At 50.6% G+C, this 55,459-nt stretch carries 61 protein-coding genes and 1 pseudogene (1 of these 62 cut by a window edge); 26 read left to right on the forward strand and 36 right to left on the reverse strand.

Features of this window, described 5'->3' with window-relative positions:
• Positions 1–27: 27 nt before the first annotated feature.
• The 3 genes from EBB54_RS29235 to EBB54_RS29245 form a co-directional block, all read right to left on the reverse strand.
• Entirely contained in the window at positions 28–450 is a 423-nt protein-coding gene (locus EBB54_RS29235; RefSeq protein WP_120396417.1) for a sigma-70 family RNA polymerase sigma factor, read from the reverse strand.
• A gap of 496 nt (positions 451–946) precedes the next feature.
• Positions 947–1,792 carry a M23 family metallopeptidase gene (locus tag EBB54_RS29240; protein ID WP_004055964.1) on the reverse strand — a complete coding sequence of 282 codons (846 nt, stop codon included), beginning with the start codon at positions 1,790–1,792 and terminating at the stop codon, positions 947–949.
• Between the two features lie 3 nt (positions 1,793–1,795).
• Positions 1,796–2,851, reverse strand: coding sequence for a helix-turn-helix domain-containing protein (locus EBB54_RS29245; RefSeq protein ID WP_004055962.1), 1,056 nt, complete (start codon positions 2,849–2,851; stop codon positions 1,796–1,798).
• Positions 2,852–3,036: 185 nt separating this feature from the next.
• On the opposite strand from EBB54_RS29245, the gene EBB54_RS29250 reads away from it, so the two are divergent.
• The gene (locus EBB54_RS29250; protein ID WP_125130380.1) at positions 3,037–3,393 is read left to right on the forward strand and encodes a helix-turn-helix transcriptional regulator; all 357 of its coding nucleotides are present in this window, start codon (positions 3,037–3,039) and stop codon (positions 3,391–3,393) included.
• Between the two features lie 186 nt (positions 3,394–3,579).
• Here the strand turns inward: EBB54_RS29250 and EBB54_RS29255 are convergent, their stop codons facing one another.
• From EBB54_RS29255 to EBB54_RS29335, 18 genes and pseudogenes are all read right to left on the reverse strand, one after another.
• A complete protein-coding gene (locus EBB54_RS29255) occupies positions 3,580–4,926 on the reverse strand; it encodes a relaxase/mobilization nuclease domain-containing protein (RefSeq protein ID WP_125131114.1) in 1,347 nt (448 codons plus the stop codon).
• A 130-nt stretch (positions 4,927–5,056) separates the two neighbouring features.
• On the reverse strand, positions 5,057–5,428 hold the full coding sequence (locus tag EBB54_RS29260; RefSeq protein ID WP_125130382.1) for a hypothetical protein: 372 nt from the start codon (positions 5,426–5,428) through the stop codon (positions 5,057–5,059).
• 152 nt (positions 5,429–5,580) lie between these two features.
• Entirely contained in the window at positions 5,581–5,931 is a 351-nt protein-coding gene (locus EBB54_RS29265; protein WP_125130383.1) for a plasmid mobilization protein, read from the reverse strand.
• A gap of 2 nt (positions 5,932–5,933) precedes the next feature.
• Positions 5,934–6,527, reverse strand: a complete 594-nt coding sequence (locus EBB54_RS29270; protein WP_125130385.1) for a defense against restriction DarA-related protein — start codon at positions 6,525–6,527, stop codon at positions 5,934–5,936.
• Positions 6,528–6,660: 133 nt separating this feature from the next.
• Complete coding sequence (locus EBB54_RS29275; RefSeq protein ID WP_170178153.1) at positions 6,661–7,014, reverse strand: cysteine-rich VLP domain-containing protein; 354 nt, start codon at positions 7,012–7,014, stop codon at positions 6,661–6,663.
• A 1-nt stretch (position 7,015) separates the two neighbouring features.
• Positions 7,016–7,189 carry a hypothetical protein gene (locus EBB54_RS30650; protein WP_170178111.1) on the reverse strand — a complete coding sequence of 58 codons (174 nt, stop codon included), beginning with the start codon at positions 7,187–7,189 and terminating at the stop codon, positions 7,016–7,018.
• Entirely contained in the window at positions 7,186–7,860 is a 675-nt protein-coding gene (locus EBB54_RS29280; RefSeq protein ID WP_125130390.1) for a CD1107 family mobile element protein, read from the reverse strand. Before EBB54_RS29280 ends, EBB54_RS30650 begins: the two co-directional genes overlap by 4 nt.
• On the reverse strand, positions 7,857–8,114 hold the full coding sequence (locus EBB54_RS29285) for a DUF4315 family protein (protein WP_035296263.1): 258 nt from the start codon (positions 8,112–8,114) through the stop codon (positions 7,857–7,859). The genes EBB54_RS29280 and EBB54_RS29285 overlap by 4 nt, the downstream gene beginning before the upstream one ends.
• A gap of 14 nt (positions 8,115–8,128) precedes the next feature.
• Positions 8,129–9,835, reverse strand: a complete 1,707-nt coding sequence (locus EBB54_RS29290; RefSeq protein WP_125130392.1) for a C40 family peptidase — start codon at positions 9,833–9,835, stop codon at positions 8,129–8,131.
• Entirely contained in the window at positions 9,816–12,158 is a 2,343-nt protein-coding gene (locus tag EBB54_RS29295) for a VirB4-like conjugal transfer ATPase, CD1110 family (protein WP_125130394.1), read from the reverse strand. The genes EBB54_RS29290 and EBB54_RS29295 overlap by 20 nt, the downstream gene beginning before the upstream one ends.
• Positions 12,127–12,276: a hypothetical protein gene (locus EBB54_RS29300; RefSeq protein WP_330554668.1), complete on the reverse strand. Its 150-nt coding sequence runs from the start codon at positions 12,274–12,276 to the stop codon at positions 12,127–12,129. Before EBB54_RS29300 ends, EBB54_RS29295 begins: the two co-directional genes overlap by 32 nt.
• A gap of 52 nt (positions 12,277–12,328) precedes the next feature.
• Complete coding sequence (gene tnpC, locus EBB54_RS29305) at positions 12,329–13,954, reverse strand: IS66 family transposase (protein ID WP_243127744.1); 1,626 nt, start codon at positions 13,952–13,954, stop codon at positions 12,329–12,331.
• 135 nt (positions 13,955–14,089) lie between these two features.
• Positions 14,090–14,467: an IS66 family insertion sequence element accessory protein TnpB gene (gene tnpB / locus EBB54_RS29310; protein WP_125128754.1), complete on the reverse strand. Its 378-nt coding sequence runs from the start codon at positions 14,465–14,467 to the stop codon at positions 14,090–14,092.
• Positions 14,461–14,799 carry an IS66 family insertion sequence element accessory protein TnpA gene (gene tnpA, locus EBB54_RS29315; RefSeq protein WP_125126868.1) on the reverse strand — a complete coding sequence of 113 codons (339 nt, stop codon included), beginning with the start codon at positions 14,797–14,799 and terminating at the stop codon, positions 14,461–14,463. Before tnpA (EBB54_RS29315) ends, tnpB (EBB54_RS29310) begins: the two co-directional genes overlap by 7 nt.
• Positions 14,800–14,883: 84 nt before the next feature.
• Positions 14,884–15,477: pseudogene (locus EBB54_RS29320) on the reverse strand (phage replisome organizer N-terminal domain-containing protein); the annotation flags it as partial.
• A gap of 112 nt (positions 15,478–15,589) precedes the next feature.
• Entirely contained in the window at positions 15,590–15,976 is a 387-nt protein-coding gene (locus tag EBB54_RS29325) for a cysteine-rich VLP domain-containing protein (protein WP_125130396.1), read from the reverse strand.
• Complete coding sequence (locus EBB54_RS29330) at positions 15,966–17,612, reverse strand: relaxase/mobilization nuclease domain-containing protein (protein ID WP_125130398.1); 1,647 nt, start codon at positions 17,610–17,612, stop codon at positions 15,966–15,968. Before EBB54_RS29330 ends, EBB54_RS29325 begins: the two co-directional genes overlap by 11 nt.
• Positions 17,584–17,979, reverse strand: coding sequence for a plasmid mobilization protein (locus EBB54_RS29335; RefSeq protein ID WP_125130400.1), 396 nt, complete (start codon positions 17,977–17,979; stop codon positions 17,584–17,586). Before EBB54_RS29335 ends, EBB54_RS29330 begins: the two co-directional genes overlap by 29 nt.
• A 532-nt stretch (positions 17,980–18,511) precedes the next feature.
• Between EBB54_RS29335 and tnpA (EBB54_RS29340) the strand changes: the two genes are divergently transcribed.
• The 3 genes from tnpA (EBB54_RS29340) (at position 18,512) to tnpC (EBB54_RS29350) (ending at position 20,982) form a co-directional block, all read left to right on the forward strand.
• Positions 18,512–18,850, forward strand: a complete 339-nt coding sequence (gene tnpA, locus EBB54_RS29340) for an IS66 family insertion sequence element accessory protein TnpA (protein ID WP_125126868.1) — start codon at positions 18,512–18,514, stop codon at positions 18,848–18,850.
• On the forward strand, positions 18,844–19,221 hold the full coding sequence (gene tnpB / locus EBB54_RS29345) for an IS66 family insertion sequence element accessory protein TnpB (protein WP_125128754.1): 378 nt from the start codon (positions 18,844–18,846) through the stop codon (positions 19,219–19,221). The genes tnpA (EBB54_RS29340) and tnpB (EBB54_RS29345) overlap by 7 nt, the downstream gene beginning before the upstream one ends.
• A gap of 135 nt (positions 19,222–19,356) precedes the next feature.
• A complete protein-coding gene (tnpC, locus tag EBB54_RS29350) occupies positions 19,357–20,982 on the forward strand; it encodes an IS66 family transposase (RefSeq protein WP_243127744.1) in 1,626 nt (541 codons plus the stop codon).
• Between the two features lie 155 nt (positions 20,983–21,137).
• On the opposite strand, the gene EBB54_RS29355 is transcribed toward tnpC (EBB54_RS29350), so the two are convergent.
• The 11 genes from EBB54_RS29355 to EBB54_RS29395 all read right to left on the reverse strand — a co-directional run bounded on the left by EBB54_RS29355 (position 21,138) and on the right by EBB54_RS29395 (position 28,642).
• Positions 21,138–21,362 (reverse strand): helix-turn-helix domain-containing protein, encoded by a 225-nt coding sequence (locus EBB54_RS29355; RefSeq protein WP_125130402.1) that lies wholly within the window; start codon positions 21,360–21,362, stop codon positions 21,138–21,140.
• On the reverse strand, positions 21,334–21,792 hold the full coding sequence (locus tag EBB54_RS29360) for an RNA polymerase sigma factor (protein WP_125130404.1): 459 nt from the start codon (positions 21,790–21,792) through the stop codon (positions 21,334–21,336). Before EBB54_RS29360 ends, EBB54_RS29355 begins: the two co-directional genes overlap by 29 nt.
• Before the next feature lie 153 nt (positions 21,793–21,945).
• Positions 21,946–23,325, reverse strand: a complete 1,380-nt coding sequence (locus tag EBB54_RS29365) for an MATE family efflux transporter (protein ID WP_125130407.1) — start codon at positions 23,323–23,325, stop codon at positions 21,946–21,948.
• On the reverse strand, positions 23,318–23,767 hold the full coding sequence (locus tag EBB54_RS29370; protein ID WP_125130409.1) for a MarR family winged helix-turn-helix transcriptional regulator: 450 nt from the start codon (positions 23,765–23,767) through the stop codon (positions 23,318–23,320). The genes EBB54_RS29365 and EBB54_RS29370 overlap by 8 nt, the downstream gene beginning before the upstream one ends.
• A gap of 405 nt (positions 23,768–24,172) precedes the next feature.
• A complete protein-coding gene (locus EBB54_RS29375; protein WP_002586628.1) occupies positions 24,173–24,313 on the reverse strand; it encodes a Maff2 family mobile element protein in 141 nt (46 codons plus the stop codon).
• Positions 24,314–24,786: 473 nt separating this feature from the next.
• A complete protein-coding gene (locus EBB54_RS30300; protein ID WP_154677817.1) occupies positions 24,787–24,945 on the reverse strand; it encodes a hypothetical protein in 159 nt (52 codons plus the stop codon).
• Positions 24,938–25,105 carry a hypothetical protein gene (locus EBB54_RS30655; protein WP_170178112.1) on the reverse strand — a complete coding sequence of 56 codons (168 nt, stop codon included), beginning with the start codon at positions 25,103–25,105 and terminating at the stop codon, positions 24,938–24,940. Before EBB54_RS30655 ends, EBB54_RS30300 begins: the two co-directional genes overlap by 8 nt.
• Positions 25,098–26,885, reverse strand: coding sequence for a VirD4-like conjugal transfer protein, CD1115 family (locus EBB54_RS29380; protein WP_125130411.1), 1,788 nt, complete (start codon positions 26,883–26,885; stop codon positions 25,098–25,100). Before EBB54_RS29380 ends, EBB54_RS30655 begins: the two co-directional genes overlap by 8 nt.
• Complete coding sequence (locus EBB54_RS29385) at positions 26,882–27,364, reverse strand: PcfB family protein (RefSeq protein ID WP_125130413.1); 483 nt, start codon at positions 27,362–27,364, stop codon at positions 26,882–26,884. The genes EBB54_RS29380 and EBB54_RS29385 overlap by 4 nt, the downstream gene beginning before the upstream one ends.
• 41 nt (positions 27,365–27,405) lie before the next feature.
• Positions 27,406–27,633: a DUF5348 domain-containing protein gene (locus tag EBB54_RS29390; protein ID WP_103240181.1), complete on the reverse strand. Its 228-nt coding sequence runs from the start codon at positions 27,631–27,633 to the stop codon at positions 27,406–27,408.
• A gap of 31 nt (positions 27,634–27,664) precedes the next feature.
• A complete protein-coding gene (locus EBB54_RS29395; RefSeq protein ID WP_125130416.1) occupies positions 27,665–28,642 on the reverse strand; it encodes a DUF6017 domain-containing protein in 978 nt (325 codons plus the stop codon).
• A gap of 438 nt (positions 28,643–29,080) precedes the next feature.
• On the opposite strand from EBB54_RS29395, the gene EBB54_RS29400 reads away from it, so the two are divergent.
• From EBB54_RS29400 to EBB54_RS29430, 7 genes are all read left to right on the forward strand, one after another.
• Positions 29,081–29,950 carry a carbohydrate ABC transporter permease gene (locus EBB54_RS29400; RefSeq protein WP_125130418.1) on the forward strand — a complete coding sequence of 290 codons (870 nt, stop codon included), beginning with the start codon at positions 29,081–29,083 and terminating at the stop codon, positions 29,948–29,950.
• 34 nt (positions 29,951–29,984) lie between these two features.
• A complete protein-coding gene (locus tag EBB54_RS29405; RefSeq protein ID WP_125130420.1) occupies positions 29,985–30,869 on the forward strand; it encodes a carbohydrate ABC transporter permease in 885 nt (294 codons plus the stop codon).
• Between the two features lie 10 nt (positions 30,870–30,879).
• On the forward strand, positions 30,880–32,511 hold the full coding sequence (locus tag EBB54_RS31525) for an efflux RND transporter periplasmic adaptor subunit (protein ID WP_243127854.1): 1,632 nt from the start codon (positions 30,880–30,882) through the stop codon (positions 32,509–32,511).
• Positions 32,498–33,526 (forward strand): hypothetical protein, encoded by a 1,029-nt coding sequence (locus EBB54_RS29420; RefSeq protein WP_125130422.1) that lies wholly within the window; start codon positions 32,498–32,500, stop codon positions 33,524–33,526. Before EBB54_RS31525 ends, EBB54_RS29420 begins: the two co-directional genes overlap by 14 nt.
• Before the next feature lie 49 nt (positions 33,527–33,575).
• Entirely contained in the window at positions 33,576–33,716 is a 141-nt protein-coding gene (locus EBB54_RS30305) for a hypothetical protein (protein WP_154677818.1), read from the forward strand.
• Positions 33,717–33,844: 128 nt separating this feature from the next.
• Positions 33,845–34,354: an RNA polymerase sigma factor gene (locus EBB54_RS29425; protein ID WP_125130424.1), complete on the forward strand. Its 510-nt coding sequence runs from the start codon at positions 33,845–33,847 to the stop codon at positions 34,352–34,354.
• Between the two features lie 53 nt (positions 34,355–34,407).
• Positions 34,408–35,148 carry a hypothetical protein gene (locus tag EBB54_RS29430; RefSeq protein ID WP_125130426.1) on the forward strand — a complete coding sequence of 247 codons (741 nt, stop codon included), beginning with the start codon at positions 34,408–34,410 and terminating at the stop codon, positions 35,146–35,148.
• Between the two features lie 285 nt (positions 35,149–35,433).
• Here EBB54_RS29430 and EBB54_RS29440 read toward each other — a convergent pair whose 3' ends face one another.
• On the reverse strand, positions 35,434–36,906 hold the full coding sequence (locus EBB54_RS29440) for a DDE-type integrase/transposase/recombinase (protein ID WP_125129068.1): 1,473 nt from the start codon (positions 36,904–36,906) through the stop codon (positions 35,434–35,436).
• A gap of 173 nt (positions 36,907–37,079) precedes the next feature.
• Between EBB54_RS29440 and EBB54_RS29445 the strand changes: the two genes are divergently transcribed.
• The 7 genes from EBB54_RS29445 (at position 37,080) to EBB54_RS29475 (ending at position 44,961) form a co-directional block, all read left to right on the forward strand.
• Positions 37,080–37,946, forward strand: a complete 867-nt coding sequence (locus EBB54_RS29445; protein WP_125130428.1) for an ABC transporter ATP-binding protein — start codon at positions 37,080–37,082, stop codon at positions 37,944–37,946.
• 129 nt (positions 37,947–38,075) lie between these two features.
• The gene (locus EBB54_RS29450; protein ID WP_243127855.1) at positions 38,076–39,305 is read left to right on the forward strand and encodes an ABC transporter permease; all 1,230 of its coding nucleotides are present in this window, start codon (positions 38,076–38,078) and stop codon (positions 39,303–39,305) included.
• Positions 39,306–39,444: 139 nt separating this feature from the next.
• Positions 39,445–40,110, forward strand: a complete 666-nt coding sequence (locus EBB54_RS29455) for a response regulator transcription factor (RefSeq protein WP_125130430.1) — start codon at positions 39,445–39,447, stop codon at positions 40,108–40,110.
• A 58-nt stretch (positions 40,111–40,168) separates the two neighbouring features.
• A complete protein-coding gene (locus tag EBB54_RS29460) occupies positions 40,169–41,242 on the forward strand; it encodes a sensor histidine kinase (RefSeq protein WP_125130432.1) in 1,074 nt (357 codons plus the stop codon).
• Positions 41,243–41,297: 55 nt separating this feature from the next.
• Entirely contained in the window at positions 41,298–41,951 is a 654-nt protein-coding gene (fic, locus tag EBB54_RS29465) for a protein adenylyltransferase Fic (protein WP_125130434.1), read from the forward strand.
• A 147-nt stretch (positions 41,952–42,098) separates the two neighbouring features.
• Positions 42,099–42,866 (forward strand): ABC transporter ATP-binding protein, encoded by a 768-nt coding sequence (locus EBB54_RS29470; protein ID WP_125130436.1) that lies wholly within the window; start codon positions 42,099–42,101, stop codon positions 42,864–42,866.
• Complete coding sequence (locus EBB54_RS29475; protein ID WP_125130438.1) at positions 42,856–44,961, forward strand: ABC transporter permease; 2,106 nt, start codon at positions 42,856–42,858, stop codon at positions 44,959–44,961. The genes EBB54_RS29470 and EBB54_RS29475 overlap by 11 nt, the downstream gene beginning before the upstream one ends.
• Before the next feature lie 146 nt (positions 44,962–45,107).
• Here EBB54_RS29475 and EBB54_RS31530 read toward each other — a convergent pair whose 3' ends face one another.
• Positions 45,108–45,392 (reverse strand): hypothetical protein, encoded by a 285-nt coding sequence (locus EBB54_RS31530; RefSeq protein ID WP_243127856.1) that lies wholly within the window; start codon positions 45,390–45,392, stop codon positions 45,108–45,110.
• A 401-nt stretch (positions 45,393–45,793) separates the two neighbouring features.
• Between EBB54_RS31530 and EBB54_RS29485 the strand changes: the two genes are divergently transcribed.
• On the forward strand, positions 45,794–46,861 hold the full coding sequence (locus EBB54_RS29485) for an ROK family transcriptional regulator (RefSeq protein WP_125130441.1): 1,068 nt from the start codon (positions 45,794–45,796) through the stop codon (positions 46,859–46,861).
• Positions 46,862–46,896: 35 nt separating this feature from the next.
• Here the strand turns inward: EBB54_RS29485 and EBB54_RS29490 are convergent, their stop codons facing one another.
• Entirely contained in the window at positions 46,897–47,712 is an 816-nt protein-coding gene (locus EBB54_RS29490) for an MBL fold metallo-hydrolase (protein WP_125130443.1), read from the reverse strand.
• Between the two features lie 151 nt (positions 47,713–47,863).
• Between EBB54_RS29490 and EBB54_RS29495 the strand changes: the two genes are divergently transcribed.
• Complete coding sequence (locus tag EBB54_RS29495; protein WP_125130445.1) at positions 47,864–48,880, forward strand: zinc-dependent alcohol dehydrogenase; 1,017 nt, start codon at positions 47,864–47,866, stop codon at positions 48,878–48,880.
• Between the two features lie 62 nt (positions 48,881–48,942).
• Positions 48,943–49,272, forward strand: coding sequence for a mannitol-1-phosphate 5-dehydrogenase (locus EBB54_RS29500; RefSeq protein ID WP_125130447.1), 330 nt, complete (start codon positions 48,943–48,945; stop codon positions 49,270–49,272).
• A gap of 141 nt (positions 49,273–49,413) precedes the next feature.
• Here the strand turns inward: EBB54_RS29500 and EBB54_RS29505 are convergent, their stop codons facing one another.
• Positions 49,414–49,953 carry a hypothetical protein gene (locus EBB54_RS29505; protein WP_125130448.1) on the reverse strand — a complete coding sequence of 180 codons (540 nt, stop codon included), beginning with the start codon at positions 49,951–49,953 and terminating at the stop codon, positions 49,414–49,416.
• Between the two features lie 302 nt (positions 49,954–50,255).
• Between EBB54_RS29505 and EBB54_RS29510 the strand changes: the two genes are divergently transcribed.
• The 5 genes from EBB54_RS29510 to EBB54_RS29530 form a co-directional block, all read left to right on the forward strand.
• The gene (locus EBB54_RS29510) at positions 50,256–51,248 is read left to right on the forward strand and encodes a LacI family DNA-binding transcriptional regulator (RefSeq protein ID WP_125131118.1); all 993 of its coding nucleotides are present in this window, start codon (positions 50,256–50,258) and stop codon (positions 51,246–51,248) included.
• 345 nt (positions 51,249–51,593) lie between these two features.
• A complete protein-coding gene (locus EBB54_RS29515; RefSeq protein WP_125130450.1) occupies positions 51,594–52,574 on the forward strand; it encodes an ABC transporter permease in 981 nt (326 codons plus the stop codon).
• Positions 52,575–52,605: 31 nt separating this feature from the next.
• The gene (locus tag EBB54_RS29520; protein ID WP_125130452.1) at positions 52,606–54,102 is read left to right on the forward strand and encodes a sugar ABC transporter ATP-binding protein; all 1,497 of its coding nucleotides are present in this window, start codon (positions 52,606–52,608) and stop codon (positions 54,100–54,102) included.
• 14 nt (positions 54,103–54,116) lie between these two features.
• The gene (locus EBB54_RS29525) at positions 54,117–55,091 is read left to right on the forward strand and encodes an ABC transporter permease (protein WP_125130455.1); all 975 of its coding nucleotides are present in this window, start codon (positions 54,117–54,119) and stop codon (positions 55,089–55,091) included.
• Between the two features lie 74 nt (positions 55,092–55,165).
• Positions 55,166–55,459, forward strand: the start of a protein-coding gene (locus EBB54_RS29530) for a substrate-binding domain-containing protein (protein WP_125130457.1). It continues 882 nt past the right edge of the window; only the first 294 of its 1,176 coding nucleotides appear in the window; its start codon is at positions 55,166–55,168; its stop codon lies off the right edge, out of view.

Here is a 55,459-nt window from a genome sequence, read left to right on the forward strand (position 1 = left end):
GAAAAATGGAGCAAATGGAGACGGCAATCACGGATTTTTTCTCAAATATTTTTTCATCTGTGCGATGCCGCTGAGAACGGAGCGCCGCACCGCGCTCTTATCCACGCCCTCGGCCTGGGCAATCTCCCGGTAAGTCATACCGAGGATAAAGTGAGCGTCCACCCGGCGGCCCTGGGTTTCCGGCAGGCTGTTCAGCGCGTTCCAAAGACGGCAGAACCGCTCCTTGAGCTCCAGAACCTCGTCCGGGGTGAGCTCATGCAGGCAGGCGGAATACTCGATGCCGTCATCCGCATCCAAGGAATAGTACGCCTTGTTGTAGCGGGCCCGCTCGGTATAGGCCGCCTCATAGCGGACGCTGGCCCGGAGCGCCTCGGCCACATCGTCAGAAACTTCCATATATTCATCCTGGGTGTACCAGTAGTAAAAGTCGCGCAAGTTGATGATAGTCATTGTATGTACCTCCATATCGTTTTTGTGGTTGGGTTGCCGGGAAACGATATGGAGGGCGGCGGGGAGCGACACCCGGGGGAGCCGCCCCGCACCTTGGGACTGTTTGTCCCAAAGTGGAGCCGACAAAAAACGACAACGCCCGCGCAGCGTTGTGCTGTGCGGGCGCATGAAATGACGCAGTTCTTTATGTACTTACAAATTTCGTGTTGCTGGCCAGAGCAACCCGGTGGAGGGGCTAAACTTTTTTTAACAAATTAAGTTGAGTGCAGATAAAAAAGGACATAATGATACCTCCTGGATACCGCCGTGTCCTTAAAAATGGGCGACTTTAACACACCCTCCGTTTTCCATTTTTTCAAAAGAAAGCGGCGGCCTTGAAATTTACTATTTCAAAACCGCCGTAAGGCTACTGTATTTTGTTTTGGCGCATGGATATTCAGCCGCCGAAACAACGGTTTTTTTTATTTCCGTTGGGCGGCTAATCTTAAATGTAAGGTTAGATTAAATCATCATTTTTAACATAATGACCATTTGTAATAAATCCTTGCGGTGTTTTCTTTCCGTCAACAATAATATGAGCAAAGAGGACTGGTAATCCTGCTGATATTGCAAAGCTCTTTCCATATTGAATTTGAAAATGAATATGCGGTTCACTTGTATTTCCGCTATTTCCGCATTTTGCAATTACTTGCCCCCTACTGACACTATCTCCTTTTTTCACACAGATACTTTCTGGAAGGAGATGTGCTATCATGCTATATTCATGCTTGCTGTGACGAATAATGATATGGTTTCCTCGCACATCCGATGCGGTACAATCGACCTGTCCCTCTGCGATAATAGGGGTATTTGGAAAGTGACTGACCGCAGAAATGACAACACCATCTGCCGGAGCCAAAACATTTTCTGCAAAGCAGAAGTAATTTTCTAATTGTTCTCTTTCTCCCGAAAAAGTGGTTTCTTCGTTGTTCATAATAAAAAAATCATAAGCATACCGCTGGGACGGAAGAAACCAAGAATGTGAAGTTTCTTTATCAACCCCTCCGTTTGCAATATACCACTCACCATCAAACGGGAGTGAATACTGTACTTGCGGTTTATATGAGTTTTTATCCGGGAGCTTAAAGCCATGTCTAAAATGTGCAATAAGTATTCCAACAAGCATCCATAAATTTTGACCGAGAAACATTAAATTTTGAATGTTGTTACGCATGGGAGAAAATACATTTGCAAAGCCACACAATCCGAACAAGAAGAATAGAGTTAGGTACTGGTTATCAAAAAAAACGCCTAAAAACCCAACCCAAAACAACCATTGTAATTTTGAAATAAATTTAAGCATAAACTACCTCTCCAAATATTCTCTGTATCTCCGCAAGAGCGATTGAAATTCGGAATTTTCTTTCAAAAACGATGTTTCATCGTGTAATTCAGATTTTAACTGCTCAATCATTGATGATAAAAGCTGCCGTGGCAGATTTTCCATGTTATCATCGGATAAATTCAAATGCTTGTATAAAATATTCGATGAAATATCCGTCTTTCCCTCCATAGAAGCAAGGAGTAAAGATAGTATTTTTGTGCAGTACTCCGCATCTTTTTTATTTATTGCACATTCAAGTTTAGCTGTATATGCGGTACATTCTAAAATGCCAAATTGCTTTGCCAACTGTTCTTGGATGCAAGCCAATTCCTCGGCATCGTCTCCCCGGTTTTCAGACAAAGAAACCTGGGTTAAAGCTATTAGTATGGATTGCATTTCAACTGCGATTTCCAACATTCGATGCTCTAATAAAACACACGCAGGTTCATATTCCTTTTTTTGTTGATGTAGATATGCCATCATTAACTTTGTATCAGCGGGATAATCATTTAGTAATGTGGCAGCTTTTTCATATTCTTCTTTTTCACAATGCAGATAGAACAAAAAAGAAATTGCTTCTTTTTTTATTTCAATATTTTCGCTATTGCGTATCCTAAAATACAGTTTAGCAAGTTCTTCACGATATTTACTTTGATGCTCCACTGACTGCAATCCTAAAGAGGGTTGTAAAAAAACACCCAACGAATAAATTAAATTTTCACAAGTTGGAAATGCCCTAACTTGATCTAAAGCGAATTGAAAACCATCTTCAAACCCATCTTCCTGAATGATGGATTGAACTTTCATAACAACATTTTTGATCTCCACTTCAGACATTTCCTCATTAAAGGACATGAGCGTATTCAAATCTGTCTTTAACAATCTGGCCAAGCCGGGGAGAAGTGTAATGTCTGGATAAGTTGTTCCGTTCTCCCATTTACTAACTGCGGGTATTGAAACACCCAAATACTCCGCAATATTTTCTTGCGTTAACCCCAAGTGCTTTCGCTTTTCTTTAATTATCTGACTAATTTTCATATTGTCCTCCATCTATTTATAAGATTATCATACCTGCGTGATAATAGACAATCGAGCTATTGTTTAATTATAACTCAGAAAAGTTAACTTGCAAGCAACACGAAATAAAATACTACTTTACATCAAATTTCATTACATTCTCATAATCTAACACGAAATGTAGAATGATATAGGGTGATATGAGAATGAACCAAAATGAAAGAAGGTTTGACTTTCACGGCCTCGGGCTGGCGCTCAAAAGAGCCAGAGAAGAAAAGGGTTGGACACAAGCCTATGTTGCGGAATTAGTAGACCGTGACTCCCGTACCATTATGAATATTGAGAACAAGGGCCAATATCCCAGCTTTGACCTTTTTGTTAAACTCTTTACTATGTTTGACATTTCAGTTGACCAGTTTATTCATGCGGACGGAGGGGCGCAGACAAGTTCTTGCAGAAAACACATTGATGTGCTCCTAAATTCTATGAGTGAAAAAGAGCTTGTCGTGATAGAAGCCACAGCCGAGGGCATTAAGAAAGCCAGAGAAACGGAGGATGCGTAAGAAAGCGTGACCTTCGTTTTTTTGCGCCATGTAGCGGAAGCGCACGAAATGGCAAGCAATTCGGGTGTGGCCACACTCCGAAATTTTTACTGGGCCGCAGGCCCGCAAAAATGCTTGTTGGGGAGCCTCCCCAAACCCGGCTCTTTGGGACAAAATGTCCCAAAGAGGTTGGCTGCGTCACCGCCGCTATCGCGTCTGTTCCTTATTGTCCCGCCCGTCCGTCAGGCCGAGCAGATGGTCGATATTGGCCTTGACTGCCACGGCCTCCCGCATATCCCGCTGGGCCTGCCGATACTCGGCATAGAGGGCCTTTTTCTTATCCGCCAGCTCCCGCCGCTGTTTTTTCAGCGCGTCCATTTTGGGGAGCTTTTCACCGCCTAACAATTCATTCATAGCGGCCCGGGCCGCCCGGTAGGTGGCAAGCTCCGCCTCGTGCTCGGCCAGATACTTTTTCGAGTACCGGGCCGCCTTGTAGCCGTCAAACACGGGCCAGGCCTTGGCATAGTCCACCACGGCCCCCATCAGCCCGGAGACTTTAGAGAGGGCCGCCTCGGTGGTCTGGAGCTCCCCGGCCAGCGCGTGGGCCCGGTCAACCGCCGCCGTGGTCTTTGCCGCCAGCGCGTCATAGTCGGTGAGATTGTTCTCCTGCAGAAACTGGAGGGCGGCGGCCATCTGCTTTAGGTTGTAGACTTTCGCCCAGCGTTCATAAGCCGGGCCCTTGCCCTCGGCCATGCGCTGTTGAATGTCAATGATAAGCCCCACCTGCCGGATCGGGGGCGGCGCGTCCTTGGGGAGCTCCGGGAGGGGCCGCTCCCCGGCGATAACCGCCCGGATGTCCTCGGGGTCAAAGCCCGCGCCGAGGGTGGATGCCCGGAGCCGGGTGTACTTGTTCTGCCCTGGCGCGAGGAACGACACCACGCCGCCCCGCCCGCGCTTGACGGCAAAGCCGGACTCTTCCATCAGCCGGAGGAACGCGGCAAAGTCGGCGGGCTTTTTTTCAAGGGCCGCGATGATTGCCAGCCGCACCCGCTGTTGAGCGGAGGGCGGCTTGTCGCCTATCCACTGGCCATAGTGGAGGAAACGGCCCTTGCTGTGCTGTTTGGGATTTTGTATCACGGACAAATCATGCTCCAGACATACCCGGTCAGACAGCCGCCGCAGGGCAAAGCTGGAGCCGAGGAAATTATGGAATTTCCGGGAGCAGTCAAAGGCCGTGGAATTGAAATAGATGTGGTTGTGAATGTGGCCCTTGTCGGTATGGGTGCAGACGAAAAACTGGTACTTGCCTTTCGTCCAGCGCATCGCCGTTTCAAAGCCCGGCTTATTTGCCTCCTCCGCCGTCACCTCGCCGGGCGGGAACGCCTGCCGTATCTGGAAGAACAGAGCCCCGCGCTCCACGGGCCGGGCGGTGGCCGCCTGGTATTCGCTTTTCACCAGCAGAAACTCGGCGGCGGCTGTGGCCGGGTCGCAAAGGTGGGAGGACACGGCCCCCAGCTTTTGGGGGTTGAGCCCGTAGGCAAACCGCTCCTCCATCGTCTGGACGGCGCTCAGTCCCGCCGCCTGCTTGTAGGGCCGGATGTAGGTCGTGGCCGTGGTAGCACCTCCTCTCGCCATGAAAAAAGACAGCAGGCAAAGCGCCCACTGTCTTTCTATTCTGTTAAAATCATTCTCTCCATTCCACATAATACTCGATAGGGATATAGCCTTTATCATACCGCCCATGAAAAACGGCTACTTTTTTATAAGCCCGCTTTTGTTCAGATAATTCTATAATACGAAGATAGTTTGCTTTATCTTCCAAAGAATAATAACTATCGAGAGGTCTTTCGTTTTGGACTGTATCGCGCCATCTATTCCAATCCCGGAGTAGTGTATTCACGTCAGCCTCTTCTATTGGAGTTAGATAATATTCGTCACTCCACTCATCTCTAATTTCATCAAATATTCTTTCGTAGATACAAATAGAGCCTTTATAGCTTGCAAGCCCACATAGAGGGCCATCCCACCAATCAAAAATTGTTATCACTTTTTCCATCGGTACTATGCCTCCCAATTAACCAATCTGGATATTGGCTAAAGTAAAGTATAGCATATTCTCATGTAACCGTCTATCCTAATCCCTTTGGGACAAAATGTCCCGAAGTACGAAAAAAGCCGGGGAGCGGCACAGCACCGCTCCCCAGCAGGTCACAGCTCCACCAGCGCGGAAAGCTGTTTCAGCAAATCAGACAGAGGCCCCCACAAAGCGGAGTAGTCCCGTTGCAGGGCCGATATTTCCTCGGGGTAAATCCCCCCGTAGGTGTTGGCATGGATAGCCACTTGATTAAGGTTATTTGAGCACCGCCGCTGGAGAGACACCAGTTCCCGGACGGGGGCAAGGTCAATCTGGAGCACATAGCCGCAAAGGGCCATCCTCCGCATATACGCGCCCATGTTGCGGATGCCCGCCTGGGCCATGCGTTCCCGGATAAGCGCCTGTTCTTCCTGGGACACCATCACATGAAGATGGACGGGGCGGCGGCGCTTTTTTCCGGCCATGCCTACCTGTCGCCCCGGTCGGGCGTGTTCCGTTTGGGCGCGGCGGGGGCCTGCCGTTCCCCGGCCAGCCTTGCCGCCTCTTTCATCTGCTCGGCAATCGGACGGGGCCTGCCCTCCCGCAGTAGGCCGGACACCTCCGGGGCGGGCCGGAGCTCATAGTCCGCCGCCTGCTTTTCCGTCAAAGGTTTTGTGTAGGTCAGATGCCCCCACGCAAGGAACGCGCCGCCCTCCACGAGTACGCGCTTGTCGTAGTTTTCGATCTCGTCCGGCTCGTTGCCCGCAGGCTTGGGAAACGTGCCGATGTCAACGGGCCGCTGGGTGGAATAATACTTGTAAAGGCCGGGGGCCTCAATGTGCGCCACCTTGACGGAGAACTGCTGCTGGTAGTTTTCCACCCGCTCCAGCAAGTCCTGCTCCAGCGCGGCCCGGTCACTGCCATAATGCCCCCACTCATACTGCCTTGCGCCGTGTTCGTCATCATAGCAGGCCCACGTCACAAAGGGGGACGGGGCCCGGGGATGCTCCCCCAGCGCAAAGCCCCGGCCATTCTCCAGCATGACGGCCTTTAAGATTGTATAACCTTGATTTTTGTCCATAGGAACCTCCTCTCGAAATGTTAGCATCATCCGGGGAAATCGGGGCAGGACGTGTAAAAGTACGCCCCGCCCCAAAAGCGGCCCCGGAAAGCCTTGAAAACAGCGGGCTTTTATACCCCCAAATGCTCACGCCTCACCCCCGGTATTTCCGCATATATCCCCGCTGTTTTTTCTGCCTTGCGGCCTTGGAGCAGGCCACGGAGCAGTAGCGCCGCCGCCCGTCCGGGAGAAAGGGCCGCCCGCAGACAGGACAGGGCCGGGTTTCCGGGGCGGGCCCCTCGGTATTGAGGGCGGCCTCCAGCACCGGATTCAGCGGCAGGACAGCCTCCCGGAAGTATCTGCAATAGGCCCCCGTCCAGCACTTCCCCAGCATATAGCACTCACAGTCCAAAGGCAAGCATCCCATTTCCCGGTCATAGTTGGCGCACCATTTCACTACAAGGGAGCGGATAGCCGCCTTTTCCTCACGGGTCAGCTCGCGCAAAATATCACCTCCCGCCCGTTTTTTTCAAAAGGCTCTGAAAGCAGGAGCCGCAGGGGATGCCGCGCCAGTAGGGACAGCCACAGCACCGGGAGCCCTCCCGGGGCTTTTCCGGGCGGGGAGCCCGGGGCCGGGGGCGGCGTTTCATTTCCCGTTCCAAAGGGTTGTTTGTGAAATTCATTCGCCGCCCTCCGTTTCTTCCTCATCCCACGGGGGGAGGTCGTCATATTCACCGCCGCCATAGTCCTCGCCGTATTCCTCCGCCTCGTCAAAGTCCTCGCCGGGCGCGGCGGCCTGCTGTTTGGGGCGGTATATCTTGAAGTACCACCCGGCCCCGCCGCCGATAGCCAGCACCGCCAGCACCAGCAGGAGAGTCCCCGCCCCGCCAGATTTTTCCGGCTCGGGCTCGGGTTCCTCCGGCTCGGTGGCAGGTTCGGGCTCCGGCTCCGGGAGCGGTTCGGGTACGGGCTCCGGGGAGGGCTCCGCAAGGGCCATCAAATCGGCCACAGTGACAGCGTTCAAGAAGTACACGTTTTCCGTCTCCCGCTGGCGGTCAATCACCAGATAGAACACGGACTCGTCCGCCGCCATGATGGTGAAAAATTCCTTGCCGTCCCCGTCCGTGGCGTTATCCACCATCGTCCCCTGGCCGTCCGGGGTGAACGGGTTGGGCTCGGGTTCCGGCTCCGGGGTGGCCGGGGGCTCCACGGGGGCAAGCCCCTCCCATTCCGGGCCGCCCGTACCGTCCTCCCATTCCTCGCCGCCCCCGGCATAGGCCGTTGTGGTGATGCCGCACAGCAAAAAAGCGGCGCACAGAGCCGCCGCCAACACACGATATTTTTTCAGTTTCATTCCGCGTCCTCCTTTTCCGGCCCGGCAGACTTCGGGACATTTTGTCCCAAAGTGTCCCCGGCCTTAATGCGCTGGAGCACCAGCGGGAGCTCCTCAAGGGAAATGCTCATGCCCCGCACGATGTCCACGATTTCCTCGTTCTCGGCCTCCTTGTGTTTCTGTTCCAGCTCTTTCAGCCGGGCCTGCTGGTCGCTGATTTTGCCTTTGACCTTTTCGATCTCGGCCATGATTTTTGCGCTCTTGCTGATTGCCATTGAAAACCTCCTTTTCACGGTAAGCGCCCGTAGGCGTAGAAGTGGGCCTGCCAGTAGCTGCTGTTTAAGTTGGCGTAGCTGATGGGGTCGCCACAGTGTATCATCATCCCGTCCCCCACATAGATGCCACAGTGGGAGACGCCCGGCGTGTCATAGGTTCCCTTGAAGAAAACAAGGTCGCCGGGGCGGGGGGAGCTGGTTCTGGTGCAGATGTTGTAAAGCCCCTGTGCCCCCAGCCGCCCCACGTTCCAGCCGGAATGATTGACTACCCACGAAACAAAGCCGGAGCAGTCAAAGGACGTGGCCGGGGAGCTCCCGCCCCATACATAGGGATAACCGAGGTATTTCTCGGCCTCGGAGAGCATCGCCGCGAATGTTTCATCGTCCAGATATTCCCCCGGCACTTCGTAGCCTTCCGGCGGGCTGGTGTATTTCCCCACATAGGACGAGCCGGGAAAGAGGTCGGGGCGGTTCCCCAGCGTAGCCATGTAGAGGGAATACCGGGAAACCTTGTCCTCCCCCATGATGTACACCGGGAGATGGGAAAGGTTGAAGTTATCCAGCGTCACAGTGCAGATATAATAATCGTAATACACCCGGTAGCTGTCGGTGTGGGTGTTGCCCTCCTCGTCCGTCCATGTATCCGTTTCGATGTAGTACCGCCGCTCCTTTACCACGTTCTCGGTCAGCGTGTACTGGCGGTCAAAGAGCATCTGCAAGGTAGGCTGGACATCCGCCAGCGTCCACTCCCCCTCATGCCATGCGCTCAGAATGGAAACCAGCACATAGGGGTCATGTTCGATAGCGTCTAAATCGTAATGGTACTCGTCATAGTCGTGGGTGCTTTCGTAGGTATCCAGATAATGCTGGAGCTCCGCCTCCAGTGAACAGTAGGCGGCCTCGGCCCCCAGCATATCCCCGTCCTCGGCGGGGTAGGTGGTGGCCCCCACAGCTCCTGCGGCGGCGTTCCCCAAAGAGACGAGGGAGGACGCGCAGGACTGGAGGGAAAAGAGAAGCACCGCGCAGGCCAGCGCAAGCAGCACCCCCACGGGATGCCGTTTCACAAAGCCCACAGCCTGCTCCGCCAGCTTTTCCGTGGCGGCGGCAGTTTTCCCAGCGGCCTTGGCCCCCTGCTTTGCGGTCTGTTTCGCCGCCTGCCGCGCTTGTTTGGCGTACTGCTTTTTCAGCTTTTGCTTGTGCCAGTAGCGGGTGACGGCGTTCTTTGCAAGCTCCGGGTTCTCCTGGGCGGCCATGCGGAACTGGTAGTCCGCCCGGGCCTTGATGTACTGCGTCTCGGCCTTGTGGACGGCCCGGGCCGGGTGCTCCCGGATGCGCTTTTTTACGGTATGCACCGCCGCCCGGCCCACGGCCTCGCCCACAAGCTCCGAGCGGTGGGCCCCCTCGGTTCCCACGTTCTCATGTTCCACCTCGTAAACCTTGCCATGCACAAAGCCGTGTGCGCTCCACCCGGCGGCCCCCAGCACCCGGCGCACCGGGCCCCTGGGTTTCGGGGGCTTTTTGCCCTCCAGCTTTTTCCGGGCCCGGTTCAGCTTATCCTCCCGCGTCTCCATGCGGAGCTTGGATTTACTGATTTTTTCCTGTTCGCTTTCCATGCGGAACTTGGATTTTTTGTTTTTCAAGCCTTTCGGGGACTTTGGGACATTTTGTCCCGAAGTGCCTTTGTCCCCGGCGGGCCCGGCGTTATTCGTTCCTCTGGTCATTGGCTATGTCCTCCGGGCGGGTGGTGAGCAGGTTGTAAATCTCACCCTTGGGGAAACGGTCAACAAAGGGGATGGTCACATTCCCATAGAACAGCAGCCCCTCGCCGGAATTGCTGTGGGTGATATAGGAAAGCTGGTGCTCGGAAATGCCGAGCTGTTTTGCGATAATCGCCCGGTCGCTCTGGGCCTGGGAGAGCAGGACGAGAAAGTCGGTGTTATCCAGTATGTTCTCGATTTCCCGGCTGGCCAAAAGGTCTTTCACGTTCTGCGTGAGGGCCGAGGGCACACAGCCCTTTTTGCGGAGCATCTTCCACACCGCCACAAAGTAGCTGGCGGTCAGCGGGTCGCGCAGGAGGATGTGGAACTCGTCAAAGTAGCACCATGTCGCCGCCCCGTTCTGGTAGTTGGTATGCACCGCCGAGGTGACAAACTCGTTGGTGACGTGCATCGCAATCTTGCGGAGGTTCTCCCCCAGCCCTTTTAACACGATGCACACCACCCGGGAGCTCAAGTCCACGTTGGTCGGGTGGTTGAACAGATTGAGGGAGCCCGTACAGTAGAGCTCAAGAGCCGTTGCCACGCGCTTTGCCTCCGGCTCCGGCTGTTTCAAGAGCTCCTCATACAAGTCTTGGAGCAAAGGCATTTTTGCGCCCTCCAGCCCCAGCGCAAGCTCCCGGTACACCAGCCGCACACAGCGGTCGATGACGGTTTTCTCTATGGGTTGCAGGCCGTCCTTGCCGCCCACCACCAGCTCACACAGCGAAAGAAGAAAATCCGCTTTCATGGAAAGGGGGCTGTCCTCGTCATTAAGCCCCATCTGAATATCCATCGGGTTGATATGGTGGGGGCTGTCCGGGGCAATCTCGATGACCTGCCCGCCCAGCCGCCGCACCAGCGGGGAATATTCCCCCATCGGGTCAACGATAACGATGCGGTCTTGGGTCGCCAAAAATACGTTTATCAATTCCCGCTTGGCGGCAAAGCTCTTGCCGGAGCCCGTGGAACCGAGGTACATCCCATTTGCGGATTTCAGCTTTTTCCGGTCAGCCATGATGACATTGTGGGAAAGCGCGTTCATGCCGTAGTAGAGGGCCTGCCCGCCCATGCGGAGCTCCCTCGTCATAAAGGGAATGAAAATCGCGGTGGAGCTGGTGGTCATGCCCCGCTGTATCTGCACCTCGTTATAGCCGAGGGCCAGCGAGGACATAAAGCCCTGCTCCTGCTGCCAGTCCAGCCGCTTTAAGGCGCAGTTGTATTTCTGCGCGATGCCAGAGACGGTGAACACGTCATTTTCCAGCCGCTGGCGGGTGGGGGCGAGGTTGATGACGGTGAACGTCAAAAGGAACATCCGCTCATTCCTTGACTGCAAATCCCCCAAGAGCTCCGCCGCGTCCTTGGAAAAGGTGATAAGGTCGGGGGGAAGTATGTCCATGTCGTACCCGGCGCGGACGGCTTTTTTCTGCTCCTCCACTTTCATCTTGTCAATGTCCGAGATTTTCCCCTTGATGGTCTTTATCGCCTTTAACTGGTCAACGGTCTGGATGTGCATGGTGACGGTGAGCTCCGCATCCAGCTCCAGAACCTCCCGCAAAAGGCGGTCGGAGAGCTCGGACGCCAAAATCTGGAGATAGGACGCCGCGCCCCAAAAGCCGCCCACCTTAAAGAACCGGGAGCCCCTAAAGTCAAAGCCGCCGCTGGGGGTGATGAAGTCCTTTGTGCCCATTCCCGTTTTGGAAATATCGCCCCATGAAAAGCGGAACGGCTCCCGCCGTCCGGGGTGCATCTGCCCGTGTAAGAGGGCCAGCCGCTCCCGCCCGTCCAGCGGGGACGAGGGAACGCCCAGCCGGTGGAGGTTGCCCATCACGTCCGCCTCCACCCGGTCAAGCCGGGGCCGGGCGGCGGCGATGCCCTCGGCGGGCACGCCAAAGGTGATATATTTGGAGCGTTCAATCCCGTTGTTGGAGCGGGCAATCTGCCGTTTGAGCATCCCCACGAACTCGCCCCGGATGCTGTCAAAATCGTCCGCCTGGGCGGGGATGTTCACATGGTAGCGGCTGGTGGAGTGGGAGCGGCGGTTGATAAAGGAGAGCTGGACGGGGAGCGCGCTGTCGAAGTAGTTGAGGAATGAGCTCCACCCGCTGAATATCGCGGACTGATCCTCGGTGGATGCCACGGAGTAGTTGATGTCCTCATATTCCACGGTCTTTGTGTAGAGCCCGCCGGGGAGCTGGCACACCCCGTCCGGGTGCATCGCCACATAGGGGATGGACTGCTGGGCGGACAACGCCGCCTTATTCTTTCTTTTGTTTTTTCGGTTTTCCATTCACTGCCTCCTTTCCCGCCTGCCCGGTAAAGGGCGCGTAGATGTTCCCGGTCTTGTAGGGCCTCACCCCGGGCCGCAGGTACTTGGCCCGGATGATGTTCTTCAGTAAGCGATGCAAAAGAAACCGTATTGTAAAAAATGATCTGCTATGGTAATACTTCCATAACAGATCATTTCATCTTTTTCTGAATTCTACAGTATTCCGGGAGTTCCCTGGACCATGGCAGATATGGATCCAAAATACTTGGATCATTTTGATACTGGTAATCAATTTCCGGCATCTTTTCCAACAGATAAGACAGATATCGGAATACATCCAATTGATTCAATTTCGATGATTCTACCAGTGAATAGACAATCCCACTGGCTCTCGCCCCTTCCGGTGTGTCCGCAAACAGCCAGGATTTACGGCCGGTTGCAAAGGGACGTATACAGGCTTCGCACTCATTATTCGAAATCGGAAGCCTTCCATCCTCCATGAAGGTATTCAGATATTTTTTCTGGTTCCGGCTGTATTGCAGCGCCTTTTTCAAAGATTCGTTGGCAGTATATTTTTCGCTCGTTTCTTCTACCCATGACCAAAAAGCCTCAAGTACCGGCTGGCTCAGTTCTTTGCGTTTCTCCAGCCGCTCCTGCGGTTCTAGGCCCTGAATCTTTTTTTCGATTTTAAAAAGCTGGTCGCACCATTCTCGCGCCTCCGCTCCTTTGCTCCCCTTTAGCTCCTTTCCCGCAGAGTCCAGCGGGATGCTCTCTATATAGTAGCGACGCAGATGCGACCAGCACAGAGCCCGGCTGACTCCTTCTACTTTTTCGTAGCTGTCGCAGGCATCTGTTACCAGATATCCAGCAAATCCGGTATACAGCCGTTTTGCTTCTGCTCCGGAACGGGTCCTTGCATAGTGGAAGAGCACTGCGCGGATCTTTTCAAAGCTTCCGGTCCGCACCACCCACATGAAGGATTCGCTGCTGGCCTTCTTTCCCGGTTCCTTGTTGCATTGGATCCGGGTTTCGTCACCCATCAATACGGAGCAGGTCTCCATGATGACCTGGTGCATCCTCAGGAAGATCGGCTCCAGCCATTCCTGACTGCATCGGATCACCCAATGCGACATGGTGGAACGGTAGATACTAAGCCCAATGCGGTACCAGTCCCGCTCCTGCCTTGCCAGGGGGATTCCCATATCATATTTCTGGTATAGGATCCCTGCAACCAGGGATGGACTTGCGATCGAATGTGGGAGCAAACCTTTGGGGACTCTGGCCGCTACGAATGTGGGGGACAGCTTCTCACTGTCTTGGCTGCCGCATTTTGTACATTTTTTTATCTCCTGCACATACTGTTTTACTTTCAGCTTCGCTGGTTCATATACCACTTCGGTCCGTACTACTTTTTCTCCTACTTTTGTCAGTTGTGCACCGCATACAGGGCAGGTTTCTTCTTCACTTACTACGCAGCGTTCGATCTCTGTTTCAAGAGAAGAGAGCATTTCTGAGCGCACACCTGCCTGACGTACTTTCCGTGTATGCTCCGGTACTGTGATCTCTTTCTGTTGTTTTGCCAGTTCCTGCAGGAGCTGCTCCTGCTCCGGAAACAGGTTCAGCTGTCCTGTAACCTGGGTGGCCTCACTGGATGGGCCATACATCTTTTTACGCGCATGCAAAACTGCCTGGGTCAGGTTCTCGATCTGGATACGTTGTCTTTCGATCTGTGCATCCCGTTCTCCCAGCATCTTTTTCAGAGATTCCACCTGTTCCCGCAGTCTGGTTACTTCTTCCTGTTGTGCTGCTGTCTGCATGGCTCTTCCTCCCTCCCCGCATTTCCTTCATTTTAACATCTTTTTATGAAAAAATCAGCATTCCAGGCTTTTTTTTGACCTGAAAAATGCTGATTTTTTAAGGATAATCCGTGGGTTATCCGTCATTTTTTCTGCTCAGAAGCAGGTATCCTCCGGCTGTATCTTTACCGGCTTATGCGCATATTTCTGTTCAATAGACAGCCCCTCCAGGAGCCAGCGTACCTGCTGCGCAGTGATGTCTTTGATATCGTCAGGTGTCCTGGGCCATTGGAAACGCATGTCCGGCAGGAGCTTCTTTGTTGCCAGGAGGAATCCGTTTCCACCTTCAAAACGGAGTGCTTTCAGACAATCTCGTTTTTTATTGCAGAACAAAAATACACAGACCGGGGAATAGGGATCCAAATGGTATTTCAAAGTAACGAGGGCTGCGAGCCCCTCAATCTGTTTTCGAAAATCCGTCGCACCACAGGCGAGGAAGATATGTTCCGCCCCCTGGGTGATCATGCTCAGCATAGGGACTGCAGGAGCCGCAGTACTCCTGAAACCTGTCCCATATCTGCGTTTTTGTGGATGCCCACATGAAATTCGTGGTATCGGACCTCTAGGGAAAGGGATTCCGGTATCGTTGGCAATTCCTGGTGGAAGAGCGGGAGCTCTATGAAAGGCTGTTCTGCAACAGGAAAGGATTCTGGTTCGGTGTCCATCCTCCGGATCTTTTTCTCCCAGTATTTATAGGTATCATATTTGAAGTTGTTCTTCTCACACCACTTACGAACGGAGAGACCACTTTGGAGCCGCTGGCTAAAGATCATCCTCCATTCCTCATGGCTGTAATGTACATTCACTGACTGATTCCTCCTTCTGCTCTTTTAGAAGCAGTATAGCAGGGAAAGAGAGATTATGCACTACGGTAGGTTTTGAATCGCTTACGGAAGTTCCTCTTGCAGCTCCGCAAGCTCTTTTTCTGACAGAATGACGTTTTTGTATCTGCCAAAAGGGGCGGGGGCGGTCTGTCCTTTCTTTAGCTCTCCCTCTCTCTTTATCTCTAACTCTATATCTATCTCTTTCTCTATCTCTATCTCTGGCGGACAAATATCCGCCCCGTCTGGTGGACGTTTGTCCGCCACGGCTTCCGGCAATGCCTTTTGCTCCTGCAAAGCCAGCCTTGCACGGCGTTTCCTCTCCCCCTCGGTAGAGGACTGACCGATTAGGAGTTCTATGTTGCTCATGTACAAAGCCCCGTTCTGCAAGGGTTCTACAAGCCCCAGTTTCATAAAAATCTGCAAAGCCTTTTCTACTGTGCCGACTTGCTGGCGGGTGATGGTGGCTATCATCTGTGCGGTGTAGGGGATATTCTCGGCAAGCTGGAGCTTTCCCCCGTTTTTCAGCGATTTTAGGTACATCTTCAAGAGAATGTTTGAGTAGAGCATCCCGTCCTGCATACTTTCCAGCAGCACGATAGCGTCCTCGTCAAAATAGCTCTCTTTCAGCTTTAGGTAATAATATTTGCGGTTGTCTGCCATTCGTTCCTCCTTTGGTCTGTTTTGGGCTTCTGTTACGCTTTAGAACGCCGTTTTCGGGGGTAAAGGATATAACTATCGTCTACCCGTTGAGGGCGGTCAAAAAAGCCTTGATTTACGGGGGTTTGGAATATCCTAAAGCGTGACATTTATCCCTCTGTTTCCGCTTGCGCTGTGCGGCTTTGATTCTTTTCATGCGTCCAGCGCAATCCGGGCAGTATTTCCCCCGGTTGGACTTGGGGAGAAAATAGCCGCCGCACTCGGTACAGCGTTTCCTGTCTGCCCGGTGGAGTAGGGCGGCTTCCAGTTTCCCGTCCAGCGGCAGAACGGCGGTAATGAACCAGCGGCATATAAGCGAATAGCTGATACTCTGGACGCATACGCAAGGCTCGCCGTTATCCAGCAAGATACAGTTGCCGTTATCGTAGTTGCAGCACTCATGTACAAGGCGGCGGGCGGCTCTGTACTGTGGGTAGTCCATGTAGGGGCGTTTACCGTTCATTTTCCCGCCCCTTTTCCCGTTCCGGCTCACGGCACAAGATTTTGTCAAGATTGCCCTTTACGGTCTGCAATTCCCGGACGCTTGCTTTCTTCTCCCGGTACTCGTTGTAAAGCGTGTTCTTCTCCCTTGTAAGCTGTTCAATCTCTGCTTGTAGGGCTTTGGACGCTGGCAGCTTGGAGATTCCCTGTGCCTTGAAATACCGGGCGGCAGATTCGGAAATGATAAACTCGCTTTCGTGCTGCTCCCGGTAGCTCTTACGGGCTTTCTCTGTTTTCTGTGCTTTTAGCCCGTCACGGGCTGGCTTGGTCTTGATATACGCCAATAGCTGTTTCTGCAAGTCCTTTTTCTCCCGTAAAGTGCTTTCCACGGCTTTCAGTTTCCCGGTCACTTCATGCAGTCCGGCACTGGCAGCGGCAAGGGCGGCTTCCAGTTCCTCCGGGGAAGAAAAGCCGGATTCCTCGTAAACGCTCATGGTAGCCGCCATTTGCTTCAAGTTGTGCAAGGTCGCCCATTTCTCATAGCCTTTCCCCTTGCCCTCGGCTTTCTTGGCGGCTATGTCTACCATGCGCTGTACAACTTCCCGTTGGGAAGCGTCTTGTTTCGGTGCGTTTATGGCGGTTTTATTCCGCTGTAAGCGGTCTTTTATGCTGCGGGGGTATTCCTGTTGGGGTAGGGGCGTTTCGGCGGCTCTGGCGGCGTTCTGTGCGTTTTGGGTGAGTGCTTCCAGTATGGCGGCATGGTCAAAATCATCACCTAATTTCCGGGCTGTGATTGGCTTCGTCCTGTCCGGCGTGAGATAGGACAATCTCCCCCGGCTCTCCTTGACGGTCACGCCCTGTTGCAGCAGCTTCCCGGAAAAGTCCTCAAAGGAAATGGCAGAGGACAGGGCAGCTCGGATTGTGCGCCTTAGCTTCTCCTTGTCGGTTTCAAACTTGGTCTGTTTGGGCGGCTCTCCTGTGGTGGCTTGGGAAGCGTTCTCTTTATCCAGTGCGGCTTGTCCTTTCCGTTTCGCCCAATACTCACGCTCGGTAATGCGGTTCTTGCTCCCGTTCAGCAAGTCAATCTGATAGAGGTTTTCCCGGTGGCACATCTCCATGACTTCCGCTTTGAAGTATTCCATAGCTGCGTCTGTACAGCGGTGCTTGCAGCCCTCCCTTGTGTCGGCTGGTCTTTCCATGTAGGGTAGCAAGGGTACTTCCTCAATCCGTAGGGAATTGATTACGATATGCACATGAATGTTGCCGCTGTGGTTATGCCCGTCCGGGTGGGTGCATACCAACGCTTGGTGTCCGGGGAAATGCGTCTTGCAAAATTCCTCGCCCAATGCTTGCGCCCGGTCTACGGTCAAGCCGTTGTCTGGTGCGTCACGGGGGTCAAAGGAAATAATATAGTGGTGGCTCTTTACGTCCTCCCGCTTCTGGTTCTTGCCGTATTTGAGATTAGAGCGCATACAGGCGATTGCAAAATCTTCATCACCGCAATTCAGAGAGGAAATGAGATAGCCTGTCCTCGGAACAATCTGCCCGTTTTCATCAAGAGTGGGCTTCATGGTAAACTCGTCATGCTCAAAAGTTAGGTACTGCTCGGCAGCTCCGTAATCGGCATTTTTAGAGCTGATATGTTTGAATGTTGCCAACGGCTTCACCTACTTTCTGCAAGACTTCAAACTTCAAGGCGGCAAGCTCCGCTGTGGCGGCTCGTACCTCTTGGGAGAGGGCATTATAGGGTACGCCGTACTCGTTCAGACAGCGGGCAATCTGGTTCAAGTTGCCGCCGATTTTCCCGTACTCGGCTGTGAGTTTCCCAACGGCAGAGAGTAATTCATCATTGACCGGGGAAACGGTAATAACCGGGCGTATGCTTGACTTAATGAGGGCTTGCCGGATAAACTCGGCTTGGCTCATTTTGCAGAGGGTGACACGCTCGGAAAACTCTGCATATTCTTCCTCAGTCAAGCGTGTTTTGATTACCCGGTGACGGTGTGGCGTGTTGTATCTTTTCATGGCTGTGAACCTCCTTTCGTGGGTGGATTTTTTCAAGCGGCGCAAGCCGCAAAAAGGCGGGCTTGGGGTGGCAACCCCAACAAGATTCCCATAGGACAAAATGAGCCGGTAGGCGAAATTTGGTACTGTGGTAGAATCTTGCTCTTAGAAAGTGGCGGCTTCCTCTGTGTGGGCTTCCGCTGATACCCTCGACGGAGAGGGCGGGGCTTCTGCCAACTTTGCGGCGGTATTTCGCTCTCAATATCTTTAGTACCGCAAGCGTGGATTTTGCCAAAGCTGCGGCGATATTTCTCCCTCAAATACTACAAACCAGCAAAAAGCAAAATGGACGTTGATTTACGGAAATTTCCCCTCATTCCTTACAAAACCACACAAGCCCGAATAGGCGGGAATTTTCAGAAATTTCTTTCTATCCCCCTTTGCACGGCATAATACCGACATTTTTTGGTAAGCGATTCAAAACCTACCGTAGTGCATAATCTCTCTTTCCCTGCTATACTGCTTCTAAAAGAGCAGAAGGAGGAATCAGTCAGTGAATGTACATTACAGCCATGAGGAATGGAGGATGATCTTTAGCCAGCGGCTCCAAAGTGGTCTCTCCGTTCGTAAGTGGTGTGAGAAGAACAACTTCAAATATGATACCTATAAATACTGGGAGAAAAAGATCCGGAGGATGGACACCGAACCAGAATCCTTTCCTGTTGCAGAACAGCCTTTCATAGAGCTCCCGCTCTTCCACCAGGAATTGCCAACGATACCGGAATCCCTTTCCCTAGAGGTCCGATACCACGAATTTCATGTGGGCATCCACAAAAACGCAGATATGGGACAGGTTTCAGGAGTACTGCGGCTCCTGCAGTCCCTATGCTGAGCATGATCACCCAGGGGGCGGAACATATCTTCCTCGCCTGTGGTGCGACGGATTTTCGAAAACAGATTGAGGGGCTCGCAGCCCTCGTTACTTTGAAATACCATTTGGATCCCTATTCCCCGGTCTGTGTATTTTTGTTCTGCAATAAAAAACGAGATTGTCTGAAAGCACTCCGTTTTGAAGGTGGAAACGGATTCCTCCTGGCAACAAAGAAGCTCCTGCCGGACATGCGTTTCCAATGGCCCAGGACACCTGACGATATCAAAGACATCACTGCGCAGCAGGTACGCTGGCTCCTGGAGGGGCTGTCTATTGAACAGAAATATGCGCATAAGCCGGTAAAGATACAGCCGGAGGATACCTGCTTCTGAGCAGAAAAAATGACGGATAACCCACGGATTATCCTTAAAAAATCAGCATTTTTCAGGTCAAAAAAAAGCCTGGAATGCTGATTTTTTCATAAAAAGATGTTAAAATGAAGGAAATGCGGGGAGGGAGGAAGAGCCATGCAGACAGCAGCACAACAGGAAGAAGTAACCAGACTGCGGGAACAGGTGGAATCTCTGAAAAAGATGCTGGGAGAACGGGATGCACAGATCGAAAGACAACGTATCCAGATCGAGAACCTGACCCAGGCAGTTTTGCATGCGCGTAAAAAGATGTATGGCCCATCCAGTGAGGCCACCCAGGTTACAGGACAGCTGAACCTGTTTCCGGAGCAGGAGCAGCTCCTGCAGGAACTGGCAAAACAACAGAAAGAGATCACAGTACCGGAGCATACACGGAAAGTACGTCAGGCAGGTGTGCGCTCAGAAATGCTCTCTTCTCTTGAAACAGAGATCGAACGCTGCGTAGTAAGTGAAGAAGAAACCTGCCCTGTATGCGGTGCACAACTGACAAAAGTAGGAGAAAAAGTAGTACGGACCGAAGTGGTATATGAACCAGCGAAGCTGAAAGTAAAACAGTATGTGCAGGAGATAAAAAAATGTACAAAATGCGGCAGCCAAGACAGTGAGAAGCTGTCCCCCACATTCGTAGCGGCCAGAGTCCCCAAAGGTTTGCTCCCACATTCGATCGCAAGTCCATCCCTGGTTGCAGGGATCCTATACCAGAAATATGATATGGGAATCCCCCTGGCAAGGCAGGAGCGGGACTGGTACCGCATTGGGCTTAGTATCTACCGTTCCACCATGTCGCATTGGGTGATCCGATGCAGTCAGGAATGGCTGGAGCCGATCTTCCTGAGGATGCACCAGGTCATCATGGAGACCTGCTCCGTATTGATGGGTGACGAAACCCGGATCCAATGCAACAAGGAACCGGGAAAGAAGGCCAGCAGCGAATCCTTCATGTGGGTGGTGCGGACCGGAAGCTTTGAAAAGATCCGCGCAGTGCTCTTCCACTATGCAAGGACCCGTTCCGGAGCAGAAGCAAAACGGCTGTATACCGGATTTGCTGGATATCTGGTAACAGATGCCTGCGACAGCTACGAAAAAGTAGAAGGAGTCAGCCGGGCTCTGTGCTGGTCGCATCTGCGTCGCTACTATATAGAGAGCATCCCGCTGGACTCTGCGGGAAAGGAGCTAAAGGGGAGCAAAGGAGCGGAGGCGCGAGAATGGTGCGACCAGCTTTTTAAAATCGAAAAAAAGATTCAGGGCCTAGAACCGCAGGAGCGGCTGGAGAAACGCAAAGAACTGAGCCAGCCGGTACTTGAGGCTTTTTGGTCATGGGTAGAAGAAACGAGCGAAAAATATACTGCCAACGAATCTTTGAAAAAGGCGCTGCAATACAGCCGGAACCAGAAAAAATATCTGAATACCTTCATGGAGGATGGAAGGCTTCCGATTTCGAATAATGAGTGCGAAGCCTGTATACGTCCCTTTGCAACCGGCCGTAAATCCTGGCTGTTTGCGGACACACCGGAAGGGGCGAGAGCCAGTGGGATTGTCTATTCACTGGTAGAATCATCGAAATTGAATCAATTGGATGTATTCCGATATCTGTCTTATCTGTTGGAAAAGATGCCGGAAATTGATTACCAGTATCAAAATGATCCAAGTATTTTGGATCCATATCTGCCATGGTCCAGGGAACTCCCGGAATACTGTAGAATTCAGAAAAAGATGAAATGATCTGTTATGGAAGTATTACCATAGCAGATCATTTTTTACAATACGGTTTCTTTTGCATCGCTTACCATTTTTTGAAAATGCCAAAAATGGGCGCAAAAAAACAGGAAACCTTTTCTTGATTTCCTGTCTTGGTGTGCCGTTCTATGTAGCGGCGGTTATTCTGTTTTGGTATATGGTTGTTCATCAAAACGGAACTTGAACAATGCAGCAACAAGCCGGGATTTTATGCTGTCCTCCGTATCCCTGTCGATATGCCCGTTTTCAATGGCAGCAATTCGGATTCGCTTGCTGTAATGCCGTAAAACCTCGTCCACGGCTTCCGGCTCTCCGCTGGTCGCCCTGACAATCGTTTCATAGGGTAAAAGGCTCGGATTCCCCATGTGAAAGCACCTCCATTTCTTTGTGCAGAAGCTGTAAAGTCCTGCGGATTTGATACCCGGTCGTACTCCGGCAACGTCCGTACATTTCCCCGATTTCCCGCTGTGTGTAATGCCCGAAAAAGTAAAGGAAAATGATTTCCCGGTTCTTCTCCGGCAGAGATAACAGGGCGGCGGCAAGCTCCCCATTGGTGAGGATAACTGTCTGACCGCATATCGTAATGGGGTATTCTTCATAGGGTGCTTCAAAATATTCGTCTGTTGTGCCTAAAGGATAAAATTTTTCTTCTGTGAGGTATTCAAGGGATATTTCTTTTTGCCGCCGCCTGCTCCTGTCACGCCATGCGTTGATAGCCGCAAAGCGTATGACGGTTTTGCAATAGCCGTTGAAAGTATACATGATGTGTTCTCTGTATGCTTCTGTGCAAGGCATATATGATTCCCCCCTTTCTCCCACATGGGGTTATGCTATGGTTTAATAGCTTCTTTTTATGATGATAATGGGTGACAGCAGTTTTTCTGTCTCCTCTTATCTGCTCAACTGCGAAAACAGATGGTGTATCAACGGCGGGCATAACCCGTCATTTTACTGTGGACTAGTTTGACTAATATATGTTGCATTTTTTTGTTTTCTTAATTCTACCCCCACTAGCACAACAGATAGCACAAACGCTGAAAAATCAGCGACAGGTCCCGCAAGCAATACTCCCATAATTCCGAAACGAAGCGGGAGCAACAGGGTAAGCGGAATCAAGAAAAAGGTCTGCCTTGTTAATGCCAACAGAGCGCCTTTTAACGCTTTTCCTATTGCAGTAAAAAAGCTGGAAGAAAGCAACTGTACACCATTTACCAACACCATGAAAAGATAGGTACGCATGAACAAAACAGCAAATTCAAAATACAGCTCGTCGCCGTCTCCGAATAGTGAAATGATAGAATGCGGGAAAAATTGAAATGCGATGAAGCCAATGGCAGAAACGACGAGGTTCCATTTTACTGCAAGCAGATAAGCTTCCCGTACACGATGATATTGCCTTGCCCCATAGTTGAAGCCGATAATCGGCTGTGTTCCCTGCGAGATTCCCACAACAATCGCAAGAAGGATGGCATTTGTTTTCATAACGATTCCGCAAGCAGCCAAGGGAATATCCGTTCCATATTTTGTTAATGCGCCGTAATAAGTCAAAGAATTGTATTGAATGATTTGAATCACGGTAACTGCAATCTGGTTTGAACTGCTGCTGATTCCCATGCTGCAAATTTTCAGACTTTCTCTGATGTCCAGCAAAAACGACTCTTTTTCAAAATGGATTGTTTGGAAACGCCATATATAACGGACTGCGAGTATGAAAGAAAAAATTTGCCCAATGACCGTTGCCCAAGCTCCGCCGGCAATTCCCCAATCGCAAGCAAAAATAAAAATAGGGTCAAGAATGGTATTGATAATAGCTCCCACAACCATGCAGACCATCGAATACTTTGGTTTTCCATCTGCTCGAATCAAATTGCTCATGCCATTCGTTACGATAAGAAACGGCATTCCAATCAATGTGATGCTGGCATATTGCTTTGCATATGGAAACACATCTGTCGTTGCCCCAAATGCCTTTAGAAGCAAAGGCAACAGAGCTTCGCCAACCAACAAATAGATAATTCCGAAAATCCCCATTAGAACAATGCCATTTCCCGCTGCTTTGGCGGCAGCTTTCGGCTCTTTGCGTCCAAGACAGAGGGAAACACGGGAAGCACTACCAATTCCAACCAGCAGTGCAATGGCAAGGCAGATGGTAGAGAACGGGTAGGCAACATTGGTTGCTGCATTTCCCAAATAGCCGACCCCTTGACCAATAAAAATCTGATCCACAATATTGTAGATTGAGCCGACAAGAGACGCCACAATACTTGGAACAGCAAAATTTTTCAACAGCTTTGAAATTTTTTCACAGCCCAGCGGATTTTCAGTCATTGAATTCCTCCCCCTTTCTCTCTATATGGAGTTCCGATGTGATATTTTTGCCCGCCTGTATTAAGAAATCCATAAAAAGGTTCTGATCAGATTCGCTCATACCCTGCAATAAAAGAGCTTCTGTCTTTTCGCATATCGTCTGTATCTCGTCAATAATAGACAATGCTCTTTCTGTAGGATACAGCTTACACGTCCTCTTATCCTTATCATGGGGAGAGCGTGTAATCATTCCCTGCTTTTCTAATGCCGCAACCGTCCGTACAATATTGCTCGGATGAACATAAAACATATCCAGCAAAGAATCTTGTAGAATACCGGGCGAATGGCAGATTTTGATTAAGAACATATATTGACTGTTATTGATTCCAAAGGGGGCAAGCTGTTTGTCCAAATAGATTTTGTAAAATCGGTCTGTTACTGAAAGCCATTTTAATAGTCGCATAGATATATTCCTCCTAACCGCAAGTATTATACATCAATATGCGTGCGCACGCAAGTATTTTTTGAGAGTGTAAAGAATCATTACTTTTTGCTGCCGACAACTATTTTCGAATTAAGGTATTTAGTCCTTATAATGTTTTTGTAGATAGGTATGAGAGGGATTCCGTAGTAGTCGGCATTGTGGGAATGTGTATAACTGGCTGTCTTATGGAATTGTGGGTAACTCTGTTTGCAGGACGTGGGAAAGCTGCTCTTTAGCTTTTCCATGTGCTGTGAATAGAGTTATCCATGATTCCATAGCCTGTTATGCACATTTCCACAATGCTTGTCTTTTGGTCTTTGGTTTTTTTGGTTCGGAATAGCGTGGTGCTGGCGGTCTATCTCTTATTTTCGGTTGTTTGCTTCTTTACCGTACATGAGCATTCGCGCCCGGATTGTCATTGCCATAGCCCTCCATGAGATTGATCACGCCCCAAATACCAAGTCCGGCTCCAAGTGCTACAACAAGGGTCTGCAAAACGTCTACTGCGCTATTGAAAAATGCCATGAATATATCCTTTCTGCCGCGTCTGCGGCTGTCCGGCAAGCGGACAAAAGGCGGTCAGCGTTTTGGTCGCCGCCGCATAAAAAAAACGCCCTGTATGAAAGGCGGTGTCCCCACGCTGCGTAAGTTCTGCGGCGCGGCGGTATTCAGTTGTAAGGGGTTGGGCGGTACGTCCCACGGTAGGGGCGCGTACCATGTAGCCCGTGTTTACGTTCTTGATTTCCGATCAGCTCCTTAAAAAATCTTTTTATGAATGACAGGTAGGAAAGGGTCTTTTTCCGTAGCAGTCGGCGGTGTGGGAATGTGGGTAACTGGCTGCTCTTTTGGGGCTGTGGGAAACGCTGTTTGCAGGACGTGGGAAAGCCGCACTCTGGCTTTTCCATGTGCTGTGAATGGCGTTTTCCATAGCCCCATAGCCTGTTATCCACATTTCCACGGCGCAAGGGGCGCGTATCTCACGCCCGGTTTTTCTGTTCTTAACTGCAATCCCTCCTTTCTCCCTGCTGGTGGGTCAGCTCCATGTGCCGGATATAGCTTTCTGTCCCCTTAATAGCAGCGTCAACCGCCCCGGCTATGAGTAGCTGCCACTTCATAACCTCCCGTATCTCCATTTCTTTACTGATACCTTTATTCATGGTCTGCGTCCTCCTGTAAATGCGCCCGGTTCTTCTCGTAGAGCCGTTCACAATCCTTAATAAATTTCCGCAGGGCAGCTTCCCGCCGCTGTTCCTCCCGGATTTTCGGGTTGACAAGCACCGTAAACCGCCGCCTGTCAGTTCCGGGGTGTTCACTCATGGTCTGTGTCCTCCTGTAAGCCCTCCCCGTCAATCTCGTAGTAGTCAAATTCTTCCTCCGGCTTCACAATGGCGGGGCGGCGTTTGATGTGCTTTTCCATGTCAAAGGCATTTTTCGGGTCTGCGTCGGAAAGGTACTTATATTTCGGGTGTTTTGTGATGTCAAATTTATCCGAAAAGAACGGGCGCACCCCGCGCACCTGTAAAATGCACTTGCCCCCGTCCATAACGGCGATCTCGTCCTGTGTCATAAGCTCTTTCCCCAGCTTTTGATAGTTCAGCCCGTGGGAAAGCTCCCGTCCCCGCGTTTCAGAGGTGTTAAAGCTGTCTATGGTTTCCTTGCCTAAAAGTTCCGACATTTCTTTAAGGGTTGTTTTTTCTTTGCCGCCCAAGAAAAGGGTCGTGTCGCAATTCCCCGTGATTGTGTCGGCGTTGTCCTTGTAAATGGCTTTTAGCTGGCTCTGTGACTGCAAGATAATTGACGCGGATATTTCCCGGCTCCGTATAGTTGCTATGAGCTTTTCAAACTTCGGTATCTGCCCGATATTCGCAAATTCATCAAGTAAGCACCTTACATGGACGGGAAGCCGCCCGCCGTATTCATCATCTGCCTTGTCGCATAAGAGGTTGAATAGCTGTGTGTAGAGAATACTCACGACAAAGTTAAAGGTGTCGTCGGTGTCGCTGATAATAACGAAAAGGGCGGTCTTTCTGTCCCCCAGCGTGTCAAGCTCCATTTCGTCCGTTTCCATTAGCTCCCGCAGCTCCCGTATGTCAAATGGCGCAAGCCGCGCACCGCAGGAAATGAGGATAGAGCTTCGCGTCTTGCCCGCCGATAGCAGGAATTTCTTGTACTGCCGGACAGCGAAATGCTCCGGGTCTTTTTCTTCCAGCCGTTCAAACATGAGGTCAACCGGGCTTTGAAATTCCGGGTCGTCCTCGCGGGCTTCGCTGGCGTTTATCATTTCAAGCAGCGTCGTGAAATTCTTTTCTTCCTCCGGGGCTTCATAGTGGATATAGCCGATAAGGGCGCAGTAAAAAAGCCGTTCCGACTTCACCCAAAAATCCTCCCCGGATTTCTCCCCGTCGCCTTTGGTGTTGGCGATTATGGTATTTACCAGCTTCAAAATGTCTTTCTCGCTCCGCAGATAGGCAAAGGGATTGTAGCGCATGGACTTTTTGAAATTGATTGTGTTCAGCACTTTTATCCGATAGCCGCCCCGCTGTAAGAGCTTCCCGCACTCGATTAAGACAGTGCCTTTCGGGTCTGTGACAACATAGCTGCTGTGCATTTGCATAAGCGACGGTTTGACGAAAAACCTTGTCTTGCCGCTGCCGGAACCGCCGATCACAAGGATATTTTTGTTTCTTGCATATTTCGGCTGCTTCGGGCGGCTGTTCATGGTGAGCCGTTCCGTCTGTGTTAAGGGGATATTGTTCTCAAATACCGGGTCTGTGTACGGCTTTATATCGTCGGCGGTTCCCCAACGCGCGGAACCGTACTCAATACCTTTGCGGTATTTCTTTGCGTTCTTGCCTTTTAGGTAAACGGCAAGCCGGATAATCACCGCCCCGGCAACGCCGATCAGCAGGTCGGCGGGGTGGAAGCTGGGCGCGGCACTGGCAAAGGCGGCGGTGAAGCCCTCCCCAAAATGTAAAATCTTTTGGCTTGCGTCCATGCCGGGGGAAAGCCGGACAGCCGCGCCCACCTTGTCAAACAGGTACACAAAGAGCAGATACGGGAGATTAAGGATAAGCAGCTTCTTGATTTCCGGCTTCATAGCGATACCTCCCTGTCCTTGTTTTTGGTCTGCTGGCGGCTGGCGTTCAGCTCCTTTGCCTTTTCCCGGAAAGCGGCTAATGCCTTTCGGATTGAGGGCTTCCTATCCTGCGTCAGCTTCTTTGCGGAAAACTCCTTGAAAGCAGCGGTCAGCGCGTCCGCGTCCCTGCCCTTAAAGAATACAAGGTAGCGGGGCGGGGTTTCCGTCGCGTCCTTTTTCAGCGCAAAGTCGATACCATATTTTTTCGCTGTACTCTCAAAGGCTTTGATGTTGTCCTTTGTGATCTCAATGTTGGAAACGCCTGTATTCTGCTTCATAAGCTGCTTTAGGGTCTGCTTCCCGTGGGGGATTGCCTGTCTGTCAAGCTCTTTCTTTGCCTGTGAGAGCAGCTTTTTGATTGCCTTTTGCAGCACTTCGGCGGTCAGCTTCCCGGTCTTGATATACAGGGCAACGGTTTTTTCGTTGATTTCGTCCTGCATGGGGTCTGTCCCTCCTTTCGGGGTAATCTATGGGGCGGCGGTCAGATACGCACCCGCAGCCCGTTTAAGTCGTCGGCTCTGATACCCACCAAGTACCATTCCTGCGCCATGTTCATTTCAATACGGGTCGGCTTCCACTTGCCGCGTGTGAACACGTCGAAACATTCCCCGCAATGCAGCCCGCCGTAATAACTGGCAAGGTCAAAGCGAATGTCATAGCGGTCTGTGCGCTCGTCAAATACCAATGCTCCCGTCATTTTCTGTGCCATAATAAAATCCTCCTTTTGTGGTTGTGGGTGGTTACAGGCTTTCGCCCGGTTTGAATGAATAGGGGTCGTGCGGCTCCTGTGGCGCAAGTGCGCCGCTTGCCATGTCGTGAGCCACAAGGGACGTGTAATAATTGCCGATTGTGGACGGGGCGTTGAAAAGCACCGCCCGTAAATACTGCTTGATGTTGCGGATTTTGGTTGTGTTCTCTTTCATACAGTCCAGCACAAAGCGGATATGTTCAGCGTCCAGCTTCATAAACTTTGCCTTTACCAGCTCGGCGGGGTAGTCGTCCCCGGCAATGCGGATCGTCTTTCTCCGGGTACAGACGGTTTCCAGCATGAGGTCTACAATCTCATTCAGCCTGTCCCCGTCAAACTTCATATCCTGTATGAGAATGTCATAGTCGATATTGTCCTTGATGATCTCCCGGTAAATCTCAAAAGCGGTCTGTGCTTCCGCTTCCTTTCGTTTCCGTTTCGGCGGCGCAGCCGCTTCCTGCTCCAAAGGAGAGGGGTTAGGGGAAAGGATAGGAATGGAATGGGTACTTTGTAAATCTGTATTTATTTTTTCTTTTGTTGGTAAGTCAGTTCTTTGTATATCTTTATTTAATTGCATTGGATTTTCCAACGTAGGTTTTTCCAATATTGGTTTTTCCTGCGTTGGATTATCCAATGTTGGATTTTCCAATGTAGGTAAATCCGGCGTAGGTTCTGTATGCGGCTGCTCATAAATTACATAATCGGCTCCCCGCAAGCGTCCTTTCTCGTCGCGCTCCCGTGATCGGACGATATACCCGGCGCGTTCCAGCTCCTTTATGGCTTCCCGGATAGCGTCTATCTTTTCCCGGTTGATCTGTGACAGCCCCGCAAGGGTGTAGTCCCAATCTTCGGGCAGGGAAAGCATTTGCGACAAAAGCCCCTTTGCCTTTAGGGTCAGCTCCTTGTTGCGTAAATGGTGGTTGCTCATAACGGTATAGCCCTTGTTGCGCTCCACTCGGAAAACTGCCATAGCTTCATCACTCCTTTGGTTGTGGATTTGTTACGCAATAGAACGCCATTTTGCCGGGGTTAGGTATAAATCCCTTACCATGTCAGAAATGCGTCCCCAATGCCTTGTAAATCAAGGCTCTTTTCGCCCCTAATGCGTAACATGAGGGCATAAAAAAAGCGGCGTTCCTGTTCTCCCGTGTTGGGATAGAGAAACGCCGCGTTTGCGTCGTATTCAGTTTTCATTTATTCTTTCTCAATGCTGTGTGCTGGTGTTTGGGCAGGCAGGGTTCCGGGCGGCATATCAAGGCTCTTTCCCTCAAAAGTAGTAAATTGGTAGTAAATTCAGCTTGAAATCCTGCTTGTATGCCCGTAAATCAAGGCTTTTTTGAGATAATCAACCATTTTCATTATAAAAGAGTAGTTTTTTGGCGGGTAAATTATCAGGAGATATAAACAGATGCTTTTGAATAAAAATCATGAGAGAAGCCGGGAACGCTGGGGCCTGCTCTTCGTCCTTCCCAGCCTGACGGGAGTGCTGGCGTTTTATGTGATCCCTTATCTGGATGTGGTCCGCAGGGCCTTTGCCCGGACTCTGACCGGGGAATTTGCAGGGGTATCGAACTTTTGCCAGGTGCTGGAGAATCCGGCGTTCCGTCTTGCATCGGCGAATACGGCGAAAATGATGGGGGTCAGTGTTCCGATCTTAGTTGTATGCTCGCTGATGCTGGCAGTACCTCTGCAGAAGGGAATCCAGGGGGGCCGGTGGTTTAAGAGCGGGCTGTTGATTCCCATGGCCGTTCCAGTGGCGTCGGTGGTGCTGCTCTGGCAGTGCATCTTCGCAAAGCAGGGATTTCTGAACGGGATTTTGAATCTGTTTGGGATTCCGGGGACGGACTGGATGAATACGGAGTATGCCTTCGGCGTTCTGGTATTCAGCTATGTGTGGAAGAACCTGGGGTACAGCGTCATTCTGTGGATCGCCGCCCTGGAGGGGATCCCGGCGGAGATCAACGAAGCGGCGCAGATCGACGGAGCGGGGGAATGGGTCATATTCTTACGGATTACGGTTCCCAACCTGTTTTCTGCGTTTTTTACGATCACGGTGCTGTCGCTGATCAATTCCTTCAAGGTATTCCGGGAGGCGTACCTGGTGGCAGGAGACTATCCGGATGAGAGCATCTATATGCTGCAGCATCTGTTCAACAACTGGTACCGGAACCTGGATGTGGATAAGATGGCGGCAGGCGCGGTACTCAGCGGTACGGTGCTGTTTGTGCTGGTGTGTCTCTTCTGGAGAAGATGGGAAGGAAACGCGGCGGATATATGAGAGGGATGCTTTTTTAGAGAAGACCGGGAGGAAAATGGATCAGATGCAAAAGCATGGAAAGCGTGCAGGAGTAAAGCAGAAAAGGAATGTGGTTTTGCCATTTTTTATGGGGGCGCTGGCTTTTATCTGCTGTTATCCGATCCTGTTTTTAATGACAGGGTCATTGATGGGACAGGGGGAGGCGGCGGAAAATCTCAGGCCGGTGTTCTCAGGCGCGGAGGGCTTCGCGTCCTGGTCTGTGCTTCCGTTTCAGCCCACACTTCGCTCCTATGTGGAGCTGATTTTTGATACGCCGGATTTCTTTGTGATGTTCTGGAATTCCATGAAGATCACGGGAGGGATACTGTTGGGGCAGGTGGTGTTCGGCATCCCGGCGGCCTGGGGCTTTGCCAGATACCGATTCCGTTTTCGGCGGAGTCTGTTCTTTTTATATATCGTCATGATGATGATGCCGTTTCAGGTGATGATGCTTTCGGATTATCTCGTGATCCGGCGGATGGGGTTCATGGATACGATGGCGGCAATCATCCTTCCGGGAATTTTTTCCACCCTTCCGGTGTTCATCATCTGCCAGTTTTTTAAGGAAATACCGGAGGAATTGCTGGAAGCGGCGCGCATCGACGGCGCGGGAGAAGGGAATATTTTTTTCCAGATCGGACTGCCCCTCGGTAAGGCCGGGATCATCTCGGCGCTGGTGCTGCAGTTCCTGGAATGCTGGAATATGCTGGAGCAGCCTATGGCATTTTTAAAGACACCGTCGTTGTGGCCGCTGTCCCTGTTCCAGCCCCAGATCACGGCGGAGACAGCGGGGGCCGCGTTTGCGGCATCGGTATTGGCGCTGCTTCCGGCCATCTGGGTATTTTTGGCCGGGCACGAATTTTTGGAGCAGGGGATACAGGCGTATTGCGGGAATGTGTGAGGTGGAAGAGATGAAACAGAGGATGATGAAGGCAGGAATTTTACTCTTGGGATTGATGATCGTATTTACCATGATTTCCAGAACTGCCTATAATATAAGTACCGCCCAGGTTTCTACGAAAAAACCGGAGCCTCAGACATTTACCCCGGATGTCTCGGCCAGGGGGACTGTGGTCGGCCGGGAGGAGATCGCTGTCTCTACGGTGGAAAGCCTGCGGGTGGGATCTGTGCATGTCATGGAAGGGCAGGCAGTGGAGGCCGGACAGATCCTGTTCGAAGTGGACCAGCAGGACCTGATGGAAAAGATGAAAGAGAAGCAGCAGGAATTGTATTCTCTCGACTTGCAGATCCGCGGGGCGGCGGAGTCGGCGGCGATTTCAGAGAAAAGCCGGCAGCTGACATTGTCTCAGGTGCAGGAGGATTATAACCGGACCGCAGCCAGAGAAAATGAGACGGTGAATGCGGCACTGGCCGAGCTGCAGCAGGCGCAGGAAGCATATCAGAATTTTATCGCAGGCTCCGGGACAGGAGCGGGTCAGGCGGCTTCCGGCCAGTCAGGCGCAGGTCGGATGGATTTCGGCCAGCCGGTGGGCCAGACGGATTCCATCGAGCAGGGCGGAGGCCAGACAGGCGCAGGTCAGCCGGATTCAGGTCAACCAGATATCGGCCAGCCGGATTCAGGTCAACCAGATATCGGCCAGCCAGATTTCTCGCAGCCGGATATTGGGCAAATGGATCAGGATCAGTCCGGCTTTGATCAGATGGCTTCCGGTCAGACAGCGGAGGGGCTCCTTGCCGTGATACAGGAGAAGCAGGCGGCATATGACCAGGCGGTGAAAAACCGGGATGAGTCCTTATACCAGGCACAAAAAGCACTGGATTCGGCGAATTTGGAAACGGCAAAGGATTATTCTGTGGAACAGAGCCAGATTACCCGGGGGCAGAAGGAGGAGGAGATTGCCAGACTGCAGGCGCTGATCAATACTCAGGGACAAGTGGCGGCCCCGGCAAAAGGAATGGTGACGGAAGTCGGCATAAAAGCAGGAAGTACGACGACAGGCGGGGGTGATATCCTGCTGTCGGATCTTTCCGGAGGGGCAAGCCTGACTGTGACTTTCCCAGAGGAAATGAGAAAATATATCCGAGAGGGGACTCAGGCGGTGGTTACAGCAGAAAACCCTCTGCCCGGACAGCAGGCCGCAACAGAGCGGGTGACGATTCAGACCATAGCGGACAGCGGTATTTCCGGCAATGGGACATACGGCATGGAGACAGGCGCGGCATCTGAAGCACAGTCAGGAAGCAGCTTTACGGTGACGGTTCATGTATCCTCGGATCATTTTTCGGCAGGGGAGTCGGCAGCCTTGAAGGTGGAAGCACAGGTAAGTGATTATGCGGCCTGTGTTCCGACAGAGGCCCTTCATCTGATGTCAGGAAACCAGTATTATGTCAATGTGGCCGAGAAAAAGTCTACGATCCTGGGGGAAGAATGGGTGGTACGCCAGGTCAGTGTGGAGCTGCTGGAAAAGAACGAAAAATACGCGGCGGTGGAAGGAATTTCATCCGAGCAGGAGGTTGTAACAGAATCCTCCCGTACCTTGGAGGAGGGAAGCAGGGTGAAGGTGAACCATGAAATGGATTGAAGCTGTGGACAGGAAAAAATGGAGAGGGCGGTGTCTGCTCTTCTTCCTGGGAGCCGTAACTCTGCTGTGTTTTGCGAAGGGAGTCCGCCATGCGGAGCTTGTAAAAGCACATGCTTCCAAATTGGATTTTGCGGCATCCGGAGAGCAGGGGGGATTGGATTACGCAGGCGCTAAGTCTGCATGGGAAGAGAATCAGAAGCGGGATCATCCGCTGGAATACGTGAACTGGACACAGGCGGACGGGGTGCAGGTCTCTGCGCCCGCTCTTGGAACATCGGAAGAATGTGATGCATTAATCCTCTGCGGCCGCTCGGATCTGCTGTTTCCGGGTTATGCCGTGCTGGACGTGGAGGTTCAATACGGATGCCTGCTCAGCAGCGCATTGTCGGGGAAGCTGTTTGGAGGAAAAGACACGCAGGGACTCATGGTAGAGATACAGGGCAGAAAGTTGGAAGTTCTGGACGTAGTAGACAGTGAGGAGGTATTTCTGGTCTATGAAGCCGGGGAACAAGACTTGTGTACCTTCGACCGCGCGGCGGTGAACTGCGTCTCGGGAGAGATCGGTAAAACAGAAGAAAGGTATCAGCAGTTATGCGGAAGCTGGGAACGGATGGAGAGCAGGGTGCTTGTCTGGATCACTCAGGGCGTTTGCTTTCTGATTCCCTGCATCCTGTGGATATTTTTGATGCGCTATTGCGCGGAAATGTCACGGATGGAACGGGCGGACAGGGTAGAAAAAAGAATATGGAGATCACTGCTGTATCTGCTGCTGGCAGGAGGGGTCCTGCTGCTGATCAAAATGGTGCGGATTCCGGAAGATATGATTCCTGCAAAATGGTCGGATTTTGATTTCTGGATGGAATATGGGAAGAGGCTGGGCGCAGCGTGCCAGGTTTTGCTCCGGTCTGAGAAGAGGATACCGGATATTCCGATGATGAAGGAATTTGCGGGAGCACTGCAGTGGGCAGCGGCTGCAGTGGCAGGAGAGGTGGCATTTTGTATAAAATTTGAGTAAAGGATCTGTTTTACAATTATCTCATACGCTGTCGTCACCTCGGAAGTTTATGAAAAAATACCATGAACAGCTCTATACCCCATATGTGATCCATACGCTGGATCTGAAGGAAGCGGAGGGCGTCGTATATCTGCCGGTTTATATGACGCCTCTTTCAAGTACAAATCATTTCTCAAAGGCTGCCATATGACAGCTTGTTCAAGTGCGCTATTAATTCCCGCGAAGCAAAGTTTATAATAAAGTTATGAAAAGTTGTTTTTTTCTCACTTTGGATTGTTATATATAACAGATGCATCATAAAAAGGGGGTGGATCTTGCATGTCTGCCGGCAATTTACGGAACCGCATTTTGTACAAGGACGGATATCTGGAAAAATTAATCACAGACAACTATGAACCCATATACAAATACTGCTGCCGTCATCTGAACCAGCGCCAGGCAGCGGAGGATATCACGCAGGAGACATTTCTGAAATTTTTAAACAGTCTGGACAATTACCGGGATTACGGGAAAATCAGGAACTACCTCTATGTGATCGCCGGAAACCTGATCCGAAACTATTTCAGGAAGCCAAAGGAGATCTGTACAGAGGAGATGCCGGATTCTGAAGAAACAGCTCCGGATCATGGGGACGGCATCCTGGACAGGCTGATGGTTCGTGAAGCCTTGTCCGCCCTGGAAAAGACGGAGAAGGAGATTGTGATTTTAAGATATTACCAGGATCTAAAGCTTGGAGATATCTCAAAAATACTGGGGATTCCGGTATCCACCGTGCGCTATAAGCTGAAAAATGCGGAAAAGCAGCTCAGGGGCAGGCTGGATTTGTAGTGCAAAATCATCTATGAAAAGCAGATACGGCAAATTAGGAAAGGAGCAAAGCAATGACAAACCGAAAATTAAAAAGATATCTGGCATCCGTCCAGGTCCCGGAATACAGCCCGCAGGGACTCCAGGAAACCATTGCCAGGGCCGGGGAGATCCAGTTTTTCCCGGAAAAACAGAGAATGACAAACCTGCAGTTTTTCCGAGATCAGCTCCGTTTTATCGGGAAAGGATTTTGGGGAATGAAATTTATATTTACCGGGATCTTCCTCTATCTGATCCTGTCGGGATCGGCGGAACCGGACAGTTGGATCATGACCGCCGCAGCCATATCCGGTCCCATCGTGTTCATGGCGGATGCAAATATTCTCTGCGATATTTTCTGGAAGGGCATGCTGGAACTGCAGATGACGGCAAAGCATTCCCTGCGGAAAGTCCTGATCTGCCGTATGCTGGTATCCGGAATCGCGGATTTCCTGATCCTTGCCTGTGCGGCGTCGGCGTTCACCCTGGCAAAAGGGATCTATCTGCGGCAGACTTTGCTGTATATGGTGGTTCCCTATAACCTGATGTGCTTTGGATGCCTGGCAGCCTTAAACCGCAGGACTGAGGAAAACACCATGCTTTATTGCATGACCTGGGGAATCCTTCTGACCTTTGCGATCATCCTTTCAAAATCGGCTGGGATTCCGTTGTTTGAGGTAAGGTATACGGGGAACTGGCTGTTTTTCGGGGGGACCTCGGCGCTGGGAGCAATATGGGAAATGAAAAGATTATTGAAATTCGGTAGTGTCAAGTAATTTATGAAAAACTGAGCTGCAAAAAACAGGCTCAAATGAACCTTGAAAACTGTAGATATCGACTCCGAAAAGCTCTCCGAGGGCTTAGGGCGTTGCCCTAAGAACCCACAAGGGACCAATCCCTTGACCCGGTTTCGGGCTTTGCCCGAACCCATCCTCGCCGGAAGGCAGGAAAAGGGCGCAGTGGCCCCTTTTCTGACAGACAGGATCATCCGTGAGCCTTATGTCAATAGACTTTCGCGGCATATCCTCACCGCCTGACGGCGGCTGCGGTATTCCACGGTTCTATTGACAACAGCTCCGCTCCGGCGCAGAGCCGCCGTTTTTCTGCTGGTTCAGGATGGTCTGCTGGCCAAGGAAGATGAGAAGCTGCCATTTTCCAGGCATGTTGTCAGCGCCCCGCAGCATTTCTACTTCGTTAAGAACTTTGTAGTTCTTGTGTTTATGCGGACGGAGAAAGTTATAGTATGCGACCCAGAGGGCAAGGTCATAGTTGGCACCGTCGATGTGGTCAAAGCCGTTTGTGTGACGGTAAGATGCCTTATAAGTACGGTTGAGCCGTTCAATCATCTGTTTGTAGGGACGGTGTTCTTTGGAAACAGCATCGTCGTTGGTAAGTCCAATCACCTGAGTGATTTTGAATGTAAAATCGTTTCCCAGCTTTTTTACAAATTCCATTGCAGCGAGCGGGTAGGCGCTGTAACCGTCAGCAATGAACTTAAAGTTTTCCGGCAGTTTTGCAAGTCCCCGGAAAGCCATACGCATAGCGAGGATACAGGGGCCGACACCACGGTTATCAGAGATCTGGTAGCCAATGATGGATCGGGATGCGGCATTCATAATGAGCCAGACATAGGATTTGATCCCACGGATTTTGATATAGGTTTCATCGGCAGTAAAAACAGGCCCTTTTTCGTAGGGGTATTGGTCAACAAAAGGTTTCACGCAGATAGCTGCGGTCTTGCAGTAATTAGCGATCTGCTGGTGGGAAATGCCGATGTTGTACAGGTCTCTGAGAGCCTGGGAGGTTTTCCTAAGGGAGAGGCCAAGGTTGACGTGTAGGGTCAGGCACAAGGACATTACGTGGGCATTATGCTTGGTGAATTTCAGGGATGAAGCATTTTTAGGCAGGGTATTGAGATCCATGCTGAAAAAATCCATCGTAAACTCACGGTAGATATAGTGGAGTTTATATTTATTTTTGCCGTAGTCCTGCCTGAGATCTTCTTTATCTACCTTTTTGAGGTTGTAGAGGTAATAAGGACATTTGGGATTGATGCACTTATGGATGATAAAGTGTTTGCGCTCCTTCTTTGGGACCAGGGTATTGCCGCAGTGGGGACAGCGTAGTTTTACAGAGGAGAAGCGGCTTTCATCGGGTGAGAACCTTGCGCTGCAGACTTTGCAGAGAAGCTGTCCTTTGGAACCATTATTTTTATAAAGGAAAGGCTTCGGGGCACCACAGCGGGGGCAGGTACAGCTGTCCGGAATATCGCATTCTGACCGTCGGCTGACAGGGCGTATTTTCTTACCATAACGCTTTTCAAAGTAAGGGATGAGATCTTGATAAGTCCAGTCCTGCCGGAAGTCAGTGACAAGAGGGAGATCGTCAATTTTAAACTTCTGGTACTTTGGAGAATGGGAATCATCAAAAGCCCACTGTTTCAGTGGGATATATCTGCAGATAAAATGAATCAGCCAGCAGTTTTGTTGGTAAAGAGATTGAATGAGAAAGAGTAAATAGGTAATAATATCCATAAGCAATGATTTTCCTTTCAGTGTTTGTGGGATGGTAATAGTATTGACACAAAAAAGGGAGGTCATTGCTTTTTTCTTTGAAAAAGTGGTGAAACCCTTGAAATAATAAGGTTTGTTAAAAAAAATATGGTAGTTAACTTGACACTACCTGAAATTCGGAGGAGGAAACGTAGATGAAGTTAGAGTTGGAACGTTTGTCTAAACAATTTAAAAACAAGATTGCCGTGGAGGACGTCAGCACGGTATTGACAGAAGGAATCTATGGATTTCTGGGAGCCAACGGCGCAGGAAAAACCACATTGATCCAGATGATCTGCGGAATCGTGGAGCCTACGGCGGGAGAGGTGAAGCTGGATGGGAAAAATACGATCAGCATGGGGGAGGACTTTCGGGATCTGCTTGGTTATCTGCCCCAGGAATTTGGCTATACCCCCGGATTTACGGCAAAGGATTTCATGCTTTACATTTCTTCGATCAAGGGCCTGGAACCGAGATTCGCAAGGAAACGGACGGAGGAACTTCTGCGGCTGGTCAATCTGGAGGATGAGGCAAACCACAAGGTACGGACCTTTTCCGGGGGAATGAAGAGGAGGCTGGGGATCGCCCAGGCGCTTCTCAACGATCCCAGAATACTGATTCTGGACGAGCCCACGGCAGGGCTGGACCCTAAAGAACGGGTGTATTTCCGGAATCTGATCTCGGGGATGTCGAGAGACAGGATCATCATCATTTCCACCCATATCGTATCGGACATCGAATACATTTCCGACAGGATTCTGGTTATGAAAAAGGGCAGATTCATTCTGGACGGGCCTGCGGAGGAACTGGTGCGGGAAGTAGACGGAGGGGGCTGGGAATGCGCGGTGCCCCGGAAGGAATGGCCGGAGTTCGAACAGGAGCAGTGCATTGTCAATGCGCATAACCGGGATCATGTGGTGGAGGCCAGGGTGGTATCCCGGAAGATGCCCCGTGAGGGCGCGAGGATGGTGGAACCCACACTGGAAGATCTGTATCTGGAATATTTTGGGGACGAATTATAAATCCGGATGCACTTTAGAGTATCCAACTGTACAGGTAAATGTTTTTGGAATGAATGATAGCAGTGACTGCGGGCACCCGGTCAGGGTGTGACAGTAACTGATCATATGAAGAAGGGAAAGGAAATTCGTATGGGTGGAATGATTTGGTATGAATGGAAAAAAATATGGGGCAGCAGGCTGACGCAGCTTTCTGTCCTGGGATGCGCGCTGTTTTTTCTTTTTGGTGCATGGTCAAATGTCTCTCAGATATTTGCGGAGGACGAACAGGGAAATATGGTGACCGGAATCCAGGCCGAGGAGATTTTAAAGCAGGTGCAGAAAAACCAGGTGCTGACACAGGAACATATAGAAGGGATCATGCAGGAATATCTGGATGAGGCCGAACGCATCTATGAGGAAGAGGACGATCCGGAAGCCGCGTCGGATCTGGTTCGGAAGGCGGTCTACATGCCGCGGAAAGATTTGTATGACCTGATTGCGCGTGCTTACGACAATTGGGCAGGAACGGAAACCATCGCTGTTTTTCAGGAGAACCTGGGCAGAGATTTTTACCAGGCACGCCGGGAAGCGGGCAAAGCGTACACTGCCCGTCTGGAGATGCAGGGAGTGGTCACGGCAGAGGAGGCGGCATATTGGAACGCGCGCAATGCATCGGTGGAGGAATATTCCTATGGATACCGGAAAGGATGGGAATGCGTGTTGAATAATATGCCTTGGGGAATCCTGATCATGATGATCGTCTGCGTAGGGACGGCACCTGTATTTGCAGGCGAGTACCAGTCAAAATGTGATTCTCTGTTCCTCTGCATGAAATACGGTAAGAACAGGCTGCCCATGGCAAAAATCATCGCGGCCTGGCTGTATGCAAGCCTGGTCTATCTGGGAATTACGCTCCTTTGGTCAGGCGTGATCCTGCTCTATCTCGGAGCGCAGGGCTGGGAGCTGCCGGTACAGCTTTTGAGGGCAAGTAGCGCTCCGGCGAGCTACAATGTGACGTTTGGTCAGGCGTTTCTGCTGGAGCTGCTGCTGGGGTATGTGCTGACATTGAGCATCATGGCAGTGACGCTGTGGATGTCGTCGGTATTTAAAAATCCATATGGGGTGATTGTTGCGGCGTTTTTGCTGCTGATTGTCCCGACATTTTTATTGCTGGCAGGGCAGGGATATGTGCTGTACCACATCCTTTCGCTGCTTCCTGCTAAGATTATGGATTTCACTTTTTTTGACTATACGGCCTATTCTGTGGGCGGGAAGGTATTGAGCTGCCTGTCTGCGGATCTGATCGTAAACGGGGCGGCGGCGGTGCTGTTTTCCGCGGCAGGATATGGGATGTTCCGGAGGCATCAGGTGAATCAATAGACGGAGCTGCGGGTACTGCTTAACACAGCCTGAAAAACAGGCTGCGAAAAAAGGTTCATCCTGAATTTTTCAAAAACTTGATTGGGGAATTGTATAAAAGAAATCCTTGTGCCATAATAGAAGCAAAGGAGAACCTGCCATGCATATTTTAATCATAGAAGATGAACCTGCCATCCGCCAGGAACTGAAACTGCTTCTCGAAAACGCTCTGTACCAGGTGACTGCGTTGGAGGATTTTGAGGATGCGGCAAAAGAAGCGCTGGCTCTCGATCCGGATCTGGTGCTGCTGGATCTGAACCTGCCGGGAGAGTCCGGCTTTGATATCTGCACCAGGATACGCTTTGCATCGGAAGTCCCGATCATTTTTGTGACCAGCAGGACCGATTCCATGGACGAACTGACCGGGCTGATGAAGGGCGGGGACGACTATATCACAAAGCCTTTTCAGGCGCCGATCCTGCTGGCCCACATAGCGGCGGTTTTAAAGCGTACCGCCCGGGGCGGTACGGAATTGTCAAAACTGACACACAAAGAGGCAGAGCTGGATATCGCCCGGGGAAGCATTTCTTACAGGGGGCAGACTGTGGAGCTGACAAAAAATGAATTAAAGATTATGCACTGTCTGTTCCTGAATAAAGAAAAAATTGTTTCCCGGGCGAATCTGATCGAGTACCTCTGGGACAATCAGGTTTTTATTGACGACAATACATTAAGCGTCAATATAACCCGAATCCGTACAAAACTGGAGCCGGTGGGGCTGCATGATTTTATCGGGACGAAGAGAGGGCTTGGGTATTATATATGATCCGCGGATGTGCAGGGAAAGATTTCTACAAAGCATACGGGAGAGAGGAGTACCGCATATGAAAGAAGGGGCAGACGCTGCAAAGAAACTGCGCTGCGGCGGGGAAGGACATCTATCGTTCTGTACATTTTTAAAGGACAAGATCCTGCTTTTCTTACTGCACATATCCTGTATGCTGGTGCTTGCCGGCTTCCTTCTGCTTACGGGGTATGCCTGGGATTACTGTGCCCTGATCCTGATCTGCTGGTTTCTGGTGGCTGCTGCATGGATGCTCTGCGAATATCATGAACGGAGAAATTACTTTTTCCGGATCGGAGAGGTACTGGGCAAGGTAGACCAGAGATTCCTTTTAGGCGAGCTGATGCCGGAGTCTCCCCGGATCGAGGACAGGCTGTACCGTGAGATGATCCGCAAATCCAACAAATCCGTCATCGAACGAATCCGCCGTGTGGAGGACGAACAGCAGGAGTACCGGGAGTATATCGAAAGCTGGGTGCACGAGATCAAAGCGCCGATCACCAGCATTTCCCTGATGTGCGAGAACCGCAGGAATGCATGGAACGATTCCGGGCAGATCGCGCTGGAAAACCAGAAGGTGGAGAACTATGTGGACATGGCGCTGTATTACGCCCGCTCGGATGAGGTGTACAAGGATTATGTGATTCAGGAGACCGACCTGCAGACAACCGCGGAGGAGGCGGTTCTGAAAAATAAACATTACCTGATCCAGAACCAGATCCAGGTGGAGGTAGAGTGCGGGGAAGAGAAGGTGTATACGGACAGGAAATGGATTCTGTTTATTTTGAATCAGTTGATTTTGAACTGTACAAAATATAAGGCAGAGGAAGGCGCCCGCATCCGTATCACAGCGGAAGCCCTTCGGCACGGTGTCCGCCTGCTTGTAGAGGACAACGGGGCGGGGATCAGGGAGGAAGAGCTGCCCCGTATTTTTGAAAAAGGATTTACCGGAACAAACGGACGTAAGTATGACCGGGCGACGGGGATGGGGTTATACCTCTGCAGGAAGCTGTGCAGGAAATTGGGGATCGAGATTTACGCACAGTCAGAGTATGGGACGGGGACATGTATTGCGTTGGAATTTCCGGTCAGCAGGTATGTGATTAATGGATGACTGCGCATCTAAAAGAATGAGGGCAGACGGGAGCGATCCAGAAAGGACGGTAATTATGGCACTGGAAAATAAACTGGGGATTACAAATTCGGCAGAGCTGGCACGGGAAGAGGAAAAGATCAGTAAGAAAAAGGCACTCATGCTGTTCGAATCAGGTATGCTTGACGAGCTGGAAGCAGGCACGTTTGCCGCCCTTGCAGAGATTCACAAATATTTATTCAGCGATATATATGATTTCGCAGGAAAGGTAAGGACTGTGAACCTTGCAAAAGAAAACTTCCGTTTCGCGCCGCTGATGTATCTGCATTCTGCACTGGAGAATATTGACAGAATGCCTCAGTCTGCGTTTGACGAGATCATTGAAAAATATGTGGAGATGAATATTGCGCATCCCTTTCGAGAAGGAAACGGCCGGAGCACCAGGATCTGGCTGGACCAGATTTTGAAAAAAGAGCTTCACCAGGTGGTTGACTGGAGTATGGTGGACAAGGAGGACTATCTCCTTGCGATGGAACGCAGTCCGATTCGGGACATCGAGATCAAACATGTATTGAAGGCGGCATTGACACATGAGATCAATAACAGAGATCTCTATATGAAAGGAATTGATACCAGCTATTTCTACGAAGGGTATACAACGTTTAAGACGGAGGAACTGGAGACAGAGGGGATCATGAAGAATGCAGTGTGCAGAGAACCAGACAATTAGATGTTTTCTTTCAAAAATGTAAGATGATTGTAAGCGGCCCTGATACATTCCATCCGGAAAATCTGTTACGATAAAACCACCATAAAGGCTGCGCATTCAAAGGGCAGTCCGCAGCCCCAAATGGTTTCGAAGGGAGAGTGACAGACTATGAAAGACTACATCCGGATCTGCGATGTGGAGAAGTATTATGGAAACGGTGCAAATGTGACAAAAGCGGTGGATCGTGTCAGCTTCACCGTGGACAAAGGCGAATTTGTCGGCGTGATGGGGGCCTCCGGCAGCGGGAAAACAACCCTGCTCAACATGCTGTCCACCATTGACAGCGTAACAGCCGGACATATCTACTACGGTGACACCGATATTACGGAACTGAAAGAGGATCAGCTTGCGGATTTCCGCAAGGAGAATCTGGGCTTTGTGTTCCAGGACTACAACCTCCTGGATACGCTGACCATCGAGGAAAATATCATGCTGGCCATGACGCTCCAGCACAAAGGCCGCCGGGAGATCCAGGAAGAGTGTGAGAACATGCTGAACCTCCTGGGCATTGCGGACGTCCGCGGACAGTTCCCCTATCAGGTATCCGGTGGACAGAAGCAGCGGTGCGCCTGCGCCAGGGCACTGATCAACCATCCCCGGCTTCTGCTGGCGGATGAGCCGACGGGGGCACTGGATTCCAGATCCTCACAGACCCTTTTGGAGACCTTTACAAAGATGAATCGAACGCTTTCGGCTACCATTTTCATGGTGACCCACGACGCGTTTTCCGCCAGCTACTGCTCAAGGATCTTATTTTTGAAAGACGGACGTATGTTCCATGAGCTGATCCGGGGGGAGCAGGACAGGCGCGGCTTCCTCAACCAGATTCTGGATGTGCTGTCTCTGACAGGAGGTGAGTTTTCCGATGCTCGCTAAGCTTGCCTTCCGCAATGTCAAACGTTCCGCTAAGGATTACCTGGTTTACTTTCTGACCATGACCTTTGTGACCGCGATGATGTTCGCCTTTAATACGGTCATTTTTTCCGCGGACCTGCAGGGGCGGGTCAGTGATGTGGACATGATGCAGGTGCTGATCATACTGGCAACGGTATTCGTGGTGATCATCATCGCATGGCTGATCAACTACATGGTGCGGTTTATGCTCCAGAAGAGGAGCCGTGAGTTCGGAACCTACCTGCTGCTGGGGATGAGAAAAAGGATGATCGCCCACCTGTATATGCGGGAAAATATCGTTCTTGGCGCAGGTGCTTTTCTGCTGGGACTGGTGCTGGGAATCCTTCTGCAGCAGATCCTGCTCTCAATTCTGTTCGGTATCCTCCAGGAACAGTATCATCTGCAGATAGTTCTGGATTTCCGCTGTGTTCTTATGACCATGTCCTGCTATGCGGGCTGCTACATCCTGGCGCTCTTTCGGTGTTCCTGGAAATTCCGGAAAATGAATATCCGGGAGCTGATGTATGCGGGACAGCAAAACGAAGAAATCAAAGAATCCCATGAAGAATGGAAAAAATGGCTGTTTCCGGCATCTATCCTGATTCTGTGTATCCTTGCTTTCAACCTGTTTTGCGGGAAAAACTGGAGTATGGGCGACATCCTTGTGTTTCTGGTGTCCCTGGTTGCTGCAATCTATCTCTTTTACATGGGGCTGTCCTCCTGGATCGTGTGCTATGTGAGAAAAAAGGGCAGCGCCGTCTACAGAGGGGAAAATCTCTTTCTGCTGCGGCAGTTTTCCTCCAAGGTGAAAACCATGCAGTTCACCATGGGGACTCTGACTGCGCTGTTTACCGTAGCTATGCTGGGCTGCGCTTTTGCGATGATGTTTGCGGATTATCAGAACCAGATGCTGGATCAGAAATTCCCCTTTGACGTGCAGGTATTCAGCGAGAAGGAGGATGAGGATTTTGCAAAGGAGCTGGAAGTGCTTGAGCAGAACACCCGGATAAAGGACGCATATCCATATTCAATCCTTCAAAACGGAACAAGTGAGGTGAGTATATGGCTGAGCAGCCATCTGGATACGTTTGGGGATACTTACCGCAATGCGGACGGAACGCCGGATCTGAAAAAGATTGAAAGTGACAAAGGCGCCTATTATGGGACATATGATACCTATATGAGCCTTTCTGTATATAATCATCTGCGGGAAATGCTGGGTTATGCAGCCGTTTCCTTGGAAGAAGGGGAATATCTGATCCACCTAAAGGAACGGATCTACGCTGAAACGGGGGACTTTTCCGACGGGCTTTCTATCCGGGGAACAAAAGGGGAGCTTGGCTGCGGTGGATACCGGACGGAACCATTTTCACAGGACGGGCACAACGGCGCGGATTATCTGATTGTGGTCTGCGACAGTGAGGCAGAGGAGATGGATATTTTTTACAGGGAGCTTGCGGTGGATATTGAAGGGGAGGCGCCGAATGATCTGGGAAAACGTCTGGACGATCTGGCAGAGCTGTCCGAAGAAGAAATCCAGGATATGATGGGGCATGTTTATCTGGATGAAATGGATACAGGGTACGGGACGGACACGGTGGTGGTTTACTATGCGAAAAATCTGGTTCGCGACAACCTGATACCGGAGGTGAAATACATGCTTTCCTCTGTGATCTTCCCCCTGTTTTATATCGGCCTGGTGTTCCTGTGCGTTGCCCTGACCGTGCTGTCCGTGCAGCAGCTCAGCGACTCCGCAAAGTACAGGTTTCGGTATGGAGTGCTGCGAAAGATCGGCCTTAAGAAAAAAGAGCTTGCGTCCGTGGTGTGGAAGCAGTTGTTTATGTATTTCCTGTGTCCTGCGCTGTTAGCGGCAGTGCTCAGCGGGGTGATCATACTGTTTGTCAGTGCGGTGTTTGTAAAGTCCGCAGGGCTGCATACATCTGTACTGCAGTACTTTTCGGCGGCATTTGTGTTGTTTTTCGGGATATATGCGATTTATTTTACCACAACCTATGTGGGATTCCTGCGAAGCGTGGACGGGACGGCGTCTGGCGGGCCGCCTTCTGCCGCAGGGTAAGTGATCCGGTAAGATCCGCTTCGCTGTTTGAATAAAGGAACTGAAAACCGGGCCTGCCGGGAAACGGTGCTGACATATAAGATATCATGAGATTTTCATGTTAATATCTTACGTCAACACAGCGCTTCCTGACAGGCCCGGACATATTATAATCCTGTAAGCTGTTTTTTTAAGCTCTCGATTTCCTGTTTTAATGTCTGAAGTTGCTGCTCCTGCAGAAAGAGCTGTTCATCTTTCTGGTTCAATACAACCTTCTGTTCGTTAATTTCATCCTGCATCTCGTCGATCATTAGCTGCACGGTGTTCCTGTCCAATATTCTCAACTCTTCTGAATACAATTCCATCACCCTCTCTATATTGCGGCAGATTTCATAAAGCTGCTGATACATGGGGATGAACTGCGGATAACGCTGCAGGAGGCCTGCGATCATCCCAGGTTCATCTACGCTAAGAAACGTAAACCATGCATCCAGTTCGTTTTGGATACCTTTATTTTGCAGGTTCAGACGGAAAATGTCAAGAGGGATGAGGATATATTCCTGTAATAATTCGATTTCAATTCCGGTATTTGATCTGGGCTGAATCCAATGGAGATAATCTTCGGGAAATTGATGAAATTCCCGGCTGCTTTTCTTGATTCAAAGAGCAGGGTAAACGTATCAATGAAAAAACAGAAGGCCGACTTAACATTTATGCAGTTTCATGACTTTATCCCGCATGGAATCCCCCGGCTTGACTTTTTCAGAAGATCATGACATGATGGACAGAAGAAATCAAATACAAATTACAAACCGGTTTCATATATTGGCTGACAGGAAGCGGGGGTGACGGTATGAAACGATATATTGGGCTGGAAGATATGAGCCATATCAACTGTGCCAGCGTACTTCGGGTGATCCAAAGCAGCGGCGGGATATCCAGGAAGCAGATCTCAGACATTACCGGCCTGAGCTGGGGCGGAATGACAAAGATCGTGAACAAGCTGATGGAACATGAGTACATCGTGGAGGAAAAAAACGGAGCCTTTGCAGGAAACGGAAGAACACCGGGGCTGCTCCGGGTCAATACAAAAAAACATCTGGCAGCAGGGGCGGATATCAATCACACGGGGCTGCGGGCCTGGGTGACAGACTTTTCCGGCGGCCTGCAGAAAACGTATTTTCGAGAAAATCATTTTCGAAACAGGGAAGAACTGCTGGAGAACATTCTCTCCTTTTTTGAAATGATTTTTCAGGATGATAAAAATGAGGAAATCCAGGCCGTGGGCATCGCAATGCAGGGACGTGTGGATTCGGAAAAAGGGATCTCGATTCATTTTCCGGAATGTGAGAACTGGTGCGATGTACCGCTTGTCAGCATTTTGAAGGAACGATTCCATACGGAAATATATTTGGAGCACGATCCGGACTGTATGCTGTTTTTCGAGATGGAAAGCATGGATGCGGAGAACGTGATACTCCTTCGGATCGATCAGAGCATTGGGATGTCTGTAGCTTTAGGGGGAGCAATCCTCCGCGGAACGGGAATCCTGGAATTGCCCCACAGCATCGTGATTCCTGGCGGAAAGCCGTGTAAGTGCGGCCTGAGCGGATGCCTGGAGGCATATATAGCCCCCTGTATGCAGGATGGGAAAATTCAAAGGCAGGCACTGGAAGAGATGGTTTCTCCCCTTGCGGTTGCGATTTATAATTCAATCTGCATGTTTCACGCGGAGGCAGTTATTTTAACCGGGGATCTCATGAAATATCACGGGATGTTTGAAGACCGGCTGTTTTTGGAACTGCAGAACATGCAAAAGGATACCAGAACAGCCATCCGCTTTTCGGAGGATACGGAAACCGCGGTGAAAGGAGCCGCATTAATTGCGGCCAGGCAGGCAGTAAACTCCATCAGGTTGTGAACGTTTTCTAGTGTGCTGGCCGCATGCATGGGTTCTTACCCCCAGATATATTTTTCTCCCACGGAGAACATGTGAAAAGCCTGTCCGGGGTTGATATTGTATAGGCAGTCCACAAAATGGGCCGGGTTTATGCAGTTCACATCGTACAGGTCAAAATGCATGGGGACGAGCAGGCGCGCATGGATTTTTTTGGCCAGCAGAACCGCTTCCACCGCGTTCATATTTCCCACAATATCATCCTGCAGTTTGTAGTAGCTCCGCCCGTTGACCGGAACCATCAGGATATCAATCTGCCCCAGAAGGTTCGTAAGGCCGTCATAGATACAGCAGTCTCCGGCATGGAAAAGGGTGGTATTGCCGAAACACATTTTATAGCCCAGCTCCTTGTAATTCCCCTGTTCATCGGTATGCAGCTCCTCGTGGGCGGCGGGAACCGGGATCACATCGCATGGCCCCAGACTCAGCTTCTGTCCGGCCGCGGCTCCGATGAGGGAGGAGGCGTCGATCCCGTAAGACTGTATGGTCTCACGGATCGGTTCGGGCACAATAAATTTCGCTTTTTTATTGTGGGCCGCAAGGGCCTGCAGGGTGTCCGGGTCTGCATGGTCATAATGCCCATGGGTACAGAATACATAGTCTACAAAGTCCAGCTCCTCGGGGCGGACGGGGACGTCATATCGGCGTACCCACTTTACCTGGTCCGTGGAGCAGTTCCGATCCACATAATCGGACAGGTAGGGGTCAATGAGGTAATACGTATCCTGATATCTGATCAAAAAGCCTTCCTGGCCAAGATAGAATAAAACAATCTGTCTGTCGGAAAGGTGCGTCTGAAAATATTCTTTTTCCATGTAAATCCTCCTTTAAATTGATATTGACGATTATATCACAGCGTGATAAAATGGTCAACAAAGAGATAGAAAAGAATCAAAATTTGAGAATCAGAATTTGAAAATCAGAATTGAAAAAGAAAAGGATAAAAAAAGAAAAGGGCAAAAAAAGATGAAAGCAATCGTATTCAAGGAACCTGGATGTGCAGTACTGACGGAAAAGGAGATTCCCGAACCGCAGCCGGGATTTGTGCGGGTCAGGGTAAAGGCAGCGGCCATCTGCGCCACTGATCTGGAGGTGATGGACGGCAATATCCCGGCCAATTATCCCATCATCCCGGGACACGAGTGGAGCGGGATCGTGGATGCGGCCGGAAGTGAAGAGGACCGTTCCTGGATCGGAAAAAGAGTGGTGGGCAGCAACGATGTAGTCTGCCTGAAATGTGAGGCATGCAGAAGCGGAAACTGGCGTTACTGCAGTGAATTTGAGGAAATCGGATTTAAACGGGACGGCGCGTATGCGGAGTATATTGTGGCTCCTGCCTATGGTCTCTGTGAGCTGCCGGAGCAGGTCTCCTTTGTCCACGGGGCGCTGTGTGAGCCCCTCGGTGTGGCGCTGGGCACATTGGAAAAAGCAGGGGCGGCCTGCGGAGATACCCTGGTGATCATCGGGGCGTGTTCCATCGGCCTGTGCATCCTTGCGGCGGCGAAAGCCATGGGGATGCGGGAGATTGTGGTGGCGGCTTCCACCAAAAAGCGTCTGGGGATCGCAGAAGAGATGGGGGCAGTTCGAACCATCGCGACGGAGGAGCAGGATCTGGTGGAGGAGATGAAGCGGCTCCGGCCGAATGGTTCCCATGTGGTGATCGACGCCACCGGCATGGAACGCTGCATCCAGCAGAGCCTGAAGCTGGCAGAAAAAGGAGGAACAGTGGCACTTGCCGGTTACGGCAGGGGAAAGACCATGGGCATCCGCATTGATGATATCCACATCAACAATCTGCGCGTGATCGGGGCAGGCAACAACTGGAACCAGCACCAAAAGGCCGTTGACATGATGGCGGAGGGGCTGGTGGATATCGAGCATTTTGCCACCCACAAAATCCGTCTGGAAGATTACGAAAAAGGGCTGGAACTGGCGAGAAAACGTCCGGAAGGTTTTTTGAAGGCGGTGTTCGTGAATGAATAAACCGGATTGCGTACTCGGGATCGACCTAGGCACATCTCCCGTCAAGCTGCTGCTGAAATACCGTGACGGGCGGACCGTCAAGGCCAGGAGATCCCCAGAGAAAGCTTGCCGCAGGCGAACGGATCATAGGCCCCATCCGGCTGCTCCTTCAATATGGAGAGGATGCGTCCGTGCTGGAAAAAACCGCCGCGGCCGCGCTCCTTTACACTGCGCCCCAGGAGAAGGCATGGACAAAACTGCGGGCAGAAAAAAGCAGCGGGCAGATTTTGGAAGAGATCTGCAAAGTCGGCCGTGAGGAGATCATTTTCTCTGATATCATGAACTATATCGACAGATTCGAGGAGATCCTCAGAACCGGAAACCGTGTTCCGGGAGCCATGTATCATCTGTGACAAAAAAGAGGGAGCACGCCGAGGATGCGCACTGCGCGCAGGGAAAGCGGCTGCCGGTGCAGCCTCATTCCGGCGCGCGTGCCTAGACGCATACCCAAGGGCACCCCATTATGGCCATTCGGCCGTTTCACAAGGTATACCTTACTTACCATCCTGGGGATTGCTCTCGGAAACATCCGGATGCAGGAAATTGTACTGCAGGATCTTCACATCCTCCGCATCCACCGTATTCAGAATCACATTTCCTGTATCCAGATACCAGACGTCCCCCGGGGAAGTCAGATCTGCAAAACGATCGGAATTGTACTTGAACCCGCTTTTTCCAAGCATGTCCTCCGCCTGGCCGTGGAGCTTGTCGTATACACCGGCAAGGTCCTCGGAGTCTTTTGCCTCGTACATCCATGCCATGCTGACAAGCCGGTTCTTTTCGTCAAAGGAATATTTGACGGTTCCCTCCAATCCCTCATATTCCTTTGGATAGGAGTAGACCGGACCGCCGTATACCGTGGAATCATAAGACTCGCCTTCGCCGCCTTCCAGCTCCTGTATGTCCTCCAGCGTATGATCCCAGGTGATCGTTGTGAACGGGCAGGCTGCCTCTTTTTTTCCGCATCCTGCGGCAAAGACAGCCGAAGCGGCCAGGGTGAAAAGCAAAGCAAAAAATTTGCGCGGTTGTGTCATATCATAAAACCTCCATAAATGTTTTTTCAGCTATTCAGAAGTTCAGCCGGGTCTGCGCCGTCTGTTTTTTGGATAGCTTTTTTATCATTCCATCCGATGCATAAAAGCTGCATGCTTTCTAAATCATTATACAACAGACCGAATCCAAATAAAATGACAAATTTTCCGTCAAATTATAGGAATTATTAGAAAATTTAACATTTTCTATTGACTTGATCGAGAAAAATATGCTTTACTAAGAAAAGTATTGAAACTAAGCGGTTCGTTCAACAGAAAGGAAGGTGAGAGTCGTGCCGGCAACAATGCGCGATGTAAAAAACAGGACAGGTTTATCGATGGCGACGATTTCCAAGTACTTGAATGGAGGAAACGTACTGCCGGAGAATAAGGTTTTGATTGAAGAGGCAATTCAGGAGCTGCATTATGAGGTGAATGAGATTGCAAGGGGGCTTGTAAAAAATAAGACGAAGATCGTAGGGGTCATGGTTCATGATATTTCATGCTATTTTTCGGGAATGCTGCTGCACTACATAGGACAGGAACTCAGAAAGCGGGGCTATGGGATGATGAGCTGCGATTCCTGCAACGACGAGGAGATCGAGGCCCAGAATCTAAAGTTCCTGGTCAGCCGGAAGGTGGATGGGATCATTGTAATTCCGGTGAGTATGAAGGGGGCGTTTCTAAAGCCTGCCAAACAGAATAAAATTCCCATCGTTCTGGTGGACCGGGCGTTTCAGGATGAAGAGTTTGACTGTGTGGGCATCGACAATAAGATCGCGGCTTACCGGGCGGTGGATCTGCTGGTAAAGCATAACCATAAGAAAATTGCGGTGATCGCTTCGGATGTGGAGTATACCGGAATTGAACGTATCAAGGGCTATGAAGATGCCATCCGCCAGGCAGGGCTGGAAGTACGGGAGGAGTACATCCGGCGGGGGCGCCATTCCATGGAAGTCGGTTATGAGATGATGAAGGAGCTTTTAGCCTGCCCGGACCGTCCCACGGCCGTTCTGATGGGAAATTATGATACGATGCTGGGCGGGGTGCTGGCGGTCAATCAGTCGGAATTTTCATGCCCGGAGGATATCTCCCTGATCGGGTTTGACAACCTGATGATTTCCGGGCTGATCAATCCAAGCTGGTACATGGTGGAACAGCCCATGGAGAAGATGTGTGGAAAAGCAGTGGAACTCTTATGGAACCGGATGGAAAAGAAAGAGGAGGACAGTTCGCCTGTAAAAATATGCTTCGGAACAAAGATACAAAAGGGGGAATCCATCCGCAGGCTTGAGTGAAACACACCGACGGAACGGGGAATCCATAAGGTGGAGGACATATGAGCGCGAAGCGTTTTGCGCAATTGGATAAAACGCTTCACTGAGTCCGGGGGCGGTACTGTGTGCTAATTGTAAAAATAATATAAAAATATGTTGACTTGATAGCATATAGATAGTATAATATGCCCTATAGAAACAAGAAAACGTATCGGAGTATCATGAAAAGTGTTCAAAGCATTTCAATCTGTTTTGGGGTGAATGAGAGCGAAGCGTTACGCGTGGCGAACGGAATATGTTCATGGAAAGAAGGGTTCATGCAAAAAAGCGGAGGTATTCCGGCGGGTATCCATTCATGGAGGAGGAATGAAAGTGGAAAAAATCAAACAAAATGCATTTGTAAAGAAGGTGGGGTTTAACAGAATTGTCCTGATCTTTGTATTGCTTTTAATGTACCTTGCGTTCGGGGTGCTGACCGGCGGAAGCTTTTTTGGTTTTTCGCGGATCATGAACACATTGAACTATGTATACTTTCTGGGATTTCTTTCGTTGGGGGTAACGTTCGTTATTGCTACCGGCGGAATTGATTTTTCCATCGGACCTGTTATGTACTGCTGTTCTCTTGTTTCAGGATACTGCCTGACCATGTACGGCGTACCGATGGCTCCGAGTCTGGTTATGAGCATTCTGATCGGTGTGGTGTTCGGTGTGTTCAACGGATATCTGGTAGCATACTGGAAGGTTCCGCCGTTTATCGTGTCCATGGCAAGTATGAATATTGCAAAAGGAATCGCGGCGGTATTTACAAAGACCCAGTCCGTAAGCTGGCCGCAGTCTACAACGGCTGACGGATGGTACAGGAATTTTATCAATCTGAACGGTATTCCGGTGGGGCTGTTTATCTTTTTGGGAATTTCAGTCATCTGCGCGATTGTACTGAATAAGACCAAATGGGGACGTTACATACTCTGCCTCGGAAGCAATGAAGAAGCAGTCAGGCTTTCAGGTGTCAATGTAAAAAAATGGAAAATGCTGGCGTACATCATCTGCGGAACACTGGTCGGTGTGGCATCCATCTTCTTCGTTGCCGCATACACGACGGTACAGCCCGGATATGGAGACCAGTACAACAATGAAGCGATCGCAGGATGCGTAATGGGCGGTACGTCCATGGCCGGCGGGCTTGCATCCATCAGTGGTACTGTAATTGGTGTATTTATCATTTCTCTTTTACAGCAAGGTATTCTTGCACTGGGATTTACAAAAGACTATCAGTATATTATTACTGGTTTGATCGTTATTGCGGCGGTTTACTCCGACGTTTCCGCAAGACGCAGGAAGAATTAGTGATAATATAAAAGAAAGGAGAGGTGAGAAAATGGGCGAAATTATTTTGACAATGAAGGGTATTGATAAGTCTTTCCCTGGTGTTCATGCACTGGATCATGTTGATTTAGAGGTGAGAAAGGGAGAAGTCCTCGCACTCATGGGTGAAAATGGTGCGGGAAAGTCAACTCTGATGAAGGTATTGACGGGAATCTACAAAAAGGATTCCGGTACGATTACATATGAAGGAAAAGAAGTAGAATTTAAGAATACGAGAGAAGCTCAGGACGCCGGTATCGTCATCGTGCACCAGGAGCTGAACATGCTGGGACATCTGACCGTTGCGCAGAACCTGTTCATTGGAAGAGAGTTCAAAAAAGGCATCCGGATCGACGATAAGAAGATGAACGAGGAAGCGAAAAAGCTCTTTGACAGACTGAATGTACACATCGACCCGACGGAGACTATGTCCAACCTGACAGTCGGAAAACAGCAGATGTGCGAGATCGCCAAGGCCGTTTCCTTTGACGCGAAGGTTATCATCTTTGACGAGCCCTCCGCGGCCCTCACGGAATCCGAGATCGAAGAGATGTTCAAGATCATCCGTGATCTGAAGAAAAAAGACATTGCCATGGTGTATATTTCCCATCGTATGGATGAGATCAAGGTGATCACAGACCGCGTAACGGTTATGCGTGACGGTACATATGTAGGAACGCTGATCACAGAGAAGTGTACGAAGGAAGACATCATCAACATGATGGTAGGCCGTGTCATTTATGAAGATCCCAAGACCGAAAGCGCGGTTCCGAAGGATGCACCGGTTGTTTTGAAGGTAGAGCACCTGAATGCCGGAAGGATGGTGCAGGATGTCAGCTTCGAGCTGCGAAAGGGTGAGATCCTCGGATTCTCAGGACTGATGGGCGCGGGACGTACCGAGACGGCAAGGGCGCTGTTCGGAGCAGACCCGAAGGAGAGCGGCGACATCTATATCAACGGACAGAAGGTGACCATCAACAATCCGCAGGACGCTGTTAACTGCGGTATCGGATATCTTTCCGAGGACAGAAAGCGGTATGGTATCGTTGTGCAGAAGACCATCGCTGAGAATACAACCATGGCTTCCATGAAGGATTTCATGAACGGCATCTTTATCAATAAGAAGAAAGAAACCGATGTTGCCACTGAGTATGTAGAAGCGCTTGCAACCAAGACCCCGGGTGTGGACGAACTGGTTGTCAATCTGTCAGGCGGTAACCAGCAGAAGGTCGTTATCGCAAAATGGCTGACCCGTAACAGCGATATCCTGATTTTCGACGAACCTACAAGAGGTATCGACGTCGGCGCGAAGAATGAGATCTACAAGCTGATGAACAGGCTGGTGTCAGAAGGCAAATCCATTATCATGATCTCCTCTGAAATGACAGAGATCCTGCGTATGAGCGACCGGATCGTGGTAATGTGCGAAGGAAAGAAAACCGGTGAGCTGGATATTTCCGAAGCAAAACAGGAAACAATTATGAATCTTGCAACAAGAGAGATTGAATAGAGGAGGGCAGGAGAATGGCAAACAAGAAAGCTTTTGGTAAATTAAAAGGACGTGAGGCCATGGTATTGGCAATCATTGTTGCGATGGCCGTCCTGTTCAGTATTCTCAGCCCTACGTTTCGAACCTACCCGACCCTGGTAAGCGTTTTGGATAATTCCTACTATATTACGCTTATGGCACTGGGAGTTACATTCCCGCTGATTACAGGCGGTGTAGACCTTTCCATAGGTACCGGGCTCGTGTCCTATGCACTGATCGGCGGATTCCTGATTTTCCAGAAGGATATGCCGGTATGGGTTGCAATTGCCGTATGTATCGGATTCGGCGTGCTGATCGGCGTATTTAACGGCGTGCTGGTAGCGATCATGGATCTGCCGCCGTTTCTGGCAACACTGTGTACCTGTATGATCACACGTGGTCTCGGACCTGCGCTCTGCGGCGGTTTCGGTGTATCCTGGCCGTCAGCGATTTCCGAAGAAGGCGGATTCAGAAAGATCTTCAAGTTTATCACCGCGGATGGGACCATTATCCCCATCGGAATCGTGTTTATGATCATCCTCGTAGCGATCATGTCCTTTGTATTAGACCATACAAGAGTCGGACGTTATACGATCGCAATCGGAAGTAATAAAGAAGCTACAAGGCTTGCCGGCGTGAATATCAAGTTCTATCATGTTCTGGCATATGTGATTTCCGGATTGTTTGCAGGTATGGCGGGCGTGGCATACGCTGCCACCTACGCTACGATCTACCCGGGCGCCGGCGCAGGATTTGAGCTGGATGCCATCGGCGGAGCAATCGTAGGCGGTGTATCCGCATCCGGCGGTGTAGGTACGATCCTGGGATCATTCCTGGGAGTAATCGTAATCTGTCTGATGAAGGTAGGACTTCCGTTTATCGGGCTTCAGGCAAACTGGCAGCAGATCTTTACCGGTATCGTGCTGATCGCGGCAGTACTGGTAGACGTTCTGAAAAAGAAAAAAGACTGAAAAACTAAAAAAAGAATATGTTGTTCAAGAAAGAACTTCATATAAAAAAATCTCAATTAAAAGGAGGAAAAAAAATGAAAAAGAAGGTTTTAGCTATGTTACTCAGCGCAGCAATGGTGGTTTCCATGGCAGCATGCGGCAGCGGTGGAAATGACGGCGGTGATGCTGGAAACGCAGACAGCGGAGCAGCAACAGAGGATACCGGAGACGCTGAAGAAGCAGACGATGCCGGAAGTTCTGAAGGCGGAAACAAAGGGTATTCTTTCCAGATGATCGTTAAGAGCTTCCAGTCTACATACTGGCAGGCAGCTATTCAGGGCGTTGAGCAGGCTAAAGCAGAACTGGGCGTGGAAGTAGAAGCAAACGGA

The organism is Schaedlerella arabinosiphila, from assembly GCF_003885045.1.
Taxonomy (GTDB): domain Bacteria; phylum Bacillota; class Clostridia; order Lachnospirales; family Lachnospiraceae; genus Schaedlerella; species Schaedlerella arabinosiphila.

Excerpts from the sequence above, each read along its gene's own strand:
- EBB54_RS29235 (WP_120396417.1), bottom strand. The coding sequence starts at position 450 with ATGACTATCATCAACTTGCGCGACTTTTACTACTGGTACACCCAGGAT.
- EBB54_RS29240 (WP_004055964.1), bottom strand. The coding sequence starts at position 1,792 with ATGCTTAAATTTATTTCAAAATTACAATGGTTGTTTTGGGTTGGGTTT.
- EBB54_RS29245 (WP_004055962.1), bottom strand. The coding sequence starts at position 2,851 with ATGAAAATTAGTCAGATAATTAAAGAAAAGCGAAAGCACTTGGGGTTA.
- EBB54_RS29250 (WP_125130380.1), top strand. The coding sequence starts at position 3,037 with ATGAACCAAAATGAAAGAAGGTTTGACTTTCACGGCCTCGGGCTGGCG.
- EBB54_RS29255 (WP_125131114.1), bottom strand. The coding sequence starts at position 4,926 with ATGGAGGAGCGGTTTGCCTACGGGCTCAACCCCCAAAAGCTGGGGGCC.
- EBB54_RS29260 (WP_125130382.1), bottom strand. The coding sequence starts at position 5,428 with ATGGAAAAAGTGATAACAATTTTTGATTGGTGGGATGGCCCTCTATGT.
- EBB54_RS29265 (WP_125130383.1), bottom strand. The coding sequence starts at position 5,931 with ATGGCCGGAAAAAAGCGCCGCCGCCCCGTCCATCTTCATGTGATGGTG.
- EBB54_RS29270 (WP_125130385.1), bottom strand. The coding sequence starts at position 6,527 with ATGGACAAAAATCAAGGTTATACAATCTTAAAGGCCGTCATGCTGGAG.
- EBB54_RS30650 (WP_170178111.1), bottom strand. The coding sequence starts at position 7,189 with ATGAATTTCACAAACAACCCTTTGGAACGGGAAATGAAACGCCGCCCC.
- EBB54_RS29280 (WP_125130390.1), bottom strand. The coding sequence starts at position 7,860 with ATGAAACTGAAAAAATATCGTGTGTTGGCGGCGGCTCTGTGCGCCGCT.
- EBB54_RS29285 (WP_035296263.1), bottom strand. The coding sequence starts at position 8,114 with ATGGCAATCAGCAAGAGCGCAAAAATCATGGCCGAGATCGAAAAGGTC.
- EBB54_RS29290 (WP_125130392.1), bottom strand. The coding sequence starts at position 9,835 with ATGACCAGAGGAACGAATAACGCCGGGCCCGCCGGGGACAAAGGCACT.
- EBB54_RS29295 (WP_125130394.1), bottom strand. The coding sequence starts at position 12,158 with ATGGAAAACCGAAAAAACAAAAGAAAGAATAAGGCGGCGTTGTCCGCC.
- tnpC (WP_243127744.1), bottom strand. The coding sequence starts at position 13,954 with ATGCAGACAGCAGCACAACAGGAAGAAGTAACCAGACTGCGGGAACAG.
- tnpB (WP_125128754.1), bottom strand. The coding sequence starts at position 14,467 with ATGCTGAGCATGATCACCCAGGGGGCGGAACATATCTTCCTCGCCTGT.
- EBB54_RS29325 (WP_125130396.1), bottom strand. The coding sequence starts at position 15,976 with ATGAACGGTAAACGCCCCTACATGGACTACCCACAGTACAGAGCCGCC.
- EBB54_RS29335 (WP_125130400.1), bottom strand. The coding sequence starts at position 17,979 with ATGAAAAGATACAACACGCCACACCGTCACCGGGTAATCAAAACACGC.
- tnpB (WP_125128754.1), top strand. The coding sequence starts at position 18,844 with ATGCTGAGCATGATCACCCAGGGGGCGGAACATATCTTCCTCGCCTGT.
- tnpC (WP_243127744.1), top strand. The coding sequence starts at position 19,357 with ATGCAGACAGCAGCACAACAGGAAGAAGTAACCAGACTGCGGGAACAG.
- EBB54_RS29355 (WP_125130402.1), bottom strand. The coding sequence starts at position 21,362 with ATGGGGAATCCGAGCCTTTTACCCTATGAAACGATTGTCAGGGCGACC.
- EBB54_RS29360 (WP_125130404.1), bottom strand. The coding sequence starts at position 21,792 with ATGCCTTGCACAGAAGCATACAGAGAACACATCATGTATACTTTCAAC.
- EBB54_RS29365 (WP_125130407.1), bottom strand. The coding sequence starts at position 23,325 with ATGACTGAAAATCCGCTGGGCTGTGAAAAAATTTCAAAGCTGTTGAAA.
- EBB54_RS29370 (WP_125130409.1), bottom strand. The coding sequence starts at position 23,767 with ATGCGACTATTAAAATGGCTTTCAGTAACAGACCGATTTTACAAAATC.
- EBB54_RS29375 (WP_002586628.1), bottom strand. The coding sequence starts at position 24,313 with ATGGCATTTTTCAATAGCGCAGTAGACGTTTTGCAGACCCTTGTTGTA.
- EBB54_RS30300 (WP_154677817.1), bottom strand. The coding sequence starts at position 24,945 with ATGAATAAAGGTATCAGTAAAGAAATGGAGATACGGGAGGTTATGAAG.
- EBB54_RS30655 (WP_170178112.1), bottom strand. The coding sequence starts at position 25,105 with ATGAGTGAACACCCCGGAACTGACAGGCGGCGGTTTACGGTGCTTGTC.
- EBB54_RS29380 (WP_125130411.1), bottom strand. The coding sequence starts at position 26,885 with ATGAAGCCGGAAATCAAGAAGCTGCTTATCCTTAATCTCCCGTATCTG.
- EBB54_RS29385 (WP_125130413.1), bottom strand. The coding sequence starts at position 27,364 with ATGCAGGACGAAATCAACGAAAAAACCGTTGCCCTGTATATCAAGACC.
- EBB54_RS29390 (WP_103240181.1), bottom strand. The coding sequence starts at position 27,633 with ATGGCACAGAAAATGACGGGAGCATTGGTATTTGACGAGCGCACAGAC.
- EBB54_RS29395 (WP_125130416.1), bottom strand. The coding sequence starts at position 28,642 with ATGGCAGTTTTCCGAGTGGAGCGCAACAAGGGCTATACCGTTATGAGC.
- EBB54_RS29400 (WP_125130418.1), top strand. The coding sequence starts at position 29,081 with ATGCTTTTGAATAAAAATCATGAGAGAAGCCGGGAACGCTGGGGCCTG.
- EBB54_RS29405 (WP_125130420.1), top strand. The coding sequence starts at position 29,985 with ATGGATCAGATGCAAAAGCATGGAAAGCGTGCAGGAGTAAAGCAGAAA.
- EBB54_RS31525 (WP_243127854.1), top strand. The coding sequence starts at position 30,880 with ATGAAACAGAGGATGATGAAGGCAGGAATTTTACTCTTGGGATTGATG.
- EBB54_RS29420 (WP_125130422.1), top strand. The coding sequence starts at position 32,498 with ATGAAATGGATTGAAGCTGTGGACAGGAAAAAATGGAGAGGGCGGTGT.
- EBB54_RS30305 (WP_154677818.1), top strand. The coding sequence starts at position 33,576 with ATGAAAAAATACCATGAACAGCTCTATACCCCATATGTGATCCATACG.
- EBB54_RS29425 (WP_125130424.1), top strand. The coding sequence starts at position 33,845 with ATGTCTGCCGGCAATTTACGGAACCGCATTTTGTACAAGGACGGATAT.
- EBB54_RS29430 (WP_125130426.1), top strand. The coding sequence starts at position 34,408 with ATGACAAACCGAAAATTAAAAAGATATCTGGCATCCGTCCAGGTCCCG.
- EBB54_RS29440 (WP_125129068.1), bottom strand. The coding sequence starts at position 36,906 with ATGGATATTATTACCTATTTACTCTTTCTCATTCAATCTCTTTACCAA.
- EBB54_RS29445 (WP_125130428.1), top strand. The coding sequence starts at position 37,080 with ATGAAGTTAGAGTTGGAACGTTTGTCTAAACAATTTAAAAACAAGATT.
- EBB54_RS29450 (WP_243127855.1), top strand. The coding sequence starts at position 38,076 with ATGGGTGGAATGATTTGGTATGAATGGAAAAAAATATGGGGCAGCAGG.
- EBB54_RS29455 (WP_125130430.1), top strand. The coding sequence starts at position 39,445 with ATGCATATTTTAATCATAGAAGATGAACCTGCCATCCGCCAGGAACTG.
- EBB54_RS29460 (WP_125130432.1), top strand. The coding sequence starts at position 40,169 with ATGAAAGAAGGGGCAGACGCTGCAAAGAAACTGCGCTGCGGCGGGGAA.
- fic (WP_125130434.1), top strand. The coding sequence starts at position 41,298 with ATGGCACTGGAAAATAAACTGGGGATTACAAATTCGGCAGAGCTGGCA.
- EBB54_RS29470 (WP_125130436.1), top strand. The coding sequence starts at position 42,099 with ATGAAAGACTACATCCGGATCTGCGATGTGGAGAAGTATTATGGAAAC.
- EBB54_RS29475 (WP_125130438.1), top strand. The coding sequence starts at position 42,856 with ATGCTCGCTAAGCTTGCCTTCCGCAATGTCAAACGTTCCGCTAAGGAT.
- EBB54_RS31530 (WP_243127856.1), bottom strand. The coding sequence starts at position 45,392 with ATGATCGCAGGCCTCCTGCAGCGTTATCCGCAGTTCATCCCCATGTAT.
- EBB54_RS29485 (WP_125130441.1), top strand. The coding sequence starts at position 45,794 with ATGAAACGATATATTGGGCTGGAAGATATGAGCCATATCAACTGTGCC.
- EBB54_RS29490 (WP_125130443.1), bottom strand. The coding sequence starts at position 47,712 with ATGGAAAAAGAATATTTTCAGACGCACCTTTCCGACAGACAGATTGTT.
- EBB54_RS29495 (WP_125130445.1), top strand. The coding sequence starts at position 47,864 with ATGAAAGCAATCGTATTCAAGGAACCTGGATGTGCAGTACTGACGGAA.
- EBB54_RS29505 (WP_125130448.1), bottom strand. The coding sequence starts at position 49,953 with ATGACACAACCGCGCAAATTTTTTGCTTTGCTTTTCACCCTGGCCGCT.
- EBB54_RS29510 (WP_125131118.1), top strand. The coding sequence starts at position 50,256 with ATGCGCGATGTAAAAAACAGGACAGGTTTATCGATGGCGACGATTTCC.
- EBB54_RS29515 (WP_125130450.1), top strand. The coding sequence starts at position 51,594 with ATGAAAGTGGAAAAAATCAAACAAAATGCATTTGTAAAGAAGGTGGGG.
- EBB54_RS29520 (WP_125130452.1), top strand. The coding sequence starts at position 52,606 with ATGGGCGAAATTATTTTGACAATGAAGGGTATTGATAAGTCTTTCCCT.
- EBB54_RS29525 (WP_125130455.1), top strand. The coding sequence starts at position 54,117 with ATGGCAAACAAGAAAGCTTTTGGTAAATTAAAAGGACGTGAGGCCATG.